Annotated in this window: 28 protein-coding genes and 3 pseudogenes; 14 read left to right on the top strand and 17 right to left on the bottom strand. The window is 65.5% G+C overall.

Features of this window, described 5'->3' with window-relative positions; all coding sequences use genetic code 11:
* Positions 1-255, bottom strand: a pseudogene (locus WJW29_RS14140) (transposase); the annotation flags it as partial.
* Positions 256-761: 506 nt separating this feature from the next.
* Between WJW29_RS14140 and WJW29_RS14135 the strand changes: the two are divergent.
* A pseudogene (locus WJW29_RS14135) lies at positions 762-2,269 on the top strand (VWA domain-containing protein).
* A gap of 1,228 nt (positions 2,270-3,497) precedes the next feature.
* Positions 3,498-4,580: an IS630 family transposase gene (locus WJW29_RS14130; protein WP_113186850.1), complete on the top strand. Its 1,083-nt coding sequence runs from the start codon at positions 3,498-3,500 to the stop codon at positions 4,578-4,580.
* Positions 4,581-4,591: 11 nt separating this feature from the next.
* On the opposite strand, the gene WJW29_RS14125 is transcribed toward WJW29_RS14130, so the two are convergent.
* The 8 genes from WJW29_RS14125 to pilG form a co-directional block, all read right to left on the bottom strand.
* Complete coding sequence (locus WJW29_RS14125) at positions 4,592-5,215, bottom strand: GNAT family N-acetyltransferase (RefSeq protein ID WP_011258513.1); 624 nt, start codon at positions 5,213-5,215, stop codon at positions 4,592-4,594.
* 250 nt (positions 5,216-5,465) lie between these two features.
* The gene (locus WJW29_RS14120; RefSeq protein ID WP_011258512.1) at positions 5,466-5,942 is read right to left on the bottom strand and encodes a chemotaxis protein CheW; all 477 of its coding nucleotides are present in this window, start codon (positions 5,940-5,942) and stop codon (positions 5,466-5,468) included.
* 33 nt (positions 5,943-5,975) lie between these two features.
* Entirely contained in the window at positions 5,976-7,178 is a 1,203-nt protein-coding gene (locus tag WJW29_RS14115; RefSeq protein WP_011408184.1) for a chemotaxis protein CheB, read from the bottom strand.
* Between the two features lie 7 nt (positions 7,179-7,185).
* A complete protein-coding gene (locus WJW29_RS14110) occupies positions 7,186-14,139 on the bottom strand; it encodes an Hpt domain-containing protein (protein WP_113084401.1) in 6,954 nt (2,317 codons plus the stop codon).
* A 113-nt stretch (positions 14,140-14,252) separates the two neighbouring features.
* Positions 14,253-16,289 carry a methyl-accepting chemotaxis protein gene (locus WJW29_RS14105; protein ID WP_011258510.1) on the bottom strand — a complete coding sequence of 679 codons (2,037 nt, stop codon included), beginning with the start codon at positions 16,287-16,289 and terminating at the stop codon, positions 14,253-14,255.
* Between the two features lie 39 nt (positions 16,290-16,328).
* Positions 16,329-16,859: a chemotaxis protein CheW gene (locus WJW29_RS14100; protein WP_003482487.1), complete on the bottom strand. Its 531-nt coding sequence runs from the start codon at positions 16,857-16,859 to the stop codon at positions 16,329-16,331.
* Positions 16,859-17,221, bottom strand: a complete 363-nt coding sequence (locus tag WJW29_RS14095; RefSeq protein ID WP_011258508.1) for a response regulator — start codon at positions 17,219-17,221, stop codon at positions 16,859-16,861. The genes WJW29_RS14100 and WJW29_RS14095 overlap by 1 nt, the downstream gene beginning before the upstream one ends.
* Before the next feature lie 17 nt (positions 17,222-17,238).
* A complete protein-coding gene (gene pilG / locus WJW29_RS14090; RefSeq protein WP_005913706.1) occupies positions 17,239-17,640 on the bottom strand; it encodes a twitching motility response regulator PilG in 402 nt (133 codons plus the stop codon).
* 249 nt (positions 17,641-17,889) lie between these two features.
* On the opposite strand from pilG, the gene gshB reads away from it, so the two are divergent.
* Both gshB and WJW29_RS14080 read left to right on the top strand, forming a co-directional pair.
* Positions 17,890-18,840, top strand: coding sequence for a glutathione synthase (gene gshB / locus WJW29_RS14085; protein WP_011408182.1), 951 nt, complete (start codon positions 17,890-17,892; stop codon positions 18,838-18,840).
* Positions 18,837-19,712, top strand: coding sequence for a TonB family protein (locus tag WJW29_RS14080; RefSeq protein WP_011258506.1), 876 nt, complete (start codon positions 18,837-18,839; stop codon positions 19,710-19,712). Before gshB ends, WJW29_RS14080 begins: the two co-directional genes overlap by 4 nt.
* 293 nt (positions 19,713-20,005) lie before the next feature.
* Here WJW29_RS14080 and WJW29_RS14075 read toward each other — a convergent pair whose 3' ends face one another.
* The 5 genes from WJW29_RS14075 to mrcB all read right to left on the bottom strand — a co-directional run bounded on the left by WJW29_RS14075 (position 20,006) and on the right by mrcB (position 26,859).
* Entirely contained in the window at positions 20,006-20,920 is a 915-nt protein-coding gene (locus WJW29_RS14075; RefSeq protein ID WP_011258505.1) for an ADP-ribosylglycohydrolase family protein, read from the bottom strand.
* The gene (gene tsaB / locus WJW29_RS14070; protein ID WP_011408180.1) at positions 20,917-21,636 is read right to left on the bottom strand and encodes a tRNA (adenosine(37)-N6)-threonylcarbamoyltransferase complex dimerization subunit type 1 TsaB; all 720 of its coding nucleotides are present in this window, start codon (positions 21,634-21,636) and stop codon (positions 20,917-20,919) included. Before tsaB ends, WJW29_RS14075 begins: the two co-directional genes overlap by 4 nt.
* Before the next feature lie 13 nt (positions 21,637-21,649).
* Positions 21,650-23,677, bottom strand: a complete 2,028-nt coding sequence (locus WJW29_RS14065; RefSeq protein WP_011258503.1) for an ATP-dependent DNA helicase — start codon at positions 23,675-23,677, stop codon at positions 21,650-21,652.
* Positions 23,678-23,876: 199 nt separating this feature from the next.
* Entirely contained in the window at positions 23,877-24,401 is a 525-nt protein-coding gene (locus WJW29_RS14060; RefSeq protein ID WP_011408178.1) for a hypothetical protein, read from the bottom strand.
* A 13-nt stretch (positions 24,402-24,414) separates the two neighbouring features.
* The gene (mrcB, locus tag WJW29_RS14055; protein ID WP_011258501.1) at positions 24,415-26,859 is read right to left on the bottom strand and encodes a penicillin-binding protein 1B; all 2,445 of its coding nucleotides are present in this window, start codon (positions 26,857-26,859) and stop codon (positions 24,415-24,417) included.
* 241 nt (positions 26,860-27,100) lie between these two features.
* Here mrcB and WJW29_RS14050 point away from each other — a divergent pair, with 241 nt between their 5' ends.
* The gene (locus WJW29_RS14050) at positions 27,101-29,203 is read left to right on the top strand and encodes a glycosyltransferase (protein WP_011408177.1); all 2,103 of its coding nucleotides are present in this window, start codon (positions 27,101-27,103) and stop codon (positions 29,201-29,203) included.
* Between the two features lie 332 nt (positions 29,204-29,535).
* Here WJW29_RS14050 and WJW29_RS14045 read toward each other — a convergent pair whose 3' ends face one another.
* The gene (locus tag WJW29_RS14045; protein ID WP_027703398.1) at positions 29,536-30,978 is read right to left on the bottom strand and encodes a hypothetical protein; all 1,443 of its coding nucleotides are present in this window, start codon (positions 30,976-30,978) and stop codon (positions 29,536-29,538) included.
* 268 nt (positions 30,979-31,246) lie between these two features.
* Positions 31,247-33,433: a bifunctional (p)ppGpp synthetase/guanosine-3',5'-bis(diphosphate) 3'-pyrophosphohydrolase gene (locus WJW29_RS14040; RefSeq protein ID WP_012445331.1), complete on the bottom strand. Its 2,187-nt coding sequence runs from the start codon at positions 33,431-33,433 to the stop codon at positions 31,247-31,249.
* Between the two features lie 289 nt (positions 33,434-33,722).
* On the opposite strand from WJW29_RS14040, the gene pqqA reads away from it, so the two are divergent.
* From pqqA to WJW29_RS13995, 9 genes and pseudogenes are all read left to right on the top strand, one after another.
* A complete protein-coding gene (gene pqqA / locus WJW29_RS14035; protein WP_002812057.1) occupies positions 33,723-33,803 on the top strand; it encodes a pyrroloquinoline quinone precursor peptide PqqA in 81 nt (26 codons plus the stop codon).
* 83 nt (positions 33,804-33,886) lie between these two features.
* The gene (gene pqqB / locus WJW29_RS14030) at positions 33,887-34,786 is read left to right on the top strand and encodes a pyrroloquinoline quinone biosynthesis protein PqqB (RefSeq protein ID WP_011258497.1); all 900 of its coding nucleotides are present in this window, start codon (positions 33,887-33,889) and stop codon (positions 34,784-34,786) included.
* On the top strand, positions 34,783-35,535 hold the full coding sequence (pqqC, locus tag WJW29_RS14025; RefSeq protein WP_041182064.1) for a pyrroloquinoline-quinone synthase PqqC: 753 nt from the start codon (positions 34,783-34,785) through the stop codon (positions 35,533-35,535). The genes pqqB and pqqC overlap by 4 nt, the downstream gene beginning before the upstream one ends.
* A complete protein-coding gene (gene pqqD, locus WJW29_RS14020) occupies positions 35,532-35,810 on the top strand; it encodes a pyrroloquinoline quinone biosynthesis peptide chaperone PqqD (protein WP_011408173.1) in 279 nt (92 codons plus the stop codon). The genes pqqC and pqqD overlap by 4 nt, the downstream gene beginning before the upstream one ends.
* Complete coding sequence (gene pqqE, locus WJW29_RS14015; RefSeq protein WP_011408172.1) at positions 35,807-36,925, top strand: pyrroloquinoline quinone biosynthesis protein PqqE; 1,119 nt, start codon at positions 35,807-35,809, stop codon at positions 36,923-36,925. The genes pqqD and pqqE overlap by 4 nt, the downstream gene beginning before the upstream one ends.
* Positions 36,926-36,987: 62 nt before the next feature.
* Positions 36,988-37,500, top strand: a complete 513-nt coding sequence (locus tag WJW29_RS14010) for a hypothetical protein (RefSeq protein WP_011408171.1) — start codon at positions 36,988-36,990, stop codon at positions 37,498-37,500.
* A 428-nt stretch (positions 37,501-37,928) separates the two neighbouring features.
* The gene (locus WJW29_RS14005; protein ID WP_041182063.1) at positions 37,929-39,443 is read left to right on the top strand and encodes a PhoPQ-activated protein PqaA family protein; all 1,515 of its coding nucleotides are present in this window, start codon (positions 37,929-37,931) and stop codon (positions 39,441-39,443) included.
* Between the two features lie 300 nt (positions 39,444-39,743).
* A pseudogene (locus WJW29_RS14000) lies at positions 39,744-40,783 on the top strand (glucokinase family protein).
* Positions 40,784-40,884: 101 nt separating this feature from the next.
* Positions 40,885-43,575, top strand: a complete 2,691-nt coding sequence (locus WJW29_RS13995) for a TonB-dependent receptor (protein WP_113114244.1) — start codon at positions 40,885-40,887, stop codon at positions 43,573-43,575.
* A 142-nt stretch (positions 43,576-43,717) separates the two neighbouring features.
* On the opposite strand, the gene WJW29_RS13990 is transcribed toward WJW29_RS13995, so the two are convergent.
* A partial coding sequence (locus tag WJW29_RS13990) for an IS5/IS1182 family transposase (protein ID WP_075242545.1) occupies positions 43,718-44,039 on the bottom strand: 322 nt, incomplete at its 5' end.

Here is a 44,039-nt window from a genome sequence, read left to right as displayed (position 1 = left end):
CGCAAAGACAGCTTGCTCGATTGCAACAGCGTGCCGGCACGCAAGGTGGTTTGATGCCGGCACGCCCGGCACTGGTAGTAGACCTGATCAGCGCGTCGAAAGCGCGAGCGCGCGGCCGTCGCACTGCGGGCAGCGAAATCCCTTCGGCCAGCGCCACCGATACAACGCCCGGTAACACTTGGCTTCGGTTCCGTAGCGATCCATGAACTCGCTCAGCGACAAGCCTGGCTGAAACTGCACGAGATTGATGCCCATCTCCCACCTCCGTTGCCTTGAGCTGGGGTCATTGTCCAACCGCAGCGTCGCAGATCCTGCAACTAGCGGCTGAGGGATGGGGCTAATCAGGAAAAAATTTCCATCCGGTTAACCCCATTCGTTGGGCTGGCCCGTTTCACTGACAGAGGCGCAGTGCACGGCGACCTCGGGCTGTTCGGTTGTTCCTCATCCCATCTCGCCACGCAACGGATTTCCCCATGCCACGTCGCAGCCTCATGGCGCTCACCTTGTTGCTGAGCGCCTGCTCGCACGAACCCGCTGCATCGATAGACGAGCCCTAACGCGCCGAATCCGCGCAACCGCAGCGACCGCAGCAACCTGCCCCGACCGCCTCGCTCCCTGAAGTCAGGCCGCAAGCTCAGCTCGCAGCACCTGCCCCCGCACGTGCAGTGGAACCGCCATCTGCACCTAGCCCGCCGCCGCCCATCGAGGCGATGCCAGCGCCAACCAGCGCCGACAGCCTGTCGCGTCAGGCACCTGCGGCCATGTTGATGGGCCCTCGCCCCGTGCTCGATAACCGCATGCCGATGCCACCGGTGATCCCCGCACCTGCCGAAGACCGGGAGGGCTACCAGCATATCGACGACAACGCCATCGTGCAGGCTGCGCAACAGCCCATCTCGACCTTCAGCATTGATGTCGACACCGGCAGCTACAGCAATGTGCGGCGTTTCCTCAGCGCCGGCAGCCTACCGCCGGTGGATGCAGTGCGCGTGGAAGAATTGATCAATTACTTCCGCTACGACCACCCCGCGCCGACCAATGACAAACCGTTCGCGGTGCGCACCGAACTGGCGACCACACCATGGAACAAGGATAGCCTGCTGCTGCGCGTAGGCATCGCCGGCCGCGACATCGCCACCGCCGATCTGCCACCGGCCAATCTGGTCTTTCAGGTCGACGTCTCCGGCTCGATGGACGCGCCGGATAAGCTGCCGCTCCTGCGATCCTCGCTCAAACTGCTGGTGCGTCAGCTGCGCAAACAGGATCGCATCACCCTGGTGACTTACGCCGGCAACACTGCGGTAGTGCTGCCGCCCACGCCGGGCGATCAGCAGGGGCGTATCGTCGAAGCCATCGACTCCTTGCAATCGGGCGGGTCCACTGCCGGCGCCAGCGGGATCGAACTCGCCTACAAAGCCGCGCAACAAGGCTACCTGCGTGGCGGCATCAACCGCATCCTGCTCGCCACCGATGGCGACTTCAATGTCGGCGTCACCGACTTCGATGCGCTCAAGGGCATGGTGTCCGAAAAGCGCCGCTCCGGCGTCGCCCTGTCCACGCTCGGCTTCGGTACCGGCAACTACAACGACAACCTGATGGAGCAGTCGGCCGATGCCGGCGACGGCGCTTACGCCTACATCGACACGCCACTGGAAGCGCGCAAGGTGCTCACGCACGAGCTGGGCGCAACGCTGGCCACCATCGCGCGCGACGTTAAGATCCACTCGAATTCAACCCGGAAACGGTCAAGGAATACCGCCTGATCGGCTACGAAAACCGTGCGCTGCGCGACGAGGATTTCAACAACGACCAGGTCGATGCAGGCGACATCGGTGCCGGTCATACCGTCACCGCCTTATACGAAATCACCCCCGTCAACGGCCGCGCATCGGTCGACCCGCTGCGCTATGCACGCACTGCACAGCGTCATCAGCAGGCACGGCCCTTCAACGGCGAGCTGGCGCACGTCAAACTGCGCTACAAACTACCCGATGCACAGCGCAGCCGCTTGCTGGACACGGTGGTCCGCAGCGATCAACGCAAGGCACTGAACGCCACCAGCGACGCGTTCCGCTTTTCTGCAGCGGTGGCCGGTTTCGGGCCGCGCCTGCGTGGCGGCAACCAGTTGCATGGCTGGGATGACCCGCAGGTACGCGCCCTGGCCGCCAGCAGCCTGGGCAACGATCGCTTCGGGTATCGCGCCGACGTCCTGCAGATGGTGCAGCAGGCCGACGCACTGAGCACCCGGCCACTCGCCAACACCGACTGATGCGTGCGGCGCTTGCCTACCGGGCGTCGGCATCGTCAACGCCATCCGCTATACCTGCAACATCCACCAGCAACGCAGCGCTCGCCCGGCATCGTTCCAAACGTCAGCGCTGGAGACCCGGCGCTGGCGCTCGCTGCGTCGGTCACGCTGGCAGTTGGCGTCGGCCTGCAATGGCAGGCCAGTCGACCTGTGCCGGAGATACCCACACCGGCTGCTGCTGTCCCTGCGACGGCCGCATCAGACAGAATTTCCGCGCGCCCCGCTGCGGAAGACGGAGCAGATCGCGTCTCGGAAGGCAGCTTCCACGATCTTGCGCAGCGACCTGCCTGCGCATCCGCCGACGATCCCACGTCCGCAGAGCAGGTGGCGAGGCAGCCAGCACCTTCACTGCAAGAGCTCGCGCCAGCCGCCATGCCGGCCCCGGTCAGCGTGCCACTGCCTGCACCTGTGGTGACGCCGCCTGCCTCCGCGCCATCCGCGGAGACGATGCCTGCCCAACCGGCGACTGTATCGGAGCCGGCGCAAGACGACGCACAACTCGCGATGGCAGCGCCGCCTCCCCCTGCACCCAGCGCCGCAAGCAATGACGACATGCAGGCGAACGGCGCGCTCGAAGCACGTATGGACAGCAGCGCACCCACCCCATCACCAGCCAAGCGCTCACCAGCGCCTGCTGCTGCGCCGACGTTATTGCCGGCACCGTCGCTGGATCAGTCGTCGCGCATCGAGCGCACCGCAACTAACCCACCTGCGGCGAACGAAATTCCGATAGCGCGCGCCGCCTGCTGCGCCAGTGGCAGCACCTGTCCTACAACCGGAACGGCAGCTCGGCAAGCCGCAGCCTGATGCATCTCGCGCAACCTCGTCGCCGCAAGCGGCCGGCCACACCGCTACGCAACAGGCGCAGCCGCCGCGAGATGAAGGCACGCGCGGCGAAACACACCGCACTGCAGCACTGAAGCTCTCCACATCGCCACGCGAGTGGCTTGCGGGCTACGCGGCTTCTGGGGGCACACAGACACCGGAAACGCTCCGGATCATTGCACGCATGCCGAATGCAGTGGCAATGCAGACCTGGGTAACGCAATTGCACGCGCAACTCAGACAACGTGGCTGGCCAACGCAGATCGAGCTGACGCAAGACAGCAATCTAGTGTGGCGTTCCGCATGTACCTTTTCTTATCTGGCGTTGTCCAAGGATGACCTTTGGAAGCTGGAGCGTTCGCTCATGGGACGACCCGCTAAACCGTTGGTTGTCAGCGCCGACGATCGTGTGCAACTGGAGTCGATGGCCCGATCGCAAAGTTTGCCGGCGGCCTTGTCGCGCAGCGCGCAGATGATCCTGCGCATGGCCGACGGCGAGCCGCAGACGGCAATTGCGCATCGCTACGGGGTGAGCCGGCCAACCGTCACGTTGTGGCGTACCCGCTATCGGGAGCGCGGCATTGCCGGCCTGCACAACGAACTCAAGCCCGGCCGGCCGCGCACAACCAGCGATGAAAAGGTAGCCGAACTGGTCAACACCGTCCTGACGCGCAAGCCGAACGGCAACACGCACTGGTCGCGCCGCACGCTGGCGGNNGAGACAGGACGTTCCACCACCACCGTCCACCGCTACATGACGCTGTTCGGCCTGCAGCCGCATCGCTCCAAGCGCTTCAAGCTCTCCACCGATGCGTTCTGCATCGAGAAGGTGCGCGACATCGTCGGCCTGTATCTGAACCCGCCCAATCATGCGTTGGTGCTGTGTGTGGACGAGAAGAGCCAGGTACAGGCCTTGGAGCGTACCCAGCCGGTGCTGCCGATGGGGTTGGGGTACGTCGAAGGCATCACGCACGACGACGTGCGCCATGGCACAACGCCCCTTTTTGCCGCGCTGGACGTCGCCAACGGCAGCGTCATCACCCAGTGCAAACCCCTGCACCGACATCAGGAGTTTCTCTCATTCCTGCGACATGTAGACGCGCAGGTGCCGCAGGATCTGGACGTGCATCTGATCTGCGACAACGACGCCACCCACAAGCACGCCAGGATCAAGGCATGGCTGGCCAAACGGCCACGCTACCACATGCATTACACGCCGACCTACAGCTCCTGGCTCAATCAGGTCGAGCGCTGGTTCGGCCTGATCACCCAACGGGCGATCAGGCGCGGCTCCTTCGACTCGGTGGCTGACCTAAAGCGCAAGATCAACGCCTTCGTGGAGCACTACAATCAAAATCCGCGACCGTTCAAATGGACTGCGACCGCTGACTCGATCCTCGCCAAGATCGAACGGCTCTGTAAAGCTATCAACGGAACGCCACACTAGCCGCCGATGAATTACGGCTCGAGCTCTCGGGCGCTGCGCCCTAAACCGGGCTGACCATCCACTGCGCCTTCGCCAGATGTGTCGTCCTCGCGCAACCTGCTGGTCAACACATGGTCGCGCCAGTGGCCGTTCAATTGCAGGTAGCGCCGCGCATAACCTTCGATCTGGAAGCCAAGCCGCTTCAGCACACGCGCACTGCGCAGATTCTCCGGAACGTGTTGCGCCATCACCCGATGCAGGCCGAGCGGGCCGAAGGCAAATGCAATTGCTTGCGTGGCTGCCCAGTGGATCAAGCCACGCCCCTGCTGCGCGGCGTCCAGGCCGTAGCCCATGTGGCAAGCCTGGAATGCGCCGCGCTGGATCTGGGTGAACCCAGTGGTGCCGATCACCTGCTCGCCCTGCAGCAACACCAGTTGCAACTCACGCTCGCCGGGCACTGCGCTGCGGTATGCGATACACAGGCGGCGCCAACCCTCGACGGTGTAGAACACAGGCGGCCGCAGCGGCATCGCATCGGCCAGGTGCGCACGGTTACGCGTGTGGTAGTCGGCCATTGCAGCCGGGTCGACAACGGCCAGATCGCATAGCACCACGCCGTCGGCGTGCCGCACCGGCGCAAATACCGGAAGACTCATGGCCGCTGCGCGCTCAACATGCGCGCTTCAAACAGGCGTGCAATCTCTCTGCGACGTGCACATCCACCTGATGCATAGAGATCACGCTCCGCAAGCCATCTCCGAAACGCAGTGCCTCATCCCGTGCGTGAATTAAAGCACCCGACTGCAACCAACGCAGTCATCACCGATCAATCAGTGCAACCGGCGTCTGCTGCACTGTGCCACTGCGCTCGCCTGTCGGCGAGCACAGTCACTGCACCAACCGCGCTCAGGCAGCAGCTGCCGCAAACACCTGACCGACCTGCGCTTCGATGGCGTCCAGGTTCGGCAACAGAGCGCTTTGCTCGCCCAGCAGCACGCGCATGTGCACGCCCTCGGGCAACGCGTCTTCCGATGCGTCGGCCAGCAGGCCGTCGCGCGGCACCGAAATCAGTTGCGGGAACGAGGCGCTCAGCAGCGCGAAATACGGCAACGCCGGATTACCGCCCAATGCCTTCAACACGATGACCTTGTTGTTGACTGCGGTGGGCTCTTCACCCATGCCGCTGAGGCGTGCGAACGACAGCAGCGGCACTTTCCAGCCGTACCAGTCGATACGCCCGACCACCCAATGCGGCATGTCGGGCAGCGGTTCGACCGCCACGCGCGACATCACCTCGGCCACCGTCGCGTTCGGCAGCAGCACACGCTCCTGTCCGGCCTGGATCAGGACCCCGCGGATTTCGTCGTTATTGGCGTAGCTCATCGCATGATTCCGATTCGAAAGGAAACGCCCGGCTTATGCCGGCCAACGCTGTGCAAGCGCCTGCGCCAACTGCGCAGGATCGCCGGTCAGAATGCCTTGCCGCGCCAGCCGCGCGGCGGCGGCGGGGTCGTAAGAGCCGTCGATGGATTGGCCGGCCAACCAGCCGCCCTGCTCCGCCAATGCCAGCGATGCTTCTACCATCGCCTCGTTGGCACCGCTGAGCATCAGCACCGCACTGTCGGCCGGCGGCAGCGCAGCGATCAGACCGGCCGGGTCGGCCGGCGACACGAATGCCAGCGCGCCAGCATGCTGGTGCACGCCGACCTCGTCGGAGAGCACATACACCTTGCCCGGCACGACCACCTGCCCCGCCTCACCCAGTTCGACCGGCAGCGCAGACACACGCCCCATCTGCCGCACCAGGTTGCCGTACTGGCCGCCATCCAGGGTCATGCGCACCAGCACCGCGCGCGGAAATTCCGGCGGCAATGCGGCCAGCAGACGGCGGATCGCATCGGGCCCGCCGATGCCGGCCATCACCAACACTGCGCCGGTGACGCTGCCGCTGTGCTCCAGATCCACCAGCGACAATCCGCCGGTCGACAGCGAAGACACATCCGCTGAAGACACATGTGCTTCGGCGCGCGGGCGCACCACCACGGTCACTTCGTCCAGCAAGCCCCAGGTGCTGGAATCGCTCAGGGTCAAACCCGGCTTTTCCGAAGCGGCTGGCGCAGCGTCATGCGTGGATGCACGCGCACACAAGGCATCGCTGGGCACGGTTTCGAACGCATGCGCGGCGGCTTCCAGGTGTTGATCCAGCTGCAGGTCCGAATGCTGGCGCGAGGCCAGCGCCAGACCCGGCTCGGGCTGCAGCGATGGTTCGCTTTCGGTGCCCGGTGGCAAGACGTCGGCGTGGCCGTGCAGTTTTGCCGCCAGATGGCGCACCCAACGCTGCGCTTCCCAGCCCTCGCGACGCACCGTTAGTTCGGCCTCGTCGAAGATCACGGTGACGCCAGGCATGTTGAAAGCCGGCTCCAGCGCTTCGAGTGCGTCTTCGATCAACGGCTCGAGTGCGACCAGCACCGCCACCGGCTCGGCGTCGCGCAGCATCTGCACGTCGACCGCCGATGGCTCGTCTTCCAGCACCACCTGCGCACCAGCCAAGACGAGCGCTTCGCGCAGGCGCTCGCGCGCCTGCCCCGGACGACCCAGCAAAGCAACCGGAGTTCCCATTGCGCCATTAGTCTCGGACACGGGCGATCCCCAGCAGGTCATACACGTTTCGCATCAGATCCAACTCCTGGTAAGGCTTGCCCAGGTAACGCTGCACGCCGATCTGGAAGGCACGCTGGCGATGCTTTTCGCCACTGCGCGAGGTGATCATCACGATCGGCACCGCCTTGAAGCGCGGGTCGGCACGCATCGCGGTCGCCAGTTCGTAGCCGTCCATGCGCGGCATTTCGATATCCAGCAGCATCAGGTCGGGCACGCGCTCTTCGAGCAGTTCTAGCGCCTCGACACCGTCGCGGGCGGTGGTGACGTCCAGGTTGTGACGTTCCAGCACACGGCCGGTGACTTTGCGCATGGTCAGCGAATCGTCGACCACCATCACCAACGGCACCTGACGCTGCGCTTCGGTCTGCGTTTCCAGCGTCTGACGCGCTGGATGGCTGAGGTAACGACGGACCAGCGGCGCGACGTCCAGAATCACCACCACGCGGCCATCGCCGGTGATGGTGGCGCCGTAGATACCGGGCACCGACGCGATCTGCAGGCCCACCGGCTTGACCACGATTTCGCGGTTGCCCAGCACCTGATCGATTGCCACCGCGGCGCGCAGATCGCCCGCACGCACCAGCAACAACGGCACTTGCGCCTGGCCATCGGCACGCGCGGCGGCCTGGCCGACCAGCGAGCCGAGGTCATGCAGCACGTACTCTTCGCCGGCGTAGTGATATCCACCCTCGCCCGACTCGTAACGGGTGCGCGAGATGCGGCCGATACCGCTGACCGAACCCACCGGCACTGCGAACGTGGTCTCCCCAATGCGCACGAACACCGCCTGGGTGACCGCCAGCGTCTGCGGCAGACGCAAGGTGAAGGTGACGCCCTGGCCGCGCACCGAGTGGATGTCCACCGAGCCGCCAACCTGACGCACTTCGTTGCGCACCACGTCCATGCCCACGCCACGGCCAGCCAGCTGGCTGACCTGCTCGGAGGTGCTGAAACCGGAGGCGAAGATCAGTCCATCCAGTTCGGCATCGCTGAGCTCCTGACCGGGCTCGATCAAGCCGCGCTGTTCGCCGCGGCGACGGATCGCCTCGCGGTCCAACCCGGCGCCGTCGTCGGCCACTTCCAGCACGATTTCCGAACCTTCGCGGCGCAGACGGATCGCGATACTGCCTTCTTCCGGCTTGCCCGCATCGCGGCGTTGCTCGGGCGTTTCCAGCCCGTGCGCCACCGAGTTGCGCAGCATGTGTTCCAACGGCGCGACCATGCGATCGAGCACGTTGCGATCGAGTTCGCCCTGGGTGCCTTCCAGCAGCAGGTGCACTTGCTTGCCGGTGTCGCTGGCCGCCTGACGCACCACACGACGCAACCGCGGCACCAAGCCCTCGAACGGCACCATGCGCGCGCGCATCAGGCCGTCCTGCAGTTCGGAGCTGACGCGCGACTGCTGTTGCAGCAAGCCGTCGTACTGACGCGACAGATCTTCCAGCACACCTTGCAAGCCGCCCAAGTCGGCCGCCGATTCGTTCAGCGCGCGGCTGAGCTGCTGCAGGGTGGAAAAGCGGTCCAGTTCCAGCGGATCGAAGGTGCGATCGCCCTGATCCTGTTCGCGCTGATAACGCGCCACGATCTGCGCTTCGGTCTCCAGATCCAGACGGCGCAACTGGTCGCGCAGACGGGCATTGGTGCGATCCAATTCGCCCATGGCGCCGCGGAACGCGCCCAACTGCTGCTCCAGGCGCGAGCGGTAGATCGCCACTTCGCCGGCGTGGTTGACCAGACGGTCGAGCAGGTCGGCGCGCACGCGTACCTGCTCCTGCTGCACGCGCGGCAGGAAGCCTTCTTCGGTCTGGCCTTCCACCGGAACCGGCGCGGACAGCGGTGCCGGTTCCACCGATACTTTGGCGATCGCGCGGACATCGGCGTCGCTGGGCGGGGCGGCATTGCGGCCACGGGTACGGGTTTCGAAGGCTTCCACCAGATCGGTCGGCATCGCCACGGCGCGGTGCTTGCCGGTGCGGGTCAACAACTGGTGCAGGCGATCAAAGCCGCGCTCGAACAGACGCACGTCGTCGCGGTCGATGTCGGTCCGGTTGGCCGCTACGGCTTCAAGCAGCGATTCGATCGCGTGACCGAGGTCGCCGATGGCGTTGATGCCGGCCATGCGCGCACCGCCCTTGAGCGTGTGCAGATCGCGCTGCAGTCCGTTGAGGACATCGCGGTCTTCCGGCACTTCGCGCATGCGGGCGATCAAGCCATCGCAATGGTCCAGCAGGTCGCGGCCTTCTTCGACGAAGATGTCGACCAGCTCGCCGTCGAGTTGATCGAAGTTGAGCGGGCCGATATCGAATGCCGCACCCGCGTCGTTGCTCGCCGTCTCGACAGGCGCGGCCTCTTCCACCGGTGCGCTGAAGGCTGCAGTGGTGTTGGTGTCTTCCGGCTCTGCTGCGCTGTGGTCGGCTGCGGCGCGATCGCTGGCGGCTGCGCGGTGCTCTGCGGAGTCGTCGGCGTACTGGTCGGCAACGGCGTGTTCGCTAGCGTCCGCATGTTCCTCATGTTCCTCATGTTCTGCGTGTTCTGCGTGCTCGACGTGCTCGGCTGCGGCAATCGCGTCGGCCGCTGCATGCGCGTCGGCATGCGTCGCGTCTTCGGAGGTTGAAGCCTGTGCGTCGTGCAGTTGTGGTGCGGTATCGGACTGCGGATCGCCCGATTCTTCCACCTGATCGGCTGCATGCGCCATTTCGAATGCCTGCACCGATTCGACGGTGTGATCGGGCATGACTTCGGCGTTGGCCTGCTCAGTTCGAGAGTGGTCGGTTTCCGCATGCTCGGCCTCGGCACGCTCGTGTTCCGTAGCGTGTTCGGCTTCGCCAGCGTGCTCGTCGGAATGCGCGTCCGTCTGCAGCTGCTCGCTGGATTCGACGTCCTGCTCCGATGGCACCTGCTCGCCTGCATGCCACTGCGCGTCCGAAGCTGCGGACTCGCCCGAATCCACCTGCTGATCCGACGACGCGTACGCTTCGATGTCTGCGTGTTCGCCCAGCGGCGCGGCGACCTCGGCGTGCTGCTGTTCTCCGGTATGCGACTGCCCAGCATGCGGCAGCGCGGCGTCGCCGTGCTGCGCCGCTTCGTCTGCCGGCTGTTCGCCGGCGTGTTCGTGCGTGTCCGCGTGTTCGTGGCGAAGCTGATCGGCCGCGTGGCCTTCCTGGTCGGTCGGCACGCTGTCCAGCGCCGGGGTTCCCGGCGTCCAGTCTTCCGCGTTGGTTGCGTCAGCGTCTTCAGCCAATGCCGTGCCTGTGTACACGGACGCAAGTGCTTCGCTGCTCTCGACCGCGTCGTCAGCGCCTGCTGCACCCTGATCGTCGTGCGTCGGCACGTGCTGCGCATGCGTGTCCGTGGCCTGCTCGGCATCGGCCGCAGCCAGCGTTTGTGCATCGCCCAACGCGGCTTCTGCGTCGGCTGGCTCTTCTACCGCAACGGTGTCGGCATGGGTGCTGATCGCATCGGCAAGCTGCGCAGAGACAACAGCCGGGACCAGCGCGTCGTCGCTCGGTGCATGCGCGGATTCGGCAGACGCATCGACGTGTTCGTGCGAGGCAAGGTGACCGAGATCGTCGACTGTGTGCGATGCAGGCGCGTCCACGGCAAGCGCCGAATCGTGCTCGGCTTCTGCATCGGCCAACGCGTCCACGGCAATCGGCGCGTCGTCCGACTGCGGCTGTGTGTCTTCGGTGTCTTGCGCCGGTGCGGGCGCGTCGAAGGGCAGCGCGCTAGCATCGAGGTACTGCGACAGATCCTGCGCACCGGTCAGTTCGACCGAGGCATTGTTGTCGTCTACCGTGTCGCTGGGTGCATCGACATCGTCCAGCTCGTCCAGGAACACCTGCGGCGGCCACTGCGCTTCCGGCAAGGTGTCCACCAGCGCACGCAAGCGCTCGGTCAACGGTGCAAACGAGGGAATCAACGGCGCATCGGCGCGTAGTGCCGTCACCGTGGTGGCAATCGCGGCAGCGGTGGCGGCAATGGCATCCAAGCCGGCGGCCGACGGTGTGACCGAGGCGGCCAGAAGACGCTTGACGTAGCTTTCGGCCGGCGTCGTCACCAACGTGATTTCCGGCACGTCGGTCATCGCGAACGCGCCACTCATGGTGTGCACGGCGCGCAGCAGTTCTTCGGTCGGCAACTGCGGCTCGGCCTGGCTGGCCTGCAGCCACCCGTTTACCGTGTCCAGATGGGTGGCGACCTCGGCTTCGAGGATCTCGCGCAGCACGCTGTCCACCGAAGCCGGCGTTCCACCGCTGGCGGCAACCACGCTTGTTGCTGCCAGAATCGCGCCGGCGTCTGCCACCGGCGCCGCGGCTGCGGGCACGTAGTAGACCTCTTCGCCTGCCGCAACGCGCTCGGCAATGGCCTGAATTTCCGGCAGGTCGGCGTTGATGCGCCCCTGGTTGCGTAGCGCGGCGTTGAACTGCGGCAGCACGTCGTACGCCAATTCGACCATCGCCACGAGCGCCGGGCTGGCCGGTCGCGAATTATCGAGCACGCGGTTGAGCATGCTCTCGATTTTCCAGCTGAACTCGCCGAGCACGCTGGCACCGACCAAGCGCCCACTGCCCTTCAGGGTGTGAAAGACGCGGCGGATCGGGCGCAGGTGTTCCGGGTTGTTCGGCGCGGCGCGCCACACCGGCAACAACTGGCCCAGGTTGACCAGTTCTTCGTCGAATTCTTCCAGGAAGACGTCGCGGATATCGTCGTCGATATCGCTGTCGCCGAAGCCGCCGAAAATGCCGGCATCAGCGGCGGTCGCAGCCTGAGTACCTTCGCTGGACACGGGTTCGGAAGATGCCTGCGCGGTTTCAGCGTCGGCCGGGACAGTCGTCGCCTGCGGCTGCTGCACATCGAACTGCGCGGCCGCTGCATCGAGTGGGGCCAGGAACGCGGCGGATGCGTCGTCCAGTTCGAACTCGCTGACCACCGCCTGTTGCACGCGCGAAGCGGTGGCCTCGGCTGTTGCTTCGCACGGTGCGTCTTGCGGCTCCTGCACGGGTTCGACGAACGGGTCTTCCAGTTCCTGCGGCGGAAGCGGCGGCGGCGAAAACGCATCTTCGATGCTGGTCTGCGCACGACGCGTTGCGTTCTCGGCAATGAAATCCAACGGCGCTTCGGTCTGCTCGGCATCGCCAGGCAGCGCGATCTGCTCGATCTGCAGCGGCGCGTCTTCGGCAACCACCGGCTCGGCAGCGTGCTCTTGCTCCAGCGCGCTCAAATCCACGGTATAGCTGACCTGCACGACCTCGTTGCCATCCTGCTCGGCCGACACCGGGTCGAACGCAGAGGTGGCGATTGGCGCGACCTGCTCGGTGGTTTCCAGCTGCCAGTCACCGGGCGCTTGCGCGCCGTCGTCGGACAGATCCAGCGGCGCCACGGTGAACGGCACATGCGACTGGCCGGACACGGTTTCTTCAGCGGCAACCGGGTCGAACGAAAACATCGTATCGGTCGCGGCGGCGCCGGTGTCGTGCACCACCCTGGCAGCGAACGGCGTTTCGACCACGGTTTCGTTGACCCATTCCAGCGACGGCGTGGGCGCGGCATCGTTGGCGGCCTGCGGCGTGTCCGCATGCTGCAACGGCGTGGCGGCCACCGTCTGCGGTTCGGCCACGCTGCCCGGCTGGTCGGCACCGATCGGCAAATCGGACGGCTCGCCCGACGGCAGCGGCCAATAACGCAGCGTTTCCAGGCTGTTGCGGGTGATGTCCAGAATCTCCTCGCGGCCGGGACGGCGCTCGCGCAGGGCTTCCAGATAGTACTCCAGGCTGGCCATCGCATCGGCCAGCGTATCCAGCTGTCGGCCACTGGGCACGCGCTGCTTGCAGATCAGTTCCAGATCGACGTAACCACGCACGCCTTCCAGATAATCGGCAGCCTGCGGCAATTCGAGAATGCGCAATGCACCGCCGACTTCGCCGAGCAGGTGCGGCACATTGGCCAGGCGGGCATGGTCCCAGTTGGTTTCGATGAAGGCGACGAAGTGCTCGCGCGCCGCACCGAAGTTGGCGATCGCTTGCTGCGCCAGCACATCGACCGTGCGGCGCACTTCCGAGGAGTTGGCACTGTTGATGACTTCGGTGCCATCGCCCGGATCGGCGCCAAGGCTGGCCACCTGATCGTCCAGCGAGGCATCCACGTACAGCAGCGCGCCGGCGATATCCAGCAGCACGTTGTCGTCCATCTGGGTCTGGCCATCGACCACGCGCGCCAACGCATCGCGCTGCTGCACGACGACATTGCGCGCCACACCCAGGCCCATCATGCCCAGGGTGTCGGCAACGCTGCCCAGATCCTTGACCTGGGTCTGCAGCTTGGCGATGTCACCGCCGGTGCGCAGATGCAGGTCCAGCGCATCTTTGACGCGCAGCAATTCTTCCTTGACCGCATTGCCAACGGTGTCGAGCAATTCGCGATTGCGCCCGCTCAAGCTACCGCGCGCGTGATCCAGCTCGGCCTCGGTGGCGACACCCGACTGCGGGTCGAGCGCAAACAGCACGCTCTCGTTGAGACCCGGCTGGCCACGGGTGGCGCGGATCTCATTGAGCAGCGGCAACAACACGATCGGAATGTCGCGGTGCCCGTTCTGCAAGCGCTCCAGATAATCGGGCAGCAGCACGGTGCCGCGCATCAGCATGGCGCAGGCTTCATCGCGGTCGGCGACCTCGCCCACCTGCACGGCCTGGGCCAGCAGCTCGAGCTCTTCGGCCACCATCGCCGGCGCATACAACTCGACCATGCGCAGCGTGCCCTGCACCTGGTGCAGATAGCCGGCGCAGAACCGCATCCGACTGGTGTCGGACGGTTCTTCGGCAAAGTATTCGATCTCGTTGCGCGCCTGGCGCAACGTCTCGTCCAGCTCTGGCTTGACCCAGCCCAGTGCGGCGTGACTCATCGCATCGCGAAGCGCGCTCATTGCAGCCCCCTGACTACGACCGACTTGCCGCTAGCGCAGCAACCGGTCACTTTCTGCATCGACGTAACGCTACTAGGCGCCATCTGCTGATCCTTTCCCGTTCCGCGTCGTTGTCACGCCGGCAGCTTGAAGTCGGCGACCGAACGGCGCAGATCGGCAGCGAGCTGAGCCAGGTTGCCGATCGATTCGGCCGTCTGCTCCGCACCCTGCGATGTCTGGCTGGTGATCTGACGGATCACGCCCATGGTCTGTGTGATATCCGTCGCCGCGGCCGACTGCTGGTGCGCGGCGATGGAGATGTTCTTAATCAGGTTATTCAAGGCGTTGGACACGCGCTCGATTTCGGTCAGCGCGGTGCCGGCGTCTTCGGCCAGGCGCGCACCGGACACCACTTCGGAGGTGGTCTGCTCCATCGAGCTGACCGCTTCGTTGGTATCGGCCTGAATGGTCTGCACCAGACCTTCAATGCGTCGGGTCGCACTGGAGGTGCGTTCTGCCAGGCGCTGCACTTCGTCGGCCACCACGGCGAAACCGCGGCCGGCCTCGCCGGCCGATGCTGCCTGCACCGCAGCGTTGAGCGCCAGGATGTTGGTCTGCTCGGAAATGTCGTTGATCAGTTCCACGATCGAGCCGATTTCCTGCGAGGATTCGCCCAGCCGCTTGATGCGCTTGGAGGTTTCCTGGATCTGGTCGCGAATCTGATCCATGCCCTGAATCGTCTCGCGCACCACGCCGGCACCTTCGGCGGCGATGACCACCGAGCGCTGCGCCACTTCGGCCGACTCGGTGGAGTTGCGCGACACCTGTTCGATGCTGGCAGCGATTTCGCTGATGCGCTCGGAAGCAGTGGTGATCTGGTTGGCCTGCTGGCCGGCCGCTTCGGCCAGCTGCATGGCCGTGGCCTGGGTTTCCTGGGTCGACACGGCCACTTTGGCTGAGGTGTCGTTGATGGTGGTCACCAGGTGGCGCAGTTCGTCCACGGCGTAGTTGATGGCGTCGGCGATGGCACCGGTCATGTCCTCGGTCACCGAGGCTTTCACCGTCAGGTCACCCTCACCGAGCGAGCTGATTTCGTCCAGCAACCGCATAATCGCCTGCTGGTTGCGGCTGTTGAATTCCACCTGCGACTGGTAGCGCACGTCCTGCTCGCGGGTCCGCACGCGCACCGAGCTCCACACGAAGCCGATGATCGCCAGCAGCGCGACCAGGCCGGACACCACGCCCAGCCAGAAGTTCGGGAACAGGCGCGTGTCGCGCACCGAACCGAACGAAGAGAACGCATCGAACAGCTTCTTGCTGTCGTCGAGCATCTTGCTGGAGCCAGCCGTCAGCGCGGCAGCCGAGGACTGCGCGGCAAACAGGTTGCGCGAGTTGGCGAGGATGGCGTCGACGTCCCTCTTCATCCTCGTCCACTGGGCCTGCGACTGTTCCAGCGCCGACAACGCGGCCGGGTTTCGGACCGCGGCGATGCCGAGTTCCTCGTTGCCTGCGCGCAAGCCTTCGAGCATCTGCGTGAACACCACCGAGTCGCGTGCCAGCGCGTCGCCGGACGCGACCGCATCGTCTTCGCCGGCGCGGATTTCGGTCACCCGCCGCGCCATGGTTCCGGCTACCACGACCTGCTGCAAGGTGTTGTAGATCTGCGAAGCCGGCGCGCCGCTGACGGTCATCGCACGCACCACTTCGTTCAACTGCGCCTGCAATTGCGGGACGCTGCCGGAGAAGCGGTTGGCGTTGACTGCGATCGCCAGCACCGCCTGTTCGCTGGCGATGACCTGATCGGCGTTCTTGCTCAGCGGCACCCAGGTCGCCTTGAGCTGCGACATCGAGCTGGCGATCGGGCCTTCCTGGCCGTAACGGCCATCCAGATCGTTGACCGTGCTGTCGATGCGGCCCTTGGTCTCCTTGAACGCGGCAAATGCCTTAGTGTCGCCGGAGACCGCTTCGCGGCCCTGGTTAGCCAGCTGCTGCGAAAGCACCTGCAAGTCGGCCGCGCTAACACCGGCGCCGGCAAGATGACTGCTCTGCCAGGTCGCGACGCCGGTGTTGGCGCCAAACACGATCATCGACAACACCAGCAAGCCAAGCCAGAAGCTGGTGCTGACGCTGCCGAGCTTGTTGGTCTTGCGGGCGTCCGGGGCGGTACTCATGGTTCGACCTCGATCTGTATGACGTGGCAGGGTCGCGGCTTAGGCCGCGGCCTGCCGGAATTCAGGAGTGCGCGACAGCAAGGCCAGGGAAAACACCCCCCAGTCCTGCGTCTCGTTGCGGAAGGCACGGTCGATAAAGTGGGCGTAGCGGCCTTGCGCCAACTCGCCGGGTTCCACCGCCTGGACCTGCTCGAAGCTGCGTTGGCCGTACAGCTCATCGATGGTCAGGGCGACGTCGCCGCCGCTCTGACGCATGATCAGCACACGCTGGCCTTCCTGCAGCACCGTGCGACGGCCCTCCAGGAACTGCTTCAGATCGATCACCGGAAATAGATTGCCGCGCAGGTTGCCCACGCCCAGCAGCCAGGGCTGTGCGCCCGGCACCGGAGTCACTGGCGGCATCGGCACGATTTCCGCCACTTCGCGGAAGTCAGAAACCAATCGCCGGGTACCGACGCGGTAACCTACGCCGCGCCAGATATCTGCAGAGAACTGGCGTTCCGGCAGCGGCGTGGCGTGCGCAAGACTACGACGCTCGTAGTCTTCGAGAATATCGAATGGAGAGCGCATCAACGCACCAGTTGTCTGATGCGCGCGATCAAATCGTCTTCGCGCGGCGGCTTGACGATGTAGTCGCTGGCACCTTGTCGCAAACCCCAGGCCCTGTCGGTTTCCATGCCCTTGGTGCTGACCAGCAGCACGGGGATGTCCTTGGTAGCCTGGTCGCGTGCAAGTGCACGCGTTGCCTGGAAGCCGCTCATGCCGGGCAACACCACATCCATCAACACAAGATCGGGCACCTGGCTGCGAACCAGCTCAAGTCCCTCTTCTGCGTTATCGGTGGCGACGACCGTATGGCCTGCTTTTTCCAGCCATTGACTGAAGACTGCGCTGTCGGTGGGCGAGTCCTCGATCAATACAATTCGAGCCATGTTGCCTTTCCCCCTGGTCAGGCGTGGACGTACGTGCGGATTGCGCTCAATAGTTCTTCACGGGTGAACGGCTTGGTCAGATATTGCTCGGAACCGACGATGCGGCCGCGTGCCTTGTCGAACAGCCCATCCTTGGACGACAACATGATTACCGGCGTCGATTTGAAGAGCTGGTTGCCCTTGATCAACGCGCACGTCTGGTAGCCATCCAGGCGCGGCATCATGATGTCAACAAAAATGATCTGAGGTTGCTGGTCCGCAATTTTGGCCAGTGCCTCGAAACCATCCGTTGCTGTCACTACTTCACAACCTTCCCGCTTCAGCAGCGTTTCGGCGGTGCGGCGAATGGTTTTCGAATCATCGATCACCATCACCTTGAGTCCTGCGAGTTCCCCACCCGCAGCAATGTTTTCACTCATCACATATCCCCAGGCGCGCGACGCGTCATCCCTTCCGACGTCGCTACGAAACTGCATGTATATCCCAAGACCAGCATCGACTGTCAAGGGCGCATTGCCGGGGCCCCGCCAGGCGGACGTTCCGACCACGTCTGGGCGCGTCCCGGCCGGCAAGTCGCGCACTACGACCCGCCGGGCGCGCCATCGCCCATCGCTTGAAGTTACCATCGGCAAGTTACCATCGGCAGCTTGTTCGAAAGGTTTAGCCCCATGTCGCTCGACGTCGTCGTGGTGATGGATCCCATCGCCTCCATCAAGATCGCCAAAGACACCACGTTTGCCATGCTGCTGGACGCCCAGCGCCGTGGCCACCGCCTGCATTACGTGCGCCCGGGCGGGCTGAGCCTGCGCGAAGGCCGCGCGGTGGCGCAGGTCGCGCCGCTGAGCGTACGCGAAGACAAGACCAACTGGTTCACGCTGGGCGAGTTCGCCGAGCTGGAATTCGGCCCCGGCCAGGTGGTGTTGATGCGCAAGGACCCGCCGGTGGATGCGGAGTTCGTCTACGACACCCAGGTGCTAAGCGTGGCGCAGCGCGCCGGCGCGCAGATCGTCAACGACCCGCAGGGCCTGCGCGACTACAACGAGAAGCTGGCAGCGCTGCTGTTTCCGCAGTGCTGCCCGCCCACCCTGGTCAGCCGCGATGCCGCCGCGCTCAAGGCCTTTGTGTTGGAGCATGGTCAGGCGGTACTCAAGCCGCTGGACGGCATGGGCGGGCGCTCGATCTTCCGTAGCGGCACCGGCGACCCCAACCTCAACGTGATTCTGGAAACGCTGACCGACGGCAACCGCAAGCTGACCCTGGCGCAGCGCTTCATCCCCGACATCAGCGCCGGCGACAAGCGCATCCTGCTGGTGGACGGCGTGCCGGTGGATTACTGCCTGGCGCGGATTCCGCAGGGCGACGAGTTCCGCGGCAACCTGGCGGCCGGCGGGCGCGGCGAAGGCCGGCTGTTGTCCGAGCGCGACCGCTGGATCGCGGCTCAGGTGGGCCCGGAAATGCGCCGCCGCGGCATGCGCTTCGTGGGCCTGGATGTGATCGGCGATTACCTGACCGAGGTCAACGTCACCAGCCCCACCTGCGTGCGCGAGCTGGATGCCCAGTTCGGCCTGAACATCGCCGGGCTGCTGTTCGACGCGATCGAGGCAGGCGCCGCGCAATGAGCACGGCCGCGGCGCTGCCGGCACCGATGGACGACGGTCGCCGGCTGATGATGACGCTGGTGATCTCGCTGCTGTTGCACGGCGTGCTGATCCTGGGCGTGGTGTTTGCGGTCAGCGAAGACGCGCCACTGGTGCCAACCCTGGATGTGATCTTCAGCCAGACCAGCACACCGTTGACGCCCAAGCAGGCCGACTTCCTGGCCCAGGCCAACCAGCAGGGCGGCGGCAATCACGACACCGCGCAGCGCCCGCGCGACAGCCAGCCGGGCGTGGTGCCACAGGACCGCACCGGGCTGGCGCCACAGGCACAACGCGCCACCAGCGTGAACGCGCCGGCGCCGACCCAGACCCGCGTGGTGACCAGCCGTCGCGGCGAGCAGGCCGTGCCGACGCCACAACCCAATCCGCAGACCGACCCACTCACTCCTGCAGATGCGCAACGCTTGCAGCGCGATGCCGAAATGGCCCGGCTCGCAGCCGAAGTGCATTTGCGCTCCGAGCAGTACGCCAAACGCCCGAACCGCAAGTTCGTCTCGGCCAGCACCCGCGAATACGCATATGCGAACTATCTACGCGCCTGGGTGGACCGCGCCGAGCGCGTGGGCAATCTGAATTATCCCGACGACGCCCGCCGCCGCCGGCTGGGCGGCAAGGTCGTCATCAACGTGGGCGTGCGCCGCGACGGCAGCGTGGAAAGCAGCAGCGTGCTGGTCTCCAGCGGGGTTCCGCTGCTCGACGATGCCGCATTACGCTTGGTGCAACTGGCGCAGCCGTTCCCGCCGCTGCCCAAGACCAAGGACGATGTGGACATCCTGCAGGTCACGCGCACCTGGTTGTTCCTGCCCGGCGGCGAGCTGCACGACGATCGCTGAGGTAGCGGGCGCGTTGCTTGCGCCGCGCATCGCGCCACACCCTGGCGGCGCTGACCTGATAAACACTGCAATGCGGCGGCAAGGCCGCTGCGGCGACGCGCGCGATCCGCACAGCGTCCACTGCGATAGCGAGGCAGAGACAGCACGCACACCGCCACGCGCGTGCACCAGTCTGGCACCGCAATCACGCCTGATCGGGCCGCCCCCCCCCATCAAGGGCCGCAAGCACGACGCCGGCGCTTCACCTACAGCGTGCTGCATACGTGCCGGTCCGTTGAATCGTGGCTGCGGCCTCAGGCCACTGACGCCGCCTCGTACAACCGGTCTGCCAGCACAACAATCTCTGCCGCATCCTGCACGCGTTCGCGCCAGGCGGCCGGGATGCCGTCGATGCCGTAAAACGCGCCGGCGAGCTGCCCGCAGATCGCTGCGGTGGTGTCCGCATCGTCGCCCAGGTTGGCGGCACGCAGCACGGCCTCGGCACAGCTCTCGGTGGTGGCGAAACACCACAGCGCTGCCGACAGCGAATCGATGACATAGCCCATACCGCAGATCTGCGCGGCGGGCACGGCGACATGGTCGCGGATCGCCAATGCGTGGACTGCAGGCGTCAGCGACGTTTCCGGTTGCGCATGGAGCACCTGATCGCGCGTGCCTCCAAGCAGCGCGGCGCGCAGCTGGACCGCGAACAGCCGGCAGGCATCCAGTGCTTCGGCAGCGGCATGGGTGGTGCGCGAACTGTCGTCCGCGCGATCGGCCAGTTGGTCAGGACACTGCGCGTCATACATCGCCACCGGCGCCAGCCGCATCAACGAACCATTGCCAGCCGAGCGCGGATCGGTGCCGCCGCCGAAGGCCGGGCCGCCATCCAGATAGCGCTCCAGCGCCTGGCGCACGGTCGCACCGATATCGCAGCAGGCACCGGTACTGCTGAGCTGACCGTGCTGGTACCAATTGCAATCGCGGTTCATCTGATCGGCCGCGTCGAAGCCCTGCCGATGCAGCAGGCTATGCGCCAGGCACAAGGCCATCGAGGGGTCGTCGGTCCACTGCCCGGCCCGCAAGGCAAACGGGCCGCCGCCGTGCATGTCGTCGATCGGCGTGAAGCTGCCCGGCGCGCAGAATTCGAGCGTGGTGCCTAGCGCATCGCCCACCGCCAGACCGAGCAGGCAACCGCGAAAACGCGCATGCCGGGCAGCATCGGTCATGGCGATGCGCCGGCCGCCTTCGCGGCGCGGGCGGCCTGTTGCTCGACCAGGGTGAGCGCGACGTTGTCGCGCAGGTAGGCCGGCTCCACCCGCTCCGGCGCCACGCCTTGGCCGCGCCGCAGGGCCGGCACCGCGAGCGTGAGCAGATCGGCGGCACGCGGCAGCGCGGCGGCATCGACACTGGTCAGGCGCGTCGCAAAGCGCTGTTGCAGCAGCGCATCGGCAGCCGCCAGACCGGTGCCGACAGCGGCCATGCGCTGCGCCGTATCGGGCAGCACGAGTGCTTCCGGCGCGCAGACCACTTCCGGCGCCAGTTCCAGCACCGTGTCGTCACCGCGCGCGAAGACACCGGCATACACCTCGCCCATGCGCGCATCGATGCAGGCCAGTACATGGCTCGCTTCGGCCGGCGCGCGCAGGGCCAGCACCTGCAACGTGGAAACGGCCAGCACCGGCACATCCAGCGCCAAGGCGATGCCCTGCGCAATGCCGATCGCCAGACGCACGCCAGTGAACGCGCCAGGGCCACGGCCGACCGCAATCGCATCGAGCTGGCGGCGCGTAATACCTGCCTCGGCCAGCAGCTGCTCGGCCCAGGGCAGCGCCAGTTCGGCGTGGCGGCGCGGCGCCAGTTCGAAGCGCTCGATCACGCGACCGTCGACGTGCACGGCGACGGAACAGGCTTCGGTGGAGGTCTCGAAGGCGAGGACGTTCATGGCAGGGCCGCAGTCAGAAAGAATAAGAAGATCGATCATCGCCGAACGGCAACGCGAGTACGCCATTGTCGCCCACCGCCTCTGCAACACCAAAAAACGCTTGCACATCGGCTATGGCGTGGGTGCGCGCAAATGGCGGCAGCGATTTCATGAAGGTGCGTCCATAGCTTTTGTTGACCAGCCGCGGGTCGCACAGCACCAGCACGCCACGGTCGGTTTCGCTGCGAATGAGTCGACCCACGCCCTGCTTGAGCGCGATCACCGCCTGCGGCAGCTGCTCGTCGCGGAACGGGTTGCCGCCCTCGCGGCGAATCGCATCCAGGCGCGCTTCGAACACCGGGTCGTCGGGCGCGGCGAACGGCAGCTTGTCGATCACCACCACGCTCAAGGCATCGCCGACCACGTCCACGCCCTCGCGGAAACTGGCCGAGCCCAGCAGCACACCGTTACCGGAATCGCGGAAGCGCTGTAGCAAGGTCGCGCGCGGCGCCTCACCCTGCACGAATAACGGCCACGGCGCACCGCGCAAGGCTTCGGCCGCTTCGCGCAGCGCGCGGTGCGAGGCGAACAATAGAAACGCACGGCCTTTGGAGGCTTCCAGCACCGGCGTCAACGCACCGATCAGCGCAGTGCCAAACCCGCGTGCGGCCGGATCGGGCAGGTTCGGCGGCAGATAGCACAAGGCCTGACGCGCCCAATCGAACGGGCTGGGTTGCAGCAAGGTCACCGGATCATTCAAACCCAGACGCTGCGCAATGTGGTCGAACTCGCCGCCCACCGCCAGCGTGGCCGAGGTGAATACCCAGGCTGCATGCGATTTTTCGCGATGCTCGCGCAACGGGCCGGATACATCCAGCGGCGTGCGCTGGCAGCGGAAGCCGCGCGGGCTGAGTTCGTACCAGAGCACATCGTTGTCGACGGTCTCTTCTGGCGGATCCTGCGCGAAATCAGCTACTGACACGTCTTCGCCCAACCAGCGCGACAGGCGATTCAAGGCTTCTTGCGCACGTGCGGTGCAGCCATCGAAGCCAGGCGAGGCCTCACGCAAAGGCAGCAGGGATTGGCCCAACCGTGCCAATGACGACAGCACCGCGTCGAACCCTTCGCGCACCTGCGGCTTGGCCAGCGCACGCCATTGCGTGCCACGCGCCGGCAACCCCTCCATGCCGGCGCGCAGGCTGCGCAAGGCGTCGTCCAGAGCCAGGATCGGCGCCTGCAGGCTGGCTTGCGCGCCGGCCACCAGGCGCGCTTCGACCATGCAGTCGCGCGCCAGCTCCTGCCACGGCCGCATGCCGAAACTTTCGCCGAAGAAATTGGCCGCCAGCTCCGGCAATTGATGCGCTTCGTCGATGACGAAGGCCTGCGCGCCAGGCAGGATTTCGCCGAAGCCTTCCTGCTTGAGCGCCAGATCGGCCAGCAGCAGATGGTGATTGACCACCACCAGATCGGCCGCTTGCGCACGCTGGCGCGCTTGCACCACGAAGCACTCGCTATAGAACGGGCATTCGGTGCCCAGGCAGTTGTCGACGGTGGAGGTCACCATCGGCAGCAGCGGCGAGTCGTCGGGCAAGGCTTCGAGTTCGGCCATGTCGCCGGACTGGGTGCGCCCGCTCCAGGCCACGATGCGCTGGAACTGCGAGACCTGTTCGGGCGTGGCAAAGCGCGGCTCACCGCGCGCCTGCTGGGTGCGGTACTTGCACAGATAGTTGGCGCGGCCCTTCAGCAACGCGCTACGCAGGCCCACGCCCAGCGCGGCGCGCACGCGCGGCAGATCGCGATGGAACAGCTGATCCTGCAGCGCGCGCGTGCCGGTGGAAACGATGGTCTTGAGCCCGGACAGCAGCGCCGGCACCAGATAGGCGTAGGTCTTGCCGGTGCCGGTGCCGGCCTCTGCCAGCAACACATCGCGCTGCTCGAATGCCTCGGCAATCGCTCCGGTCAGGCGCAACTGCGCAGCACGTGGCGCGAAGGCGTCGAGCTGACGCGCAAGCGCCCCACCCTCGCTGAGCGCTTCGATGCTGACAGTGGCAAGTTGGGACATGAGACCAAACGGAAAGCGCAGAGGAAGCGCGACAGCCTAGCGCGTGCGCAGTGATGCGGCTGGGTGTACGTGACGGAGTGCAGCCAGGCGCAGGCACGCTGCCCGCACTGCATGCCCAACACCCGCTTCACGCCAGACGCGATTCCGTCAGCGACCGGTGGTCTGTCGTCAGGCGGTACGCCCCGCCGAGTGGCAGATCTCAGTACCGCTTCAGGCCCGGCACCGTGCAGCCAGCGATCTGCGCCCTGGCCGAGGCAGCATTCTCCTTCTCGCCTCGCGCCAGCCGCGACTGCTCGATGGTGGCCCAGTGGCGACGGCACAGCGGACCGGTCTTGGAGCCAAGCGCGATCGCCTGCTTGGCGAAGCGCTCGGCGGCCGGCCAGTCGGCCTGCAGCACGGACACTTCTGCGCGTTCCTGCAGAATCGCCGGGTCGCCCGACACCAGGCCCAGCGCCTGATCCAGCGCCGCGGCGGCGCCGGCCAGATCGCCGGCCTGACGCTTGCTCTTTGAGGTGTCGCGCAAATCATCGACCTGCGGGTCGCGCAGCGGCTGCACCGACAGCTCGGTGTCGTCCACGCCAGCGTCGCGTTCGATCAGCAACAGCCGCTGGGTCGGGGTCGTCGGGTCCACCGGCGTCGGTGGCGGTGCGGGCGGTGCGGTGACGCAGGCGGTGACTGCGGCCGATACGGCGATCATGACCAGCAAACGGTGCATTCGGTTCATGGGTGACTCCAAATCAATGCGCCGGTGGGGCCGTGGCAGGCGCCGGGGCGGGTTGTTCGGGCTTCTTTTCCAGACCGAAGAAGCGGCGCCAGCCACCGCCGCTGGATTGTTCGGCGGGTGCGGCCGCTTCGCCGGGCGCAGCTTCGATCGATGGTGCATTGCCGGCACACGGGGCGTAGGCCGGCGTGAAGCCGACCACGAACGGGAACTGGCGCGCGCCCGGGCAACCGGGGTCGGTCACGCCGGTACCGCTGGCGTCCACCCACTGCCAATCCAGGCCTCTGCCGCTGACCTTCAATGGCGCACTCGGCAGGCGGGCGAAGATGCTCGACCACACCCGCATCGCGCCGGTGGCGCCATACAGGCCGGTCTCGGCGTTCTGGTCGTTGCCCATCCAGATCACCGCCAGGTGGTCGCCGGTATAGCCGGCATACCAACTGTCGCGACCATCGTTGGAGGTACCGGTCTTGCCGGCCGACGACAAGCGACCCAGGCCATCGCCCAGCAGCTGGCGCGCGGTACCGTTGCTGACTACCTGCTGCAGACCGATGCTGATCAGGTTGGCAGCCACCGAATCGCCTTCCTGCGCCGGTGCCGGGGTCTTGTCGTAGCGCTTGAGCAGCTTGCCCTGCGGATCGAGCACACCGCGCACCGCGTGCAGCGGCTGGATCTCGCCGCCGGCCGCCAGGAACTGGTAAAGCTGCGCCATGCCATACGGGCTCTGGTCGGTCGTGCCCAGGATCAAGGCCGGATTGGGCTCGGCCTTGATGCCGGCCAAGACCTGGATCAGTTGCGCGATGCGGTCTGCGCCGACCTGCATGCCCACCCGCACCGTGGCCTGGTTGTAGGAATGCGCCAGCGCATCGACCAGACGCACAGTGCCGTGGCTGCGGTTGTCGGAATTGCCGGGCGACCAGGTCCTGCCGCGGCTGAGCTGCACGGTGACCGGCGAGTCGTCGACCCAGCTGGACAGCGCCCAGCGGTCCGGCGAGGCCAGCGCCAGCATGTACACGAACGGCTTGAGCAACGAGCCCACCTGCCGCTGCGCTTCCACCGCACGATTGAAGCCCGGCTTGGCCACCTCGCGGCTGCCGACCACCGCCAGCACATCGCCGTTGTGCACGTCGGTGAGCACCAGCCCGGCCTGCAGCGGCGGGCGCTTCTTGTTGTCCAGCCGCTTGATGGTGCCGGTGACCGCCCCTTCGGCATACGCCTGCGCAGACGGCGACATGCCCGTGAGCACGCTCATGCCGGCGCCCTGCAGGACGCCTTCCGGGTAATCGTGCGCCAGCTGGCGCCGCACCAAGTCCACATAGGCGGGGAAACGATTGGCTGCGACCAGGCCGGGCTCGGTGGGCACGCCCAGCGGCGCGGCCAGCGCGCGCTTGTACTCGGCGTCGTTGATCAGGTTGTTTTCGTGCAGCTTGCCGAGCACGAAATTGCGCCGGTCCAGCGCGCGCTCCGGGTTGCGCCGCGGGTCGTAGTACGACGGCCCCTTGACCAGCCCGATCAACAACGCGATCTGCTCGGTGGTCATCGAATTGAGTTCGCGGCCGAACCACAGCTCGGCGCCCGACGACACACCGTGGATCGCCTGCCCGCCGCGCTGGCCCAGATACACCTGGTTGAGATAGGCCTCCAGGATGGTGCGCTTGTCGTAACGCGCCTCCATGATCACCGCGTACAGGATCTCGTTGAACTTGCGCGTCAGCGTCTGTTCCTTGCCGATGCCGAGCAGGCCGCTGCGGGCCAACTGCTGGGTCAGCGTGCTGGCACCCTGGCGAACCTGGCCGCCGGAGCGCGCCATGATCCAGGCCGCGCGCACCATGCCACTCAGATCGATGCCGTGGTGGCTGTTGAAGTCGCGATCTTCCACCGCCTGCAGGCCGGTGACCAGCAGCTCGGGCACTTCTTCCATGCGCACCAGGCGGCGTTCTTCCTGCTTTTGGCCGTACAGGGTGGCAATGCGCGCCGGGTCCAGGCGTGCGCTTTCGAGCGCTTTGCGGTCGCCGGCGTCGCGCAGCGTGGCCACGCGCCCGCCCGCCAGGCTGACGTCGATACGGCGCGCCGGCACATGCCCATCCACATCGATATAGCCGCGGCTGGCGATGGTGAAGCGGCTGCCGTCCTGCTGATAGGTGCCAGGCAGCTTCGCCTGACCGTCGTCACTGTACGACGCCGCATCCAGCTCGGTCTTCAGCGTGGCCGCATCCAGCGCGATGCCGGGCACCAGCACCAATGGCCGCCCGTACACGCGGGTCGGGATCTGCCAACGCAACTCGCCGAAGCGCTGGGTGACCTGCTTGTTCAGATATACCGTATAGGGAATCAGGAAACCGAGCGCCAGCGCGAACGCGGCAAATCCCCAGACGATGAGTCTGCGTTGCCAGCGGGAGCCTTGCGCGTTGGTATCGTCCTCGAAATCGTCGGGAGCGTCGTTGTCGTGGCGTCGGGGCACAGGAATGCGAGGATGTAGAGTCCGGCGAGTCTAGCGCAGCGCTGTCATGGCTGTGACCCACCGCACCCGTCGACCGTTAAGAGCCGCTAACAAAACGACCAACGCCGCTTCGCTGGGAGCGACGTGTTCTCGGCAGCAGCGGGCACGGCTCGTACACTGCGTTGGCAGACGCACCAATTGCCTCGCCCCCGCGCTCTGCTCGCCACGTTTCACTGCCATACCACGCTGGAGTTCCAACGCAATGTCGATGTCTTTGGCCGATGCGCGCTATCTGTTCAATCGCATCCTTGGCCTGATCCACCGCAGCATGGCCAGCATGCGCACGCGCGGCTGGCGCGCCACCTGGCAGCGTATTCGCGTCCACACGCAGGCGCCGCCGGTCGCGCTCGGCACGCCGTTGTGGCTGCCGCAACCCGCCCCGTTCGCCGCATTTGCGCTGCCGCACAGCGCCGCGCCGCGGGTGTCGGTGGTGATTCCGGTCTACAACCACATCGCACATACCTTGGCTTGCCTGCGCTCGCTGGCGGCGCATCCGCCGCTGGTGGATGTGGAAATCATCGTTGTGGACGACGGCAGCAGCGACGCCACCGCCGAACAATTGCCGCAAGTTGCCGGCCTGCACTATCACCTGCGTGCGAGCAACGGTGGCTTCATTGCCGCCTGCAATGACGGCATTGCGCTGGCGCGTGGCGATTTCGTGGTGCTGCTCAACAACGACACCATTCCGCAGCCCGGCTGGCTGGATCGGTTGATCGACACCTTTGCCCAGCATCCAAGCGCCGGCCTGATCGGCGCGCAACTGGTCTACCCGGACGGGCGGCTGCAGGAATCCGGCGGCGTGGTGTTCGGCGATGGCAGCGCCTGGAGTTACGGCCGCTTCGAATCGTCCGACGACCCGCGCTATGCATATGTGCGGGCGATGGATTACTGCTCGGGCGCGGCCATCGCGCTGCCACGCACGCTGTTGCAGACGCTGGGCGGGCTGGATCGGCGTTACATGCCGGCGTACTACGAAGACACCGATCTGGCGTTTGCGGTCCGTGCAGCGGGTTACCAAGTGCTGGTGCAGCCGGCCAGCGTGGTGGTGCATGACGAGGGCACCAGCAACGGCACCGATACGCGCACCGGGGTGAAGGCCTATCAGGTGCGCAATCAAAACGTCTTTGCCGAAAAGTGGCAGCAGGCGCTTAAAGCGCAGTTGCCGGTGGGCACCGTGCCCGGGCCTGCACTGCTGCACCGCGGCCAGCGCCAGGTATTGATCCTGGACGAGTGCGTACCGCAGCCGGACCGCGATTCCGGCTCGCTGCGGCAGTTCAACCTGATCCGCCTGCTGCGCGAAGAAGGCGCCCACGTTGTCTTCGTGCCGACCCGCCGCGAACATGCCGGGCGCCATACGCAGGCATTACAGCAACTCGGCGCCGAAGTCTGGTACGCACCGTTTCTCGAAGGCGTCGGCAGCTGGCTGCGCACGCACGGTGCGCGGTTTGCGGTGGTGCTACTGGTACGCCACCACGTCGCACATGCCTGTCTGCCGTTGCTCAAGCAATACGCGCCACAGGCGCGCACCTTGTTCGATACCGTCGACCTGCATTACCTGCGCGAACGCCGCGGTGCCGAGGTGGCTGGCGATGCCAATCTGCTGCATGGCGCAGAACGCACCCGCCTGCGCGAGCTCGAGATCATGGCGGCCACCGATGTCACCTTGCTGGTGTCGGCCGCAGAACAGGCGCAACTGCGCACAGATGCGCCGCACATTCGCACGGCCCTGCTTTCCAACCTGCATGACGTCGCCGGCAGTGGCCACAGCTTCGCGCAACGCCGCGACCTGGTGTTCGTCGGGGGCTTTCGTCATCCGCCGAATGTGGATGCGGTGCAGTGGTTCATCAGCGCCATCTTTCCGCAGGTCCGTGCACAGCTGCCCGATGTGGTGTTTCATTGTATCGGTGCCGACCTGCCTGACGCCTTGAAATTGTTGGCCGACGAGTGCACCGGCGTGCAGCTGCACGGTCACGTTCCGGATCTGGTTCCGTTCATGGACAACGCACGTATCGCGGTGGCACCGCTGCGTTTTGGCGCGGGCGTCAAAGGCAAGATCAATCTGAGCATGGCGCACGGCCAGCCGGTGGTGGGCACCACCTGCGCGGTGGAAGGCATGCACCTGCGCGATGGCGAGGATGTGTGCGTGGCCGACGATGCAAACGCGTTCGCCGCTGCGATCGTGCGTCTGTATCAGGACGCAGCGCTGTGGCAGCGTCTGGCCGATAACGGCTTGCGCAACGTGGCCGAGTATTTTTCGCTGGATGCAGCGCGCGCGACGGTGCGGGCGTTGTTTATTGCGGAGTGAGCAGGTGGTTGTGTGCGGAGGGTGGACGGAGCCTGTGCGCCGCACCACCGCACAATGCGCCGCCTGACTGATCATTCATCCATCGGCATGGAGACCGATCGCCAGGCTTCGCACGCACCCTCATCCGCCCCTTCAGGGCACCTTCTCCCGGTGGGGGAAGGAGTGCGCTTAGCAGATTCACTGCGCTTTTGTTTTAGAGGCGACACAGCGTGTCGCGCGTGCGCTCGCCCCGCAGTTCCGGCGCTTGCGATGTCATCGGATAGGGGCTTTGAAGCCTCGTTTGAGTTACAGGTTCGGCAAGCTCCGAAGTTGCCGACACCGCCAGCAACCACTCAACGCTGCTCGGCGACGGCCTTGACCCGTCGCGTGAACTCCGCCAATTCCGGCAGTTCGGGATCCAGTTGGTGCGCTTCGTCCTGCGCACGGCGGGCGAATGCGGCGTCCTCCTGGCCCAGCCGTTCGCTTCCGACCGCAACCCAGCGTTGTGCAAGGCGGCGACGCGCGCCGGCCAGGGCATCGGCATTGGGTGTCAGTGCCTGCCAGGCATCGAGACACCCACGCGCGGCACGCAGGCGATTGTTGCGCAGTTCGTCCTCGAAACAACGCTGGCTTGCCGGCACCACGCGCGCCGCAGCCTGCAGCACGCGCGGATCGCGCGGTGCCAGCGCCTGCGCGGCGCGTACCGCGTCGTAGGCGCTGACGCCAGGCGGGGTCATCCAGTGTTGCTGCGCTTGGGCATCGGCAACGCGCTGCAGCAATGCCCGCAGACGGCGCTCGCGGGTGCCGCGCGACAGGCCCGCGGTTGGGCCGCGCTGGGCGTCTCGCGCGCGCGCAATCGCCTGCTCGGCCTGCACAATGGATGTAGCGCCCGGCACCAGCAGCTGCGCCTGACGGACTGATTGCAGCGCATCGTCGAAGTGAAAATCCGCCGCTTGCCGGCTAGCTTGTGCGGCGTACTCGTCCGCCACCTGATCGAGGCCTCGCTGGGCGATTGCATCGTCCGGCTCGGCCACCAGCACCGCGTTGAAATCGCGCGCAGCCGGAGCCAGGCGGCCACGGCGTAGCAAGGCCTGTGCACGTTGGCGGCGTTGTTCCAGCACGCGGTGGTACTGGCCTTCGGTCAGCGGCATGTCGACATGCCCGGCGTCGTAACGCTTGGCTGCGGCCAGCAACGCCGACGCCTCACCGAGCGCATCGCGCGCCAATGCGTGGCGTGCCTGCGCCAACAGATCGGTCAAGGCGTCTTCGCGACCTTCCAGGGCGTCGGTGCGATCGGGCGCCAGGGCCAGGATGCGCTGGTACAGCGGCAACGCGCTGTCGGGCGTGCCGTCCAGGCGACCTTGCTGCTGGGCCATCGCCGCCTGCGCCAATAAGGCATCCAGCCCGACCCGGCGCGCCTGCAGCGCGTGCAGCCGCGCGGCCACTGGGGCGATCTGTGCCTGCGGCGCTTCCAGGGCGGTGGCCAGCGCCAGCCTGCGTTGCGCTGCTGCGACATCGCCGGCCGCGATTGCCGCACGCGCCTGCACCACTGCGGCAGCGCCGGTCCGCGCCAGCCCGGCACGGGCTTCCCCACGGTCGCTATCCAACGCAAGCGCGGCGGCGAACAATTCGCGCGCACCGCTGCCATGGGCAGCGCTAAGCTGGCCGCGGGCCAATGCGGCATCGCCCCGCTGCAGCAATTGCTGGATGCGCGTGTCCGGCCACAGCCAATCGGCCAGCGGCTTGCGCAGCACGACCACGGTCAGCAACAGGCAGGCGCACAAGGCCAGTACCACGCGCCAGAGCGCACGACTGCGCAGTGGCACCCAGAGACGGGGCGATCTGACCCAGCGCGGGAGCAGAGACATGCGGTGGCGTCCATCCTTGGCGCGACCTGACGGGGGGGCGTTCACCGCCTTATGGTAGCGGTGTGGGTTGCGAAGGCGGTGTGGGCTCTTCGGGATTCGGGATTCGGGATTCGGGATTCGGCAGGCAAGCACAACTCACGTCCCTTGCGTGCTGTTTGTTTCCAATCGATGGGCGCCAGCAAAATTTTCGGCGCGCTCAGCCTAGCCGCCGTACCTCGCTCACTCCGGGCAGCGCGTCCAGCTTGCCAAGCAGTCCGGACAGCTGGTCGTAATCGCTCACCTTCAGGCGCAAGCGCAGCTGCGCCCTGCCCGTGTCGCGCACGTTGTCGCTATTGATTTCCAGCACGTGCGCGTCTTCCTGGGCGATCAGGTTGGTGATGTCCTTGAGCAGCCAGCGGCGGTCCACCGCGCGCACCTGCACATCGACCTCGTAGCCGGTGCCGGCCTTGCCCCACTCCACCGGCAAGACCCGCTGCGGGTGGGCGGCGGCCAAGCGCGCCAATGCCGCGCAATCGGTGCGATGCACGGTGATGCCGCGGCCGCGGGTGAGGTAACCGGCAATCGGCTCGCCCGCCACGGGTTGGCAACACCGCGCCAGCTGCACCAGCAGGTTGCCCACGCCCTCCACGGTGAATTTGGATTTGCCCAACCCCTCGCGACGCGCAGTCGGCCGCGGGGGCGCCGGTACCGCCGGCTGCGAGGCGGCACGCTCGGCTTCCAGTAATGCGCGGCTGACCTGATTCGGCCCGGTATCGCCCAATGCCACCTGGATATACAAATCGTCGATGGTGTCGGCGTGGAATTTGCGCGTGGCCACGCTCAGATCCGCATGCTGGAGGCCCAGGCGTTTGAGCTCGCGATCGAGCAAATCCTTGCCGGCCTGCACGTTGCGCGCGCGGTCCAGCTTGTGGAACCACGCACGCACCTTGTCGCGCGAACGCCCGCTGGCCAGAAAACCGTTGGAGGCCAGCAACCAGTCGCGGCGCGGGTCCGCTTCCTTCGCGGTCATGATCTCCACACGGTCGCCGCTGCGCAGCCGGTAGGTCAGCGGCACGATGCGGTCGTTGACGCGCGCGCCGCGGCAGCGATGCCCGACCATGGTGTGCACGTGGTACGCAAAATCCAGCGGCGTTGCGCCTTGCGGCAGATCGATCACCTCGCCCTTGGGGGTCAGCGCATACACGCGGTCTTCGATCAGCTCGGCATCCAGCGCGCCGGCCAGTTCGCCGTGCTCGCCTTCCTGCACCTGTTCCAGCAGCTGGCGCATCCACAGAATCTTGCGGTCGAAGGCCTTTTCGCCGCCCTTGCCGCCTTCCTTGTATTTCCAGTGCGCAGCCACGCCGAGTTCGGCCTGGGCGTGCATCTCATGGGTGCGGATCTGGATTTCGATCGTGCGCCCTTCCGGGCCGACCACCGCGGTATGCAGCGAGCGATAATCGTTGGCCTTGGGCCGGGCGATGTAATCGTCGAACTCGCTCGGCACCGGCGCCCACAATGAATGCACAGCGCCCAGCGCGGCGTAACAGGCCGCCACATCGTCGACCATCACCCGCACCGCGCGGATGTCGTATAGCTGATCGAACGACAGCCGCTTCTTCTGCATCTTCCGCCAGATGCTGTAGATGTGTTTGGGCCGCCCGCTGACGTCTGCGCGCAGGCCCTGCTGGGCGAGCGCCGCCGACAAGGTGCGCTTGACCGCTTCCAGATAGCGCTCGCGCGCCACGCGGGTTTCGTCCACTTCGCGGGCGATGCGGCGATAGGTGTCAGGCTCCAGATGCCGGAACGCCAGATCTTCCAGCTCCCACTTCACCTGCCAGATGCCCAGCCGGTTCGCCAGCGGCGCGTGGATGTCGCGCGTGAGTTGGGCCAGTGCATGGCGCTGTTCTTTACTGAGACGGTCGGCCACACGCATGCGCGACAGCTGCCGCGCCAACAGGATCGGCACCACGCGCAGGTCGTGGATGATGGAAAGCAGCAGTCGCCGCAACCCTTCGCTGTTGCGCCCGGCCTCGCGCCCGGCATGCAGCGCCCAGACCTGATCGGCTGCATCCAGGCCATCCAGCAATCCTTCCACTGCCACCCGCCGCTCCGCCGGCTGCCACGGCAGGTCGGTCACCGCGCCGCGCAGCGCGGGCAGATCGAACAGCAATGCTGCAATCAATGTGGCCTCGTCGGCCGCCAGCAGCGCCAGTGCGTCCAGGGTGTCGCCAAGCAGGGCCCACGGCACGTTATCGGTCTGCGCGGGCGGCAGCTCCTGCCAGGCCCGCGCCAACGCTTCGCGCAATGCCGGGGAAATGGAGGCCACGGCCGGGCGCTGCAACAAAGCCTGCAGGCGATCGAATGAGGAACTGGTCACAACAGTGGACACGGTGGCGGGCACCAACAGATGGCTGATGACTACGGTAACGTGCGCGTCACCTTCTCCACAACGCGTGGTGGTACCGCGTTCGCAATGCGAGAAGGGTCTGGTGCTTATGCCAGGTTCACCCGGCAACGTCTTGATTCATAACCGCTCGGCCTGGAAAGCGGAATAGCGCCGCAAACGAAAATCGGCACCGACGCATTTTTTTACATGCCCTTTACAACTGCGCCAAACCGCCTGCCTATGCTCAGGCCACTTCGCCGGTTGCATCCAGCAACCCGCGACGTTTTCCCAACTGCGAGGTAGCCGAATGAAGACCTGGAAGAAGCCTGTCGTTCGTGAAGTCAATTGTGGCGCCGAAATCAACTGCTACGTCTCCGGCGAGTTTTGATCCTGCACGTTTCATACTCACCTTGCCGCCTTCCGTGTGATGCATGACCGGCAGTTGCCGGCAGATTTAGGTCACAGCTCTCCATGCGCATCATTGTTTTGGGATCGGCGGCCGGCGGTGGGCACCCGCAGTGGAATTGCCATACACCCGCGAGTCTGCGGGCGTGGCAGCAAGCAGACGGTGCCCAACGTCGTACCCAGGCCAGCATCGCGGTCAGCGCAGACGGCGAGCGTTGGGTGCTGATCAACGCCTCACCCGATTTCCGCCAACAAATTCTCGCAACGCCTGCCCTGTGGCCGCAGCAGGGACTACGACATTCGCCGATCAAGGCGGTGCTGCTGACCAGCGGCGAGATCGACCACATCGCGGGGCTACTCTCGATGCGCGAAAGCCAGCCGTTCGCGCTGCATGCCAGCCGCCGCGTGCTGGACTTGCTCGCGCAGAATCCGATCTTCGACGCCGTGAACCCGCAGTACGTGAGCCGGCAGCCATTCACGCTGAACGCGCCACTGACAGTAAGCGGGCTGCAGCTGACCCCATTCTCTGTGCCCGGCAAGGTGCCGTTGTTCATGGAATCGCGCAGCGGCGGCGATCTGGCTGGCTCTCAAGAAGAAACACTTGGGCTCACCATCGACGATAGCCAGCACCGCGTGCATTACATCCCCGGTTGCGCGGCGATGACCGACGCCTTGCGCGCCCGACTGCACGGCGCCGAGCTGGTGTTCTTCGATGGCACGCTATGGCGCGACGACGAAATGGTGCAGCTAGGCATCAGCCAGAAAACCGGCCAACGCATGGGCCATATGAGCATCGACGGCCCTGAGGGAACGATCGCCGCATTCGCGCCGTTGAACGTGGCGCGCAAAATCTTCATCCATCTCAACACCACCAATCCCGTGCTCAACACCCAGTCGCCCGAGTTCGCCACCGCGCGTGCCAGCGGTTGGGAAGTTGCCCACGACGGCCTGGAGATCGCTCTGTGAGTGCGCTGCTCAGCCCCGATCAACTGGAAGCAGACCTGCGTGCCATCGGTGCGCGTCTGTATCACGACCAGCATCCATTCCATGCGCTGTTGCATCACGGCAAGCTCGATCGTGGGCAGGTGCAGGCCTGGGCCTTGAACCGCTTCGAATACCAGCGCTGCATTCCATTGAAGGACGCCGCGATCCTGGCGCGCATGGAAGACCCGGCGCTGCGGCGGATCTGGCGCCAACGCATCGTCGATCACGACGGCAACAGCGCCACCGATGGCGGCATCGCGCGCTGGCTGCATCTGACCGACGCGCTGGGCCTGGACCGCACGCTGGTGGAATCCGGGCGCGCGCTGCTGCCCGGTACCCGCTTTGCGGTGCAGGCGTATCTGCAGTTCGTAAGCGAAAAAAGCCTGCTCGAAGCGATCGCCTCGTCGCTGACCGAACTCTTCGCGCCCAACATCATCGGCCAGCGCGTGGCCGGCATGCTCAAGCATTACGACTTCGTGTCGTCCGACGCGCTGGCCTATTTCGAGCATCGTTTGACCGAGGCGCCACGCGATTCGGATTTCGCGCTGGATTACGTCAAGCAACATGCCGATACGGTCGAAAAGCAAGCGCTGGTCAAGGCAGCCCTGCACTTCAAGTGCTCGGTGCTGTGGGCGCAGTTGGATGCATTGCATGTGGCCTACGTGACCCCAGGCATCGTGTGGCCGGATGCCTTCGTGCCGGACCGCGACGCCAGCCGGGTCGCAGCGTGAGCAGCATTACTCGCGATAGCCAGCCGGCCCTGCGTGCAGGCGTGCGCTTGCAGCACGACCGCACACGTGATCAGTGGGTGCTGCTCGCACCCGAACGCGTGGTCGAGCTGGACGAGATCGCATTGGTGGTCGCGCAACGCTACGACGGCACGCGCTCGCTGGCACAGATCGCACAGGAGCTGGCTGCAGAGTTCGATGCGGACGCGGCGGATATCGAAGCCGACGTGATCGAACTCACCGCCACCCTGCAGCAGAAACGTCTGCTGCGGCTATGACCACTGCGCCGCCACCGCTGTCGGTGTTGCTGGAACTGACCCACCGCTGCCCGTTGGCGTGCCCGTATTGCTCCAACCCGATTGCGCTGGCCGCGCTGCGTGAAGAAATGGACACCGCCGGCTGGCGCTCCTTGCTGGAGCAGGCCGCCGAGATGGGTGTGCTGCAAGCGCATTTTTCCGGTGGCGAACCGATGCTGCGCAAGGATCTGCCCGAGCTGGTGGCGCATGCGCGCACGTTGGGGCTGTACAGCAATCTGATCACCTCCGGTGTCGCTGGCGGCGAGCCGATGCTGGACCAACTGCAGGCAGCCGGGCTGGAACACGTGCAGTTGAGCGTGCAGGACGTGGATCCAGCCGGCGCCGACCGCATCGCGGGCTACCGCAATAGCCTGCCGAAGAAGCGCGACTTCGCTGCAGCCGTACGCGCGCGCGGCCTGCCGCTGACGATCAACGCGGTGCTGCACCGTCATAACGCCGAGCGCGTGCCGGGCATGATCGCGCTGGCGCTGGAATGGCAGGCCGAGCGCATCGAAGTGGCGCACACCCAGTACTACGGCTGGGGCCTGCGTAATCGCGCTGCGCTCATGCCCAGCCGCGAGCAACTGATGGCCACCATCGACGCGGTGGACACCGCGCGTCGCGAGCTCGGCGACAGCCTGGCAATCGATTTCGTCACTCCCGATTACTACGCGCGCCAGCCCAAGCCCTGCATGGGCGGCTGGGGCCAGCGCTTCGTCAATATTTCTCCGCGCGGGGATGTGCTGCCCTGCCATGCCGCCGAAACCATCGAGGGCATGCGCTTCGACAATCTGCGCGAGCGCGCGCTGGCCGATATCTGGAACAACGGCGAGGCGTTCGTGCGCTTCCGTGGCACCGCGTGGATGCCGGAGGTCTGCCAGGGCTGCCCCAAGCGCGAGATCGACTGGGGCGGCTGCCGCTGCCAGGCGCTGGCGCTCAGCGGCAATGCCGCCACGCTGGACCCGGTGTGCGAACGTTCGCCCGCACATGCACAGGTACGCGCGACTGCCGAGCGTGAGGCGGCAGCGCCGGCGCCGGAGTTCATCTACCGCCGCCCCGAACGCCCGGCCCCAGCCACCGCCGACACGCTGGAGTAAGCCGCATCGGCCCGCGTCAACAGCGTCTACACTAGCCGCGTCTTCTTCCTTGGATGGCTTCCATGTCGCGCGTGCGCCGCATTCCCTTGCTGGTCTGTCTGACCCTGGCATTGCATGCCGCCCCCGCCCTGGCGCAACGCGCGGTGCAAGGCGATCTGCAATCGCAAATGAGCGCCGAACAATTCAAGGCCGCCGGCCTGGACAAGCTCAATGCCAGCGAGCTGGCCGCGCTCAATGACTGGCTGCAAGGCAAGGTCGCCAAGGAGGCCGCGGTGGTGGTCGAACAGGCCAAGGAAGCCGGGCGCCAGGAAGTGATCGTCAAGAACCGCGGTTTCTTCGACTTCGGCAGCAAGGAGCCGATCGAGAGCACGTTGGTTGGCGAGTTCAGGGGCTTTTCGAAGGGGAGCGTCTACACGCTGGCGAACGATCAGCAGTGGGAGCAGACCGATGCTGCCAGCCTGTCCGGTGTGCGCAAGGACGCCCCCAAGGTCAAGATCAAGCCGGGTCTGGTCGGCGTGTGGTATCTGCAGATCGAGGGCTACAACACACCGGCAAAGGTGCGGCGGATCAAGTAAGCCCACGAGCTCACATCGCGCGGCTGCCGATGGCGGGCGCCGCGCTTGGAAGTGACACGCGCTACGCGAATCCGGCCGCCACGCGTTGCGCCCGTGACATGCAACTGCCACCGCTGCATTGATCGCCTGCTGCAGAGCAGTGCACGCGCAAGTTAGCGTTGATCCCGGCAGACGAGCCGCAAACCTGGCCGCGACCCCACCACGCTCGGCGCAGCTGAAGCGACGCACGCGATCATCGCACTCAGCATCAGTGAAGACGCAGCCCCTGCGCGACAGCGATAGCTGCGGTGCTCGGTAGCACTAGATACCACGTACACTTCCGCTCACACTGCGCCCAACACACCCAGCTGACGCGCCTGCTGGCCACGTCTTTCCCGCGCGATTGCCCGCAAACACGCGGGCCGCCGCCCGACATACGGAGAATATGCATGTGCCCGATGACCCGTTGCAGCGTCGCCTTGCTGACGTCCCTGATGTTTTTCGCAGGCGTCGCGCCCGCTGATTCAGCCGTTCCTGCCGCGCCACCGGTGGAGCGCTGCGCGCGTGCACCCGAGGTGGGCTTCGCCCAGGCGCTGGTGTGTTACCACGACGCCATCGAACAACAGCCACTGATCTACACGCGCGTTGGCACCAGCAACGTTACCGGTGTCGAGCGGCGCGATTACCTGCTGACCTCGCAAGACTGGTCGCCCGAAGGACTGGTCACGCCGGCACGTTGGCAGCACGACGTGGCGATCTACGTGCCGAAAGAGGCGCTGCCTACCCGCGCTGTGTTGATCTCAACCAACGGCACGCGTCATCCGCTGGATGGCAGCACAGCGCAGCCGTCCAGCGAACTGCCGCCCGAGGCATTGGCGGCCTTGGCGCAGCGCACCCGCACCGTGGTGATCGCGCTCAGCGATATTCCCAACCAAGCGCTCAACTACCAAGGCGATGCCAACCCACGTCGCGAAGATGACAGCGTGGCCTATACCTGGTCGCTGTTTCTGAAAGCGCCGCAGCAACGTATGACCATGCCGCTGCATGTGCCGATGGCCGCTGCGATTGCACGCACCATGAGCCTTGCCGAGCGCGAATTGGCACCGTTGCGAATCCATCGCTTCGTCCTTGCCGGCGCTTCCAAACGCGGTTGGGCCAGCTGGCACGCCACCATCGCCGACCAGCGTGTGGAGGCGGTGGTGCCGTTCGTGATCGACATCCTCAACATGCCGGCAGTGCTGGAGCATATGTCGCGTACTTATGGCGGCAATTGGCCGATTGCCTTCGACGCCTACGCGAAACAGGGCATCACCTCGCAACTGCAGACGCCGGCCTTCGCGCAACTGGTGCAGTTGCAGGATCCACTGCGCTATCTGGACACCCCCTATCGCAAGCGGCTGGCAGTACCCAAGTACATCGTCAATGCCAGCGGCGACGATTTCTTCCTGCCGGACAACACCCAGTTCTTCTACAACGCGCTGCCGGGCATCAAGGCGCTGCGCGTACTGCCCAACAGCGCGCACAACATCCGCGCCTCCATCGTCGACACTCTGGCGCCGTTTATCACGCGGCTGCAACAGCAGCGCCCGCTGCCGCAGGTGAGCGATACCTTGCATCCGGGCAAGGCGCCGCAGATCCGCTTCCGCTCCTCCGAGCCGCCAACGCAGCTGCAGCTGTGGAGCGCGACCAATCCGCAAGCGCGCGACTTTCGCTACGCCTGCGGCATTCGCTACAGCTCCACGCCTATTGCACACGCCAACGGCGGCACGGTCTCGGTGCCGGTCCAGGTTCCGGACGACGGCTGGAGCGCGTACTTCGTCGAAGCCACCTACGCGGATGGGTTTGTTTCCACCAGCCAGACCTATGTGCTCGGCAAGCAGCGCTACCCCACCCAGGCGCCGCCCACCGACCACGCGGCCTGCAGCACGTTGCCTGGGGCGACCAGCGGTGCTGCTGTGCGTTGAAGCACGCTTTGACGTTTCGGGAGTTAGCGACAGCCGACTAAAACGCGTGGCGGCCAGCTGAGCGCAACGCACGCGCTTACCGGGCCCGCCTGGTATTTGACCACGGTGTGCGTTGGACGTATTTGTCCGCCTTGCGCAACGCAGTCCGCACAGACAACGCCAAATTGCACATTTTTTCACTTGAGCACGCCAGCAAGATCGATCCAACCCAACTGATCCATTAACATCGTTGTCACCGACTTCTACACAGGCCCGTACTCGCTGACGGCATCGGCCACCAGACGGACCGAAGGACTGAATGTGGCTGCGATTTCGCGTTCCGCTGACGTCTCTGCTTCGCCCGCTGTCCCGGTTGCTACCAGCTTCATCGCTGCCGATGTCGGCGGCGCGCATGTGCGTCTAGATCATATGGTGCAGGCCAGCGATGCAGCGATCGCGCTATCGCATTACCGCAGCTATCGCTGCGCCGAACACGCCAGTCTGGAAGCCATCCTCGGGGACTTTCTGCAGCAACAGCGTGCTGTCGATGCGGTGGTGATCGCCAACGCCGGCGTGGCACTGGACGATGGCAGCTTCCTCTCAGCAACACCCTGCCGTGGACGATCTCGCCAAGCCGCATCGGCGCCGCGCTCACGGTGCGCAACGTGCACCTGGTCAACGACTTCGACGCAGTCGCCTACCCGGCACCGCAGATGGAACAACGGGCCGTGCTGCAACTGAGCGGGCCTACGCCGCGCCACGCCCGCACCACCGGGCCGATTCTGGTGGTCGGCCCCGGCACGGGTTTGGGGGCAGCAGTGTGGATCGATGCCACGCCGCGCGCGATCTCGTGCTGGCCACCGAAGCCGGTCAGCTCGCGCTGGCCGGCACGCGTGAGCAAGAACGCGCATTGCTGCAACTCCTGTTACGCGGCCGGCACTATCTGCCGCTTGAGCACGTACTCTCCGGCCCGGGTCTGCTGCATCTGGATCACGCCGTGTGCGAGCTGCATGCCGCAGCACCGCGTCATCGCCTGCCCGCCGCCGTGACGCACGCGGCGCTGTACGAAGACGATGCGCTGGCGCGCGCATGATTGCAGCTTTTTTTGCGGCCTGCTTGGAAGCGCGGTCGGCGACATGGCGCTGGCCTGCGACGCTGCCGGCGGTATCTATCTGGCTGATGGTTTCCTGCCGACGATCGGCCAGTTCCTGGCCGGCAGCACATTCGCCGAACGCTTTCTGGCCAAGGGCAACATGCGCGCAGTGCTCGAACGTATCCCGATCAGGTTGGTCGAGCACGGGCAACTGGGCGTGCTTGGCGCGGCGAACTGGTATCTGCAACACCATACTCACCTGGCGTAAGCGATCCACTACGCGCTCTACCCCGAGCACGCGTCTGCAAGACCCGCATCCGGCGAGCAGCAGCCCGCCGTCCATCCCTGTGCGTGATGAGGAGAGACATCATGAAATACAGCACGACCCTGCTGCCCAGCGCCATTGCAATGTCGCTGGCATTCGCTGCGCAAGCCCAGGACAGCGCTGGTGCGCAAGCCACCGATCTGGACGCCGTCCAGGTGGTCGGCATCCGTGCCAGCCTGGAAAAATCGCTCGATACCAAACGCAACAACACCGGCATTTCCGAGGCGATCACCGCCGAGGACATCGGCAAATTCCCAAGTACCAACGTGGCCGAAGCGCTCTCGCAGATTCCCGGCGTCACCTTGGACAGACGCTTCGGGCAAGGCGAGCGCGTGAGTATCGACGGCACCGACCCCAGCCTCAATCTGTCGTTCCTGGATGGGCACCCGCTCGCACAGGCGATCTGGTTGTACGGCGAACAGCCCAGCCGCGGTTTCGATTACACCTTGCTGGCCCCGCAGATCCTGGGCCGTGCAGAAATCCTCAAGTCGTCCGAAGCGCGCCTCACCGAAGGCAGCCTGGGCGGCACGGTGCTGATGCATACACGACAGCCGTTGGATCTGAAGGTCAACGAAGTGGCCGCGTCCATCGGCTACAGCGATAGCGACCAAGCCAGTCAGGACAAACCAAACGCCGCACTGCTCTACAGCTGGAAGAACGCGGCCGAGACCTTCGGCATCGCAGTGTCGGCGCAGCATTACGAAGAACGCGTGGACCGCCGCGGCATGGAAGTCTTTGGCTATGTACCGGCCAGGACCTTCGCCAATGCCGCAGGTGGCGTGCCGGCCGATGCGGATGTGCCGAACTCCATCAACGCGGCCTGGTTCCAGCAGGATCGCGAGCGCGATAGTGCCGTGGTCAACCTGCAGCTCACGCCCAGCGATGCGCTGGAGTTCAATCTAAGCGGCCTGTACATCAACGAAAACTTCGACAACTACAACCAGTCGATGTACAGCTTTCTCACCTGGAATCCCGGGACGGTGGCCGCGGTGGACCAGCTCGGCGGCGTCCGTAACGGGGTGGTCACCAGTGGTCACTCCAGTGCCAATGCCAATGCCAATGCCAATGCCAATGCCAATGCCAGTGCCAATGCCAATGCCAATGCCAGCCCGCTAGGCGGCACGGTGATCTACGACAACAACGTACGCGAATCGGAAGTAACCACTAAAGGGCTGGACTTGCGCGGTGCCTTCCGCGGCGACGTTTGGGGTTTAAATGGACAGGTGGGACAGAGCAAGTCCGAGAACAACGATCTCTCGCAATACTTCATCGAGCCGTTCTACAACGGCGGTTTCAGCTGGGACACCCGCCGCGGCATCCGCTTCGACGATCCGGCGGCGGCACGCGACCCAGCCAACTGGGGTTCGGCCGGCGGCTGGTTCGGCAACAAAGGTATTTTTTCCACCGAGAGCAAAGACACGTACGGCCAGCTGGATTTCAATCTGCAGTTCGATGGGGTATTCAATCAATTGCTGTTCGGCGTGCGCCACGGCAAGCATGACGAGCGCTTCGAACTGAATGTTGATGGCGGCGTCACCCCAGGCAAGTTGGCCGATGTCGGCACCATCGGGCTGACCGATCTGCAGGATTTCTATCCCGATCACGGCCAGCATGTGCAGGCGGGCCGCAACAATGTGCTGAACTGGATCCGCAACAGTCCGATCGACGACAACGCCCCCGACCCGGCCAGCTATCTCAACAATAGCTGGGCGCTGGAGCAGACCAACAACGCGGCCTATGCGCAGCTGAACTTTTCCGGCGGCGGTCTGCGCGGCAATCTCGGCGTGCGCTATGTGGATTCCAAGACTGAAGGCAGCGGCTTCGTCTACAGCGGTACGCCCTCGCTCGCCAACGCCGATAGCCTGTGGCAGACCCGTACCCGCAAGGAAGACTTTCTGCTGCCTTCGCTGACGCTGTCGTACGACACCAGCGACGATTGGGTATTCCGCTTCGCTGCGGCCAAGGTCATCGCCTGGGCACCGTACAACCAGATGGTCAACAACACCTTTCTCAACGACACCACGTTGACCGGCAGCGGCGGCAATGCAGAGCTGTCGCCGTATGAATCCTGGAATTTCAACCTCTCTGCCGAGTACTACTTCGCGCAACAAGCGGTGGTGGCGTGGTCGCTGTTTTACAAGAAGATCAACAACTACATCGACACCAGCGCCAGCGTGGAACGCCAATACAACGCACTGCGCGATACCGCACCGCAAAGCTGGGCGCAGCTGGTGGGCAGCAATGGCTGTACCGCCGACGGCTATTGCGACTACAGCATCCAGCGGCCGCGCAATGCCGGCGATGGCAAGGTCAAGGGCTTCAACATCTCCTTCCAGCAGCCGTTCGGCGACAGCGGCTTCGGCCTGACCGCCAATTACACCTATGCTGCCGGCGAAAACAACACCGGCGATGCCCTGCCCTATCAATCGCGCAACAGCATCGCCTTCAGCCCGTACTACGAAAAAGGCCCACTCAATGCACGGCTGACCTACAACTGGCGCGACAGCTATCTGGCGGGCGGGTATGTGGCCGGTGCGGCTCCGGCAAGCGTGGACGACTACGCCGAACTCTGCGCCAGCGTCGGCTATGCGTTCAGCCCGAACTGGTCGCTGCAGGTCGACGCGCAGAACCTGTTGGACGAGCAATACCTGCAGTATCTGGGCGACAAGGACCATCTGACCGGCCGCTACAGGAGTGGACGCCGCTACATGGCCAGCCTGCATCTGAAGTTTTAGCGCAGCTGGCAACATGCCCGCGCTCACGGCCAGGCGAGCGCGGCCGATGCTCGGAATCGGCGCGTCTCCCTTGTACGCGCCGGTTCCGAGTGCGCCGTCCACGCCGACCGAGCGACTGCTTGCTACGGTTTATTAGGGCCTGTTAACACATCCGAAGCCCATCAACGACCAGAACGAAGCTGAGGAAGCCAAGGAACATGACATCCAGCTTCTCGAAGCGCGTGAAAATCCGTCGGTAGCCCTTCAAGCGACGGAACAGCCTCTCCACTTCGTTGCGCCGCTTGTACATTTCCTTGTCGTACTCCCAAGGATCGACCCGATTGGACTTGGGCGGAACCACCGGCACGAAGCCAAGATCGAGCGCCAACTGGCGGGTTTCATTGCCTTCGTAAGCGCGATCCATCAGCAGATGAACCGGCCGCTCCACTGGCCCCAGGTGTTCAAGCAACGCGCGGCCTGCGGGT

The sequence above is a fragment of the Xanthomonas sp. JL1 genome, from assembly GCF_038405005.1.
The sequence above is the reverse complement of the archived record's forward strand: the minus strand, read 5'-3'. Positions and strand labels throughout refer to the sequence as shown.

What these genes read in the sequence shown, in the direction of transcription:
- WJW29_RS14125 (WP_011258513.1), bottom strand. Translation starts at nt 5,215, where the DNA reads ATGAGTCTTCCGGTATTTGCGCCGGTGCGGCACGCCGACGGCGTGGTG.
- WJW29_RS14120 (WP_011258512.1), bottom strand. Translation starts at nt 5,942, where the DNA reads ATGAGCTACGCCAATAACGACGAAATCCGCGGGGTCCTGATCCAGGCC.
- WJW29_RS14115 (WP_011408184.1), bottom strand. Translation starts at nt 7,178, where the DNA reads ATGGGAACTCCGGTTGCTTTGCTGGGTCGTCCGGGGCAGGCGCGCGAG.
- WJW29_RS14110 (WP_113084401.1), bottom strand. Translation starts at nt 14,139, where the DNA reads ATGAGCGCGCTTCGCGATGCGATGAGTCACGCCGCACTGGGCTGGGTC.
- WJW29_RS14105 (WP_011258510.1), bottom strand. Translation starts at nt 16,289, where the DNA reads ATGAGTACCGCCCCGGACGCCCGCAAGACCAACAAGCTCGGCAGCGTC.
- WJW29_RS14100 (WP_003482487.1), bottom strand. Translation starts at nt 16,859, where the DNA reads ATGCGCTCTCCATTCGATATTCTCGAAGACTACGAGCGTCGTAGTCTT.
- WJW29_RS14095 (WP_011258508.1), bottom strand. Translation starts at nt 17,221, where the DNA reads ATGGCTCGAATTGTATTGATCGAGGACTCGCCCACCGACAGCGCAGTC.
- pilG (WP_005913706.1), bottom strand. Translation starts at nt 17,640, where the DNA reads ATGAGTGAAAACATTGCTGCGGGTGGGGAACTCGCAGGACTCAAGGTG.
- gshB (WP_011408182.1), top strand. Translation starts at nt 17,890, where the DNA reads ATGTCGCTCGACGTCGTCGTGGTGATGGATCCCATCGCCTCCATCAAG.
- WJW29_RS14080 (WP_011258506.1), top strand. Translation starts at nt 18,837, where the DNA reads ATGAGCACGGCCGCGGCGCTGCCGGCACCGATGGACGACGGTCGCCGG.
- WJW29_RS14075 (WP_011258505.1), bottom strand. Translation starts at nt 20,920, where the DNA reads ATGACCGATGCTGCCCGGCATGCGCGTTTTCGCGGTTGCCTGCTCGGT.
- tsaB (WP_011408180.1), bottom strand. Translation starts at nt 21,636, where the DNA reads ATGAACGTCCTCGCCTTCGAGACCTCCACCGAAGCCTGTTCCGTCGCC.
- WJW29_RS14065 (WP_011258503.1), bottom strand. Translation starts at nt 23,677, where the DNA reads ATGTCCCAACTTGCCACTGTCAGCATCGAAGCGCTCAGCGAGGGTGGG.
- WJW29_RS14060 (WP_011408178.1), bottom strand. Translation starts at nt 24,401, where the DNA reads ATGAACCGAATGCACCGTTTGCTGGTCATGATCGCCGTATCGGCCGCA.
- WJW29_RS14050 (WP_011408177.1), top strand. Translation starts at nt 27,101, where the DNA reads ATGTCGATGTCTTTGGCCGATGCGCGCTATCTGTTCAATCGCATCCTT.
- pqqA (WP_002812057.1), top strand. Translation starts at nt 33,723, where the DNA reads ATGAAGACCTGGAAGAAGCCTGTCGTTCGTGAAGTCAATTGTGGCGCC.
- pqqB (WP_011258497.1), top strand. Translation starts at nt 33,887, where the DNA reads ATGCGCATCATTGTTTTGGGATCGGCGGCCGGCGGTGGGCACCCGCAG.
- pqqE (WP_011408172.1), top strand. Translation starts at nt 35,807, where the DNA reads ATGACCACTGCGCCGCCACCGCTGTCGGTGTTGCTGGAACTGACCCAC.
- WJW29_RS14010 (WP_011408171.1), top strand. Translation starts at nt 36,988, where the DNA reads ATGTCGCGCGTGCGCCGCATTCCCTTGCTGGTCTGTCTGACCCTGGCA.
- WJW29_RS14005 (WP_041182063.1), top strand. Translation starts at nt 37,929, where the DNA reads ATGTGCCCGATGACCCGTTGCAGCGTCGCCTTGCTGACGTCCCTGATG.
- WJW29_RS13995 (WP_113114244.1), top strand. Translation starts at nt 40,885, where the DNA reads ATGAAATACAGCACGACCCTGCTGCCCAGCGCCATTGCAATGTCGCTG.